Annotated in this window: 54 protein-coding genes, 2 tRNA genes and 1 pseudogene (2 of these 57 cut by a window edge); 44 read left to right on the top strand and 13 right to left on the bottom strand. The window is 73.0% G+C overall.

The window, feature by feature from the left end:
- Positions 1–133, bottom strand: partial view of a hypothetical protein gene (locus tag AC27L3_RS10940; RefSeq protein ID WP_487233798.1) — the beginning only. The gene continues 1,922 nt to the left of window position 1, outside the view; 133 of the gene's 2,055 nt are visible here — the first part of the coding sequence; it begins with the start codon at positions 131–133; its stop codon lies beyond the left edge, outside the window.
- 227 nt (positions 134–360) lie between these two features.
- Between AC27L3_RS10940 and proB the strand changes: the two genes are divergently transcribed.
- The 5 genes from proB to AC27L3_RS10915 all read left to right on the top strand — a co-directional run bounded on the left by proB (position 361) and on the right by AC27L3_RS10915 (position 5,538).
- Entirely contained in the window at positions 361–1,512 is a 1,152-nt protein-coding gene (gene proB / locus AC27L3_RS10935; protein WP_487233797.1) for a glutamate 5-kinase, read from the top strand.
- Positions 1,513–1,674: 162 nt separating this feature from the next.
- Positions 1,675–2,139: a hypothetical protein gene (locus tag AC27L3_RS10930; protein WP_487233796.1), complete on the top strand. Its 465-nt coding sequence runs from the start codon at positions 1,675–1,677 to the stop codon at positions 2,137–2,139.
- Positions 2,140–2,312: 173 nt separating this feature from the next.
- Positions 2,313–3,617, top strand: a complete 1,305-nt coding sequence (locus AC27L3_RS10925) for a glutamate-5-semialdehyde dehydrogenase (protein ID WP_365969622.1) — start codon at positions 2,313–2,315, stop codon at positions 3,615–3,617.
- Between the two features lie 60 nt (positions 3,618–3,677).
- The gene (locus AC27L3_RS10920) at positions 3,678–4,286 is read left to right on the top strand and encodes an SCO2584 family spore wall biosynthesis protein (protein WP_365969621.1); all 609 of its coding nucleotides are present in this window, start codon (positions 3,678–3,680) and stop codon (positions 4,284–4,286) included.
- 175 nt (positions 4,287–4,461) lie between these two features.
- On the top strand, positions 4,462–5,538 hold the full coding sequence (locus AC27L3_RS10915; protein ID WP_487233795.1) for an SCO2583 family membrane protein: 1,077 nt from the start codon (positions 4,462–4,464) through the stop codon (positions 5,536–5,538).
- 151 nt (positions 5,539–5,689) lie between these two features.
- Here the strand turns inward: AC27L3_RS10915 and AC27L3_RS10910 are convergent, their stop codons facing one another.
- Positions 5,690–6,817, bottom strand: a complete 1,128-nt coding sequence (locus AC27L3_RS10910; RefSeq protein WP_487233794.1) for a M48 family metallopeptidase — start codon at positions 6,815–6,817, stop codon at positions 5,690–5,692.
- A gap of 104 nt (positions 6,818–6,921) precedes the next feature.
- Between AC27L3_RS10910 and AC27L3_RS10905 the strand changes: the two genes are divergently transcribed.
- The 16 genes from AC27L3_RS10905 (at position 6,922) to AC27L3_RS10830 (ending at position 23,513) form a co-directional block, all read left to right on the top strand.
- Positions 6,922–7,098, top strand: a complete 177-nt coding sequence (locus tag AC27L3_RS10905; protein WP_487233888.1) for a hypothetical protein — start codon at positions 6,922–6,924, stop codon at positions 7,096–7,098.
- 108 nt (positions 7,099–7,206) lie between these two features.
- On the top strand, positions 7,207–7,368 hold the full coding sequence (locus AC27L3_RS10900; protein WP_344434616.1) for a hypothetical protein: 162 nt from the start codon (positions 7,207–7,209) through the stop codon (positions 7,366–7,368).
- A gap of 55 nt (positions 7,369–7,423) precedes the next feature.
- On the top strand, positions 7,424–8,035 hold the full coding sequence (gene nadD / locus AC27L3_RS10895) for a nicotinate-nucleotide adenylyltransferase (protein ID WP_487233793.1): 612 nt from the start codon (positions 7,424–7,426) through the stop codon (positions 8,033–8,035).
- Positions 8,036–8,072: 37 nt separating this feature from the next.
- The gene (locus AC27L3_RS10890; RefSeq protein ID WP_487233792.1) at positions 8,073–9,743 is read left to right on the top strand and encodes an LCP family protein; all 1,671 of its coding nucleotides are present in this window, start codon (positions 8,073–8,075) and stop codon (positions 9,741–9,743) included.
- 176 nt (positions 9,744–9,919) lie between these two features.
- On the top strand, positions 9,920–10,360 hold the full coding sequence (gene rsfS / locus AC27L3_RS10885; protein WP_487233791.1) for a ribosome silencing factor: 441 nt from the start codon (positions 9,920–9,922) through the stop codon (positions 10,358–10,360).
- Positions 10,357–11,010 (top strand): histidine phosphatase family protein, encoded by a 654-nt coding sequence (locus AC27L3_RS10880; protein ID WP_487233881.1) that lies wholly within the window; start codon positions 10,357–10,359, stop codon positions 11,008–11,010. Before rsfS ends, AC27L3_RS10880 begins: the two co-directional genes overlap by 4 nt.
- Positions 11,011–11,125: 115 nt before the next feature.
- Positions 11,126–11,198 (top strand) — tRNA-Ala (locus AC27L3_RS10875).
- Positions 11,199–11,321: 123 nt separating this feature from the next.
- Positions 11,322–11,555, top strand: a complete 234-nt coding sequence (locus AC27L3_RS10870) for a hypothetical protein (protein ID WP_344434295.1) — start codon at positions 11,322–11,324, stop codon at positions 11,553–11,555.
- A 141-nt stretch (positions 11,556–11,696) separates the two neighbouring features.
- Positions 11,697–11,769: transfer RNA gene (locus AC27L3_RS10865), tRNA-Ala, on the top strand.
- Between the two features lie 224 nt (positions 11,770–11,993).
- Positions 11,994–13,967: a S53 family peptidase gene (locus AC27L3_RS10860; protein WP_487233790.1), complete on the top strand. Its 1,974-nt coding sequence runs from the start codon at positions 11,994–11,996 to the stop codon at positions 13,965–13,967.
- A gap of 236 nt (positions 13,968–14,203) precedes the next feature.
- Positions 14,204–17,095: a leucine--tRNA ligase gene (gene leuS / locus AC27L3_RS10855; protein WP_487233789.1), complete on the top strand. Its 2,892-nt coding sequence runs from the start codon at positions 14,204–14,206 to the stop codon at positions 17,093–17,095.
- 126 nt (positions 17,096–17,221) lie between these two features.
- Positions 17,222–18,190, top strand: a complete 969-nt coding sequence (locus tag AC27L3_RS10850; RefSeq protein WP_487233788.1) for a hypothetical protein — start codon at positions 17,222–17,224, stop codon at positions 18,188–18,190.
- Between the two features lie 96 nt (positions 18,191–18,286).
- Entirely contained in the window at positions 18,287–19,132 is an 846-nt protein-coding gene (locus AC27L3_RS10845; RefSeq protein WP_487233787.1) for a DegV family protein, read from the top strand.
- A 198-nt stretch (positions 19,133–19,330) separates the two neighbouring features.
- The gene (locus AC27L3_RS10840) at positions 19,331–20,158 is read left to right on the top strand and encodes a ComEA family DNA-binding protein (protein WP_487233786.1); all 828 of its coding nucleotides are present in this window, start codon (positions 19,331–19,333) and stop codon (positions 20,156–20,158) included.
- Positions 20,155–22,806: a ComEC/Rec2 family competence protein gene (locus AC27L3_RS10835; RefSeq protein WP_487233785.1), complete on the top strand. Its 2,652-nt coding sequence runs from the start codon at positions 20,155–20,157 to the stop codon at positions 22,804–22,806. The genes AC27L3_RS10840 and AC27L3_RS10835 overlap by 4 nt, the downstream gene beginning before the upstream one ends.
- A complete protein-coding gene (locus tag AC27L3_RS10830; protein WP_487233784.1) occupies positions 22,704–23,513 on the top strand; it encodes an arylamine N-acetyltransferase family protein in 810 nt (269 codons plus the stop codon). Before AC27L3_RS10835 ends, AC27L3_RS10830 begins: the two co-directional genes overlap by 103 nt.
- A gap of 198 nt (positions 23,514–23,711) precedes the next feature.
- Here AC27L3_RS10830 and AC27L3_RS10825 read toward each other — a convergent pair whose 3' ends face one another.
- Positions 23,712–24,008 carry a hypothetical protein gene (locus tag AC27L3_RS10825; RefSeq protein WP_487233783.1) on the bottom strand — a complete coding sequence of 99 codons (297 nt, stop codon included), beginning with the start codon at positions 24,006–24,008 and terminating at the stop codon, positions 23,712–23,714.
- 54 nt (positions 24,009–24,062) lie between these two features.
- Here AC27L3_RS10825 and holA point away from each other — a divergent pair, with 54 nt between their 5' ends.
- Positions 24,063–25,052 (top strand): DNA polymerase III subunit delta, encoded by a 990-nt coding sequence (gene holA, locus AC27L3_RS10820; protein ID WP_487233782.1) that lies wholly within the window; start codon positions 24,063–24,065, stop codon positions 25,050–25,052.
- Positions 25,053–25,329: 277 nt separating this feature from the next.
- On the opposite strand, the gene rpsT is transcribed toward holA, so the two are convergent.
- Positions 25,330–25,590: a 30S ribosomal protein S20 gene (gene rpsT, locus AC27L3_RS10815; protein WP_487233781.1), complete on the bottom strand. Its 261-nt coding sequence runs from the start codon at positions 25,588–25,590 to the stop codon at positions 25,330–25,332.
- A 211-nt stretch (positions 25,591–25,801) separates the two neighbouring features.
- Here rpsT and lepA point away from each other — a divergent pair, with 211 nt between their 5' ends.
- The 4 genes from lepA (at position 25,802) to hemW (ending at position 33,056) form a co-directional block, all read left to right on the top strand.
- The gene (gene lepA, locus AC27L3_RS10810; RefSeq protein ID WP_487233780.1) at positions 25,802–27,667 is read left to right on the top strand and encodes a translation elongation factor 4; all 1,866 of its coding nucleotides are present in this window, start codon (positions 25,802–25,804) and stop codon (positions 27,665–27,667) included.
- Between the two features lie 217 nt (positions 27,668–27,884).
- Positions 27,885–29,771: an AMP-dependent synthetase/ligase gene (locus tag AC27L3_RS10805; RefSeq protein WP_487233779.1), complete on the top strand. Its 1,887-nt coding sequence runs from the start codon at positions 27,885–27,887 to the stop codon at positions 29,769–29,771.
- 159 nt (positions 29,772–29,930) lie between these two features.
- A complete protein-coding gene (locus AC27L3_RS10800) occupies positions 29,931–31,796 on the top strand; it encodes a SpoIIE family protein phosphatase (RefSeq protein WP_487233778.1) in 1,866 nt (621 codons plus the stop codon).
- 27 nt (positions 31,797–31,823) lie between these two features.
- A complete protein-coding gene (hemW, locus tag AC27L3_RS10795; protein ID WP_487233777.1) occupies positions 31,824–33,056 on the top strand; it encodes a radical SAM family heme chaperone HemW in 1,233 nt (410 codons plus the stop codon).
- 174 nt (positions 33,057–33,230) lie between these two features.
- On the opposite strand, the gene AC27L3_RS10790 is transcribed toward hemW, so the two are convergent.
- On the bottom strand, positions 33,231–34,061 hold the full coding sequence (locus AC27L3_RS10790) for a DUF3097 domain-containing protein (RefSeq protein WP_487233776.1): 831 nt from the start codon (positions 34,059–34,061) through the stop codon (positions 33,231–33,233).
- A gap of 28 nt (positions 34,062–34,089) precedes the next feature.
- Positions 34,090–34,845 carry an MBL fold metallo-hydrolase gene (locus AC27L3_RS10785; RefSeq protein ID WP_487233775.1) on the bottom strand — a complete coding sequence of 252 codons (756 nt, stop codon included), beginning with the start codon at positions 34,843–34,845 and terminating at the stop codon, positions 34,090–34,092.
- A 196-nt stretch (positions 34,846–35,041) separates the two neighbouring features.
- Between AC27L3_RS10785 and hrcA the strand changes: the two genes are divergently transcribed.
- The 8 genes from hrcA (at position 35,042) to AC27L3_RS10745 (ending at position 45,306) form a co-directional block, all read left to right on the top strand.
- A complete protein-coding gene (gene hrcA / locus AC27L3_RS10780) occupies positions 35,042–36,058 on the top strand; it encodes a heat-inducible transcriptional repressor HrcA (protein ID WP_487233774.1) in 1,017 nt (338 codons plus the stop codon).
- Positions 36,059–37,195: a molecular chaperone DnaJ gene (gene dnaJ, locus AC27L3_RS10775; protein WP_487233773.1), complete on the top strand. Its 1,137-nt coding sequence runs from the start codon at positions 36,059–36,061 to the stop codon at positions 37,193–37,195.
- Between the two features lie 215 nt (positions 37,196–37,410).
- On the top strand, positions 37,411–38,487 hold the full coding sequence (locus tag AC27L3_RS10770) for a nitronate monooxygenase (protein WP_487233772.1): 1,077 nt from the start codon (positions 37,411–37,413) through the stop codon (positions 38,485–38,487).
- Positions 38,488–38,490: 3 nt separating this feature from the next.
- Positions 38,491–39,240 carry a 16S rRNA (uracil(1498)-N(3))-methyltransferase gene (locus tag AC27L3_RS10765; RefSeq protein ID WP_487233771.1) on the top strand — a complete coding sequence of 250 codons (750 nt, stop codon included), beginning with the start codon at positions 38,491–38,493 and terminating at the stop codon, positions 39,238–39,240.
- A 231-nt stretch (positions 39,241–39,471) separates the two neighbouring features.
- Complete coding sequence (locus AC27L3_RS10760) at positions 39,472–40,221, top strand: helix-turn-helix transcriptional regulator (protein WP_487233770.1); 750 nt, start codon at positions 39,472–39,474, stop codon at positions 40,219–40,221.
- Positions 40,222–40,316: 95 nt separating this feature from the next.
- The gene (locus AC27L3_RS10755; RefSeq protein ID WP_487233769.1) at positions 40,317–40,676 is read left to right on the top strand and encodes a hypothetical protein; all 360 of its coding nucleotides are present in this window, start codon (positions 40,317–40,319) and stop codon (positions 40,674–40,676) included.
- Entirely contained in the window at positions 40,673–45,061 is a 4,389-nt protein-coding gene (locus AC27L3_RS10750; RefSeq protein WP_487233768.1) for a DUF6531 domain-containing protein, read from the top strand. The genes AC27L3_RS10755 and AC27L3_RS10750 overlap by 4 nt, the downstream gene beginning before the upstream one ends.
- A gap of 41 nt (positions 45,062–45,102) precedes the next feature.
- Positions 45,103–45,306 carry a bacteriocin immunity protein gene (locus tag AC27L3_RS10745; protein WP_487233767.1) on the top strand — a complete coding sequence of 68 codons (204 nt, stop codon included), beginning with the start codon at positions 45,103–45,105 and terminating at the stop codon, positions 45,304–45,306.
- A gap of 14 nt (positions 45,307–45,320) precedes the next feature.
- Here AC27L3_RS10745 and AC27L3_RS10740 read toward each other — a convergent pair whose 3' ends face one another.
- Together AC27L3_RS10740 and AC27L3_RS10735 are read right to left on the bottom strand one after the other, a co-directional pair.
- Positions 45,321–45,461 carry a DUF6126 family protein gene (locus AC27L3_RS10740; protein WP_487233766.1) on the bottom strand — a complete coding sequence of 47 codons (141 nt, stop codon included), beginning with the start codon at positions 45,459–45,461 and terminating at the stop codon, positions 45,321–45,323.
- A 12-nt stretch (positions 45,462–45,473) separates the two neighbouring features.
- Entirely contained in the window at positions 45,474–46,397 is a 924-nt protein-coding gene (locus tag AC27L3_RS10735; protein ID WP_487233765.1) for an oxidoreductase, read from the bottom strand.
- Positions 46,398–46,481: 84 nt separating this feature from the next.
- On the opposite strand from AC27L3_RS10735, the gene AC27L3_RS10730 reads away from it, so the two are divergent.
- Positions 46,482–47,093 (top strand): TetR family transcriptional regulator, encoded by a 612-nt coding sequence (locus AC27L3_RS10730; RefSeq protein ID WP_487233764.1) that lies wholly within the window; start codon positions 46,482–46,484, stop codon positions 47,091–47,093.
- Positions 47,094–47,105: 12 nt separating this feature from the next.
- Here AC27L3_RS10730 and AC27L3_RS10725 read toward each other — a convergent pair whose 3' ends face one another.
- A complete protein-coding gene (locus AC27L3_RS10725; protein WP_487233763.1) occupies positions 47,106–48,086 on the bottom strand; it encodes a beta-ketoacyl-ACP synthase III in 981 nt (326 codons plus the stop codon).
- A gap of 89 nt (positions 48,087–48,175) precedes the next feature.
- On the opposite strand from AC27L3_RS10725, the gene AC27L3_RS10720 reads away from it, so the two are divergent.
- Positions 48,176–48,799: a TetR/AcrR family transcriptional regulator gene (locus AC27L3_RS10720; protein WP_487233762.1), complete on the top strand. Its 624-nt coding sequence runs from the start codon at positions 48,176–48,178 to the stop codon at positions 48,797–48,799.
- Between the two features lie 54 nt (positions 48,800–48,853).
- The gene (locus AC27L3_RS10715) at positions 48,854–49,165 is read left to right on the top strand and encodes a cupin domain-containing protein (protein WP_487233761.1); all 312 of its coding nucleotides are present in this window, start codon (positions 48,854–48,856) and stop codon (positions 49,163–49,165) included.
- A gap of 16 nt (positions 49,166–49,181) precedes the next feature.
- Here AC27L3_RS10715 and AC27L3_RS10710 read toward each other — a convergent pair whose 3' ends face one another.
- Entirely contained in the window at positions 49,182–50,108 is a 927-nt protein-coding gene (locus AC27L3_RS10710; RefSeq protein WP_487233760.1) for a DUF6891 domain-containing protein, read from the bottom strand.
- Positions 50,109–50,211: 103 nt separating this feature from the next.
- Here AC27L3_RS10710 and AC27L3_RS10705 point away from each other — a divergent pair, with 103 nt between their 5' ends.
- On the top strand, positions 50,212–50,784 hold the full coding sequence (locus AC27L3_RS10705; protein WP_487233759.1) for a hypothetical protein: 573 nt from the start codon (positions 50,212–50,214) through the stop codon (positions 50,782–50,784).
- Between the two features lie 253 nt (positions 50,785–51,037).
- Here the strand turns inward: AC27L3_RS10705 and AC27L3_RS10700 are convergent, their stop codons facing one another.
- Positions 51,038–51,520, bottom strand: a complete 483-nt coding sequence (locus AC27L3_RS10700) for a hypothetical protein (RefSeq protein WP_487233758.1) — start codon at positions 51,518–51,520, stop codon at positions 51,038–51,040.
- A gap of 243 nt (positions 51,521–51,763) precedes the next feature.
- Here AC27L3_RS10700 and AC27L3_RS10695 point away from each other — a divergent pair, with 243 nt between their 5' ends.
- The 3 genes from AC27L3_RS10695 to AC27L3_RS10685 all read left to right on the top strand — a co-directional run bounded on the left by AC27L3_RS10695 (position 51,764) and on the right by AC27L3_RS10685 (position 53,712).
- Entirely contained in the window at positions 51,764–52,363 is a 600-nt protein-coding gene (locus AC27L3_RS10695; protein WP_487233757.1) for a hypothetical protein, read from the top strand.
- 79 nt (positions 52,364–52,442) lie between these two features.
- The gene (locus AC27L3_RS10690) at positions 52,443–52,799 is read left to right on the top strand and encodes a histidine triad nucleotide-binding protein (RefSeq protein ID WP_487233756.1); all 357 of its coding nucleotides are present in this window, start codon (positions 52,443–52,445) and stop codon (positions 52,797–52,799) included.
- 4 nt (positions 52,800–52,803) lie between these two features.
- Positions 52,804–53,712 carry a ribonuclease Z gene (locus tag AC27L3_RS10685; RefSeq protein ID WP_487233755.1) on the top strand — a complete coding sequence of 303 codons (909 nt, stop codon included), beginning with the start codon at positions 52,804–52,806 and terminating at the stop codon, positions 53,710–53,712.
- A gap of 81 nt (positions 53,713–53,793) precedes the next feature.
- Here AC27L3_RS10685 and AC27L3_RS10680 read toward each other — a convergent pair whose 3' ends face one another.
- Positions 53,794–54,243, bottom strand: coding sequence for a hypothetical protein (locus AC27L3_RS10680; RefSeq protein WP_487233754.1), 450 nt, complete (start codon positions 54,241–54,243; stop codon positions 53,794–53,796).
- 202 nt (positions 54,244–54,445) lie between these two features.
- On the opposite strand from AC27L3_RS10680, the pseudogene AC27L3_RS10675 reads away from it, so the two are divergent.
- Both AC27L3_RS10675 and AC27L3_RS10670 read left to right on the top strand, forming a co-directional pair.
- Positions 54,446–54,619, top strand: a pseudogene (locus AC27L3_RS10675) (helix-turn-helix domain-containing protein); the annotation flags it as partial.
- Between the two features lie 181 nt (positions 54,620–54,800).
- Positions 54,801–55,280: a hypothetical protein gene (locus AC27L3_RS10670; RefSeq protein WP_487233887.1), complete on the top strand. Its 480-nt coding sequence runs from the start codon at positions 54,801–54,803 to the stop codon at positions 55,278–55,280.
- A 46-nt stretch (positions 55,281–55,326) separates the two neighbouring features.
- On the opposite strand, the gene AC27L3_RS10665 is transcribed toward AC27L3_RS10670, so the two are convergent.
- Positions 55,327–56,130 carry an HAD family acid phosphatase gene (locus tag AC27L3_RS10665; protein WP_487233753.1) on the bottom strand — a complete coding sequence of 268 codons (804 nt, stop codon included), beginning with the start codon at positions 56,128–56,130 and terminating at the stop codon, positions 55,327–55,329.
- A 144-nt stretch (positions 56,131–56,274) separates the two neighbouring features.
- Between AC27L3_RS10665 and AC27L3_RS10660 the strand changes: the two genes are divergently transcribed.
- Positions 56,275–56,716, top strand: the 5' end (the start) of a protein-coding gene (locus AC27L3_RS10660) for an S-(hydroxymethyl)mycothiol dehydrogenase (protein ID WP_487233752.1). The gene runs 650 nt beyond the window's last position; only the first 442 of its 1,092 coding nucleotides appear in the window; the start codon lies at positions 56,275–56,277; the stop codon falls past the right edge of the window.

The following is a 56,716-nucleotide window of genomic DNA, read 5'->3' as shown; positions in this document are numbered from 1 at the left end:
CGGCCGTGGCGCAGATCAGGAGCGCGCTGTGCGGGGCGAGGGCGGCGGCGAGCTGCGCGGCGGAGAGGGCCAGCATCGTGAGCAGCGCCGCGAGCTGCACGGCCCGGCGGGTGGCTGTTCCGGCGGAAGGCACTGGGGAACTCCTGGCAGGAACTTCGAAAGTGAAGGGGAGCCGCCGGCCGCGGGCGACCTGTGACGACTCGACTACCGACCGTAGGACGCCGGCGGTCGGCGCTCAATCTTCCACACCAGCACCGGCCGGATTTCGGAGGCGAACGGCGGCAAATGGGTACGGGGTAGATTTGCCGTTCCGACAGGGCCGGCGGCGGCCACGGCAGCGATGACAGAGGTGTACGTACGTTGACTGGGGAAGGGACGACGCAGGAGGCCCGGCGCGAGGTCGTCGAGGCACGCCGGATCGTGGTCAAGGTGGGGTCGTCCTCTCTCACCACCTCGGGCGGGGGACTGGACGCGGACCGGGTTGACGCCCTCGTCGACGTGCTGGCCAAGACCCTCGGCGGCGCGGGCGCGCGGGACAAGGAGATCGTGCTGGTCTCCTCCGGCGCCATCGCCGCCGGACTGGCCCCGCTGGGCCTGGACCGCCGCCCGCGCGACCTGGCCCGCCAGCAGGCGGCGGCGAGCGTGGGCCAGGGCCTGCTCGTCGCCCGCTACACCGCCTCCTTCGCCCGCTACGGCCGGCGCGTGGGCCAGGTCCTGCTGACGAGCGACGACACCAGCCGGCGCGTGCACTACCGCAACGCCCGCCGGACGCTGGACCAGCTGCTGGCCATGGGCGCCGTCCCCGTCGTCAACGAGAACGACACCGTCGCCACCGACGAGATCCGCTTCGGCGACAACGACCGTCTCGCGGCCCTCGTCGCCCACCTCGTCCGCGCCGACCTGCTCGTGCTGCTCTCCGACGTCGACGGCCTCTACGACGGCGACCCCGGCCTCCCCGGCAGCTCCCGCATCGCCGAGGTGCGCGGCGAGCAGGACCTGCAGGGCGTTTCGCTGGGCAGCGCCGGCAAGGCCGGCGTGGGCACCGGCGGCATGGTCACCAAGGTGGAGGCGGCCCGGATCGCCGCCGCGGCCGGCATCCCGGTGGTGCTCACCTCCGCCAGTCAGGCGGCCGACGCGCTGCGCGGCCACGCCACGGGTACGTACTTCCACCGCACCGGGCGCCGCTCCGCCGACCGCCTGCTCTGGCTCGCCCACGCCTCGACGCCGCGCGGCGCGCTGACCCTGGACGAGGGGGCGGTACGCGCGGTGGTGGAGGGCACCGGGTCGCTGCTGCCCGCCGGAATCGCCTCGGTCGAGGGCGAGTTCAGCGCGGGCGACCCGGTGGAGCTGCGCGACACCGAGGGTCGGGCGGTGGCCCGCGGCCTGGTCACGTACGACGCCGGGGAGATCCCCCGGCTGCTGGGCCGCTCCACCCGCGACCTGGCCCGCGAGCTGGGCCCGGGCTACGAGCGCGAGGTCGTCCACCGCGACGACCTGGTCGTGCTGCCGTAGGGCGGGGAGCCACGCCCGCTTCACGCGGGGCCTTTCCGTAAAACCGCCCCGCGGCCGCCCGTCGGCTGGTCCACTTTGATGTACGGGGCCGCCGTGGACGCGCGCCCCCGTGCACCAGGGCTCCGCCGCCGTTGCGGAGCAGCGAGCAACAGGAGGCCGCCGGTGAGACGAGGGCGCCCGGGAGCGCTGCCCCGAGGGACGGCTGGGCGGGCACTGACCAGCGTCGGCACGACCGCCGGCGGCACGGCCGCGCGGGCCGGGGGCGAGGTGCCGCAGGCCCGCGAGGCCGCACGGCTGTGGCACGTCACCCTCAGCGTCGCGGGCGCCGAGGCCCCCCTGGGGGAGGTGCGCCGGGCGCTGGAGCAGCTCGCCCACGACCATCCCTTCCTGCTGACCAGCCGCTACGCCAACGACCATGCGGAGATCCGCTACTGGGAGGAGGCGCGCGACCTGCACGACGCCGCCGCCGTCGCGCTGCGGCTGTGGGGGGAGCACCGCTCGACCGCCCGGCTGCCGCCGTGGGAGATCGTCGGGTTGGAGGTCGTCGACCGGGAGACGTATCACCAGCGGGTCGCCGAGGGCTACGGCCCGCCGCCCGCCACCCCGGTCGGAGTGCACCCCTTCTGACGCGCTGCTGGCGCCTCTCCGGCGTCCCTCCGGCGTCCCTCTGGCGTCCCTCCGGCGTCTCTCCCGAAAAGCTGCAGGTCGGCGCGGGGATTGCGGCCCCGGCCGGGGCCCGGGGCCGTCCCGCAGTGTGGAACGACGGCCGGTCGGGGCGGGCCCGGGGTTAGGCTGCGGCCATGAGCAGCGTTTTCCCCTCCCCCCTCGCCGACCCCATGCCGCAGTCCCCGGTGCTGCGTGCCGCCTACCGCGCCCGCGCCGCGGCCGCCGACCTGGCGCCACTGCCGCGTGCGGCGAAGGACGAGGCGCTGCTGGCCGTCGCGGACGCCCTGGAGGTGCGCACCCGCGAGATCCTGGAGGCCAACGCCGAGGACGTGGCCAAGGCCCGCGAGGCCGGCACCGCCGAGTCGGTCGTCGACCGGCTGACCCTGACCCCCGAGCGGGTGCGGGCCATCGCCCGGGACGTGCGCGACGTGGCCGCCCTGCCCGACCCGGTGGGCGAGGTCGTGCGCGGCTCCACCCTCCCCAACGGGCTCGACCTGCGCCAGGTGCGGGTGCCGCTGGGCGTGGTCGGCATCATCTACGAGGCCCGGCCCAACGTCACCGTGGACGCCGCGGCGCTGTGCCTGAAGTCGGGCAACGCCGTCCTGCTGCGGGGTTCCTCCTCCGCGTACGCCTCCAACACCGCGCTCGTGCGCGTCATCCGCGACGCGGTGGGCGGGGCCGGCCTGCCGGCCGACGCCGTCCAGCTGGTGCCGGGCGAAAGCCGGGACTCCGTACGCGAGTTGATGCGCGCCCGCGGCATGGTCGACGTCCTCATCCCGCGCGGCGGCGCCTCCCTGATCCGCACCGTCGTGCAGGAGTCCACCGTCCCCGTGATCGAGACCGGCACGGGCAACTGCCACGTGTACGTCGACGCCGAGGCCGACCTCGACATGGCCGTGAAGATCCTGGTCAACTCCAAGGCGAGCCGGGTGAGCGTGTGCAACGCCGCCGAGACGCTGCTGGTCCACCGGGACATCGCCGAGCGCTTCCTGCCGCTCGCGCTGGCCGCGCTCGCCGAGGCGGGCGTGACCGTGCACGGCGACGAGCGGGTGCTGGAGCTGGCCGCCGCGGCCGGCACCGGGGCCACCGTGGTGCCCGCGACGACCGACGACTGGGAGGCGGAGTACCTCTCCTACGACATCGCCGCGGCCGTGGTGGACGACCTGGACGCGGCCGTGCGCCACATCCGGCTGTGGACCTCCGGGCACACCGAGGCCATCGTCACCACCTCGCAGGCCGCCGCCCGCCGCTTCACCCAGCTGGTGGACTCCACGACGGTCGCGGTCAACGCCTCGACGCGGTTCACCGACGGCGGCCAGTTCGGTTTCGGGGCGGAGATCGGCATCTCCACGCAGAAGCTGCACGCGCGCGGGCCGATGGGCCTGCCGGAGCTGACCTCCACCAAGTACATCGTCACCGGCGACGGTCACGTGCGGTAGCGGCAGCCGAATTCCCGTACCGGACGCGCGCTTTGGCCGGTGCGGGTCTACGCTGGACGGGTGCCGGACGACGTGGGGGGCAAGCCGTTCCCGGACGGCGAGGAGCCCGAGAGCCACCGCCACGGAGGCGCGGACGACCCGTTCGCCTCCGTGGTCTTCGACGAGGACTTCGTGCGGGCCGCCGCGATCCACGAGCCCTCGGCGGCCGAGCGGATGCTCGCGGCCGACCGGGCGCGGGCCGGCGGCGGCCCCGCCGACGACGACCCGTACGACGAGGCGCCGCCCGGCCTGGACGGCGCCCTGCCGGGCGGGCTGCGCGCCGTGCGGCCCGGGGAGCTGCCCCTGGCCCACGACCTCGACCCGGACGACGCCTACGGCCCCTACGGGCGCTACGGCCTGACCCGCGGGCCCTACCGCGGGCACGCCCGCTGGCACCGGCCGGTGGCCTGGGTGCTGGCGGTGGTCATGGGCATAGGCGTGGTGGCCCTCGCCTTCGCCGCCGTCTACCGCGGCGCCTCCTCCTCCGGCGGCCGGCAGAGCCCGGCCCCGCCGCCCGCCACCACCGGCGTGGGCGCGGACGCCCCGGTGGGGGAGCGGCAGGGGCCGCTGCCCTCGGTCTCCGCCGACTCCGAGCCGCCGGTCGCCTCGGCGGTGCCCCCGTACCGCTGAGCCCGCCCGCAGATGATCACTTATGGTCGCTCCATGGTGACCTCGTGTTCGCCGGTGACCGACCGCAGGAGCCGTGGCCAGGGCTGGTGTCCCTCGCCCGGCCGCTTGAAATTTCCCCGGAAGTTGTCGCGCAGCAGCGCGTTTACCAGCGGCTCCCCAGACCTACTCTTGAGGTATGAACGGGCCTGGAGACCCACCTGAGGGCACGCCCGAGGGCCCCCAGGGAGGCGACGAGGAGTACCGATCCGTCGTCTTCGACGAATCGTTCATCCGTGCTGCCCGGCTCCAGGAATTCTCCGCCCGCGAGCGCATGGACGACCACGCGCCCGCCGTCCGCACCCGGCACGCCTGGGCGCGCGTCAGCGCCTCCCGGCAGGTGCTGCTGCTGGTCGTCCTGATCGCCCTGGCCTTCGGCACCGCCGTCTACATGGGCCTGCGCCACCCCTACAAGGAGCCCGGCCCGCCCGCCGCCGAGCCACTGCGCACCGTCCTGGTGCCCCTGGCACCCCACGACGCCGTGCCCGGCGCACCGTCGGCCAAGGAGCTCTTCGACAACAGCCCGGCCACCCGCCTGCGCGACGGCATCGAGGGCATCACCCTTCCGGCCGCACGGCGCACCCAGAATTTCTCCGAGGCCATGGTGATGGCGGCCCTGGCCACGGCCAAGGAGTACGTCGTCAAGTCCGCGCTCGACCCGGGCGTGCTCACCGGCGGCGCCCAGCGCACCGTACGCCTGCTGCTCGCCCCCGCCCAGCTCGACCAGTTCGACCGCAGCTTCGCCCACCCCGCCGACGACGGGCGCAACGCGGCGACCGGCTGGCTGATCCGCTTCGACCCCTCCCAGGTGGCCCTCGCCGACCGCACCATCCGCACCCAGGGCACCTTCGCCATCACCGAGGTCTCCCCGGCCGCGCTGGAGGTCTCCTCGGACCACACCTTCGTCTACGCCGTCCGCCCGGCCACCGGCAAGCCCGACGCCACCTCGCTGTTCACCGTGCGGCGCACGATGCGCTTCCGCTTCGACCGCGACGACCTGCAGGAACACCATGTGCAGGTGCTGCAGAGCGCGGTGCAGGCCGGGCCGCAGTCCTGCAACGCCGACGACGCCGTCTTCCTGCGGCCGCTCTTCGCCGGCCAGAAGGCCGGCGGCGACGGCCCGGCAGGCACCGACCCGTACGCCACCGGCAGCACCGACGGCGCGCTGTGCGGCACGCTGGACGCCGGCGTCCAGCCGTCCCCACCGCGCCACTAGCGCCTGTCCGGCGGATCTTCGTCCGGCCCACCAGGGCGCCCCGAAAGGGGCGCGGGGAACTGCGCGACAAGCCACGACGTGCCCGCAGATGCACCGGTGGCCGGTCGCGCCCACGCGGCGGCAGCCGCAGATCGGCCCAGCCCCGCGCCCCTTACGGGGCGGTCGTCGAGCCGTCGGACGGCGGGCCGGCATCGTCGGGGCCCGCAGGGCCCTTGGCCGGGCCCGCCGGGCCCTTGGCCGGGGCGGCGCGGCCGCCGAAGGTGTCCTTCAGCCGCCCGCCCAGGTCGCCCACGCCACCCGCTATGTCCCGCACGAGCCCCATCAGCGGGTCCTTGCTGGAGCGCACCGACTCGGCGTAGTGGTTCGCCGACTCGCGGAAGGAGTCGGAGACGGAGGTGTCCTTGTCCTCCGAGCGGCGCGGGTAGTGGCCGTCCATGATCCGCTGGTAGTCGCGGCTCTCCGACCAGCGCTTGAGCTCGGCCGCCCGCACGGTGGCGAAGGGATGGCTGCGCGGCAGCATGTTGAGGATCTTCAGCACCGAGTCGCGCACGTCACCGCCGCGCTCGTACTCCTCGGCCTGGGCCAGGAAGGCGTCCACGTTCATCTCGTGCAGGTGGTTGCCGCCGGCCAGCTTCATCAGCATGCGCAGTGCCGCCCGCGGATCCTGGCCCACCAGCAGCCCCGCCCGGTCCGCGGACAGCTCCGACTTGCGGAACCACTCGCGCAACGCGGTGACCAGCGCGTTCACCGCGATGGTGCCCAGTGGTACCCAGGCCACCTTCACCGCGAAGCCGGTCAGGAACAGCAGGATCGTGCGGTAGACGGCGTGGCCGGACAGCGCGTGCCCCACCTCGTGGCCGACCGCCGTGCGCATCTCCTCCTCGTCCAGCAGCTCCACCAGGCCCGTGGTCAGCACGATCACCGGCTCGTCCAGGCCCACGCACATGGCCCCCGGCCGGGGGTCCTGCGTGACGTACATCGGGGGGACCTTCTCCAGGTCCAGGACGTAGCAGGCGTCCAGCAGCATGGTGTGCAGATGCGGGAACTGCTGCTCGCTCACCCGCACCGAGTCCGACAGGTACAACAGGCGCATGCTGCGCTCCGGCAGCAGCCCGCTCAGCGCCTTGAAGGCCACGTCGAAACCGCTCAGCCGGCGCAGCGCCACCAGCGCCGAACGGTCCGCGGGGTGCTCGTACGCCCGGGAGGAGATCCCCGGGAACCGCCTGCGCTGCCCGGCCGGCCCCCGCCCGCCGTCGCCCGCACCCGTGCCGTCGCTCATCGCCGACCCCCTGCCGTCGCCGCTCGGAAAGGCCCTGACCGGCCCGTACCCGACCTGTGGGACCCCAGCCTAGGCGCTGCCGCCGACAGGGCTACGGTGGAGGCATGGCCGACATCAGCCCCGCCCTGCACGGGCTCACCACCCACCCCGCCCTCACCGAGGTCCTCGCCGTCTCGCACGGCGACCAGGGCCCGGGTGCCGTGCTGCGCACCGTCCTGATCGTCGGCATCGTCGGTGTCCCCCTGCTCGCCTGGCTGCTGCTGCGCGGCTACCGCAAGTAGCCCGGCCCCGCGGGCGACGCGCGGAGTCGGCGTGAGCTCGCGGGTGCGCCCCGCTTACGATGTGGCAGAAGTCTCCAACCGACCCCGTCCCGGATAGGTCCTGCCGACGTGAATCTCATCGACGCCCACAGCGCCCTGCTGACCCTCGCCGCAGAGAGCGAGCACGTGGACAACCACAAGAGCATCAGCCCCGCCGTGACCGGTGGCGCCGCCCTCGTCATCCTGCTGCTCCTGCTCTGGATCACCACGCGCTTCAACCGCGACCGCTGATCGCGCCGGTCCCTGGCGTCAACGCATGACGACGCGCCCAGTAGGGTCTGCACGCATGGAAGAGCAGACAGGGCCCGTGAAGCGGCGGCTCGGCGTGATGGGCGGGACGTTCGACCCCATCCACCACGGCCACCTGGTCGCCGCGAGCGAGGTGGCCGCGCAGTTCCACCTCGACGAGGTCGTCTTCGTGCCGACGGGCCAGCCGTGGCAGAAGGGCCACCGCGAGGTCTCCGCGGCCGAGGACCGCTACCTGATGACGGTGATCGCCACCGCCTCCAACCCGCAGTTCTCGGTCAGCCGCATCGACATCGACCGCGGCGGACCCACCTACACCACGGACACCCTGCGGGAACTGCGCGACCTCAACCCCAACTCGGACCTGTTCTTCATCACCGGCGCCGACGCGCTGGCCCAGATCCTGACCTGGCGGAACACCGAGGAGCTCTTCCCGCTGGCCCACTTCATCGGCGTCACCCGGCCCGGCCACATACTGGCCAACCCCGGGCTGCCCGAGGACCGGGTCTCCTTCGTGGAGGTCCCCGCCCTGGCCATCTCCTCCTCCGACTGCCGCGCCCGCGTGGCGCAGGGCGATCCCGTCTGGTACCTGGTGCCCGACGGTGTGGTGCGCTACATCGACAAGCGCAAGCTGTACCGTCACGACGGCTGAGACCCGCACGAACGCCGACTGGGCTCGAGGGGCACTGGTGAACGACCGACAGGACCCGTACGCGTACGACCCGTACGCGTCCCCGGCGACGCCGCCGCAGGTGTACGGCTATGACGCCTACGGCCAACCGGTGTACCGGCCGGACGCCCCCGAGCGCGTGTACGACCAGTACGGGCAGCCCCTGCAGCAGCAGCCGTACGCCTACGACCCGTACGCCGGCGGGCAGCCGCACCCGCAGCCGTCCTACGACACCTACGCCGCCCAGGCTCCCGAGTACCTCGCCCAGCAGAGCCCGAGCCCGCAGGTCCAGCAGGCCCAGCAGACCCAGCAGACCCAGCAGGAGTGGATCCCCCGGCAGGGCGGCCCCGCACCCCAGGACGTGCACCCCGCGCAGGCTCCCGCCGCGCCCCGGGAGCCGGCGGCGCACGGCTCGGTGCCCGAGCCGCGGCCGGCCGCCGAGGAGGCCCCGGACTACCGCACCGAACAGTTCTCCTTCGTCGAGGAGCCGGACGACGGCTCCGAGGACGTCATCGACTGGCTGAAATTCAGCGAGAGCCGCACCGAGCGCCGCGACGAGCGCAAGCGCAAGGGCCGCAACCGCGTCGTCGCCCTCGCGGTGGTGCTCGTCCTCGCCCTCGGCGGCGGCATCGGCTGGTTCCTGCTCTCCGGCGGGGACGACAAGCCGGCCCCCAAGGCCGCCGGCGCGGCGCAGAAGCGCGACGTGATCGTCGTGCACCTGCGGCAGACCAGGGGCGGGGACAGCTCCACCGCCCTGCTGGTCGACAACGAGACCACCAAGAAGGCCACCACCGTCCTGCTGCCCAACTCCCTGGCCCTGGCCAAGGACGGCGGCGGCGCCACCACCCTCGGCAAGGCCGTGCAGGAAGCGGGCACCGGCGGCACCCGGGACGCCCTGAACACCCTGCTGGGCGCCGACATCAAGGGCAGCTGGCGACTGGACACCCCCTACCTGGAGAACCTCGTCGAGCTCGTCGGCGGCATCACCGTCGACACCGACACCGACGTACCCGCCGAGAAGGCCGGCGACCGGCCCCTGGTCACCCGCGGCAGCGGGCAGACCCTCGCCGGCCGGGCGGCCGTCGCCTACGCCACCCACCGCGCCGCCGGCGAGGACCAGAGCCGGCAGCTGGCCCGCTTCGGACAGGTCGTGCAGGCCGTCCTGCGGAAGCTGTCCAGCGACACCAAGGCGGCCACCACCACCGTGGAGTCCCTCGCCCAGATCCCCGACCCCTCCCTGTCCCCGCAGCAGCTCGGCGCCTCGCTCGCGCACCTGGCGGAGAAGGCCAAGACCGGCGCGTACGCCACCGCCGTGCTGCCCGTGCAGCCCGACGGCTCGCTCGCCCAGAAGACGGCCGACAGCATGGTCAAGGACGTCCTCGGCGGCACGGTGAAGAACACCGACAAGAACGCGCCGCCCCGGGTGAGCGTGAAGAACGCCACCGGCTCGGCCGGCGCCGCCACCACGGCCCAGGTCGCGCTCGTCAACGGCGGCTACACCTACGTCGCCGGCGGCACCGCCGGCGCGGCCGAGGGCGCCTCCGCCGTGCTCTACGCCGACGATGCCCGGGCCGCCGAGGCCAAGGAGGTCGCCCGCACCCTCGGCCTGCCGGAGCGGGCCGTCCGCAAGGGCGAGGGCGCCCCCAACGCCGACGTCACAGTGGTGCTGGGCAAGGACTACAAGAGCTGATCCACAGGTCGCCGGCGGCTGATCCACAGGTCGCCGACGGCCGATCCGCGGGCCGTCGGCGGCTTTCGGCCGGGCTTTCGGTCACGCTTTCGATCCGGGGGAAAAGTCCGGGAGTGGCGCGCGTGGGTCGTGAGACCCTGGAGGGGTACTGACCCTCTTGACCGAAAGCATGGCTTGTGACCGCCACCGACCGCTCCATCGAGCTCATCCGGGCCGCCGCCCAGGCCGCCGCCGACAAGCTCGCGCACGATGTCATCGCGTACGACGTCAGCGACGTCCTGTCGATCACCGACGCCTTCCTGCTGGCCTCGGCCCCCAACGACCGCCAGGTCAAGTCCATCGTCGACGAGATCGAGGAGCGGCTGCTGAAGGACCTCGGCGCCAAGCCGGTGCGCCGCGAGGGCGACCGCGACGCCCGCTGGGTCCTGCTGGACTACGTCGACATCGTCGTGCACGTCCAGCACAGCGAGGAGCGCGTCTTCTACGCCCTGGAGCGGCTGTGGAAGGACTGCCCGGAGATCGGGCTGCCCGAGGACGCCGTCGCCACCCGCGGCAAGGCCGACGAGCACGCCCGGATGCAGTCCGCCGAGGCCGGAGTGGACGGAGACCTCAGCTGAACGGCACGGGGGGCGGCCGGGGGCGCCGCATCGTCCTGTGGCGGCACGGCCAGACGTCCTGGAACGTCGAGCGCCGCTTCCAGGGCACCACGGACATCGACCTGACCGACACCGGCCGGGCGCAGGCGCGCCGGGCCGCCCGGCTGCTGGCCGGCCTGCGGCCGCACGCCATCGTCGCCTCCGACCTGCGGCGCGCCCGGGACACCGCCGCCGAGCTCGCGGCCGTCACCGGCCTGCCGGTCTCCGGCCACCCGGAGCTGCGCGAGACGTACGCGGGCGCGTGGCAGGGCCTGACGCACGAGGAGATCGCCGAGCGCTTCGGCGAGCAGTACGCGGCCTGGAAGCGCGGCGAGCCGGTGCGGCGCGGCGGGGGCGAGCTGGAGACCGAGGTCGCCGACCGGGCCGCGCCCGTGGTGCTCTCCCACGCCGACAAGCTGCCGGACGGCGGCACCCTGGTCGTGGTCAGCCACGGCGGCACGATCCGCACCACCATCGGCCGGCTGCTGGGCCTTCAGGCGGGCTCCTGGGAGGCCCTGGGCGGCCTGAGCAACTGCAGCTGGTCCGTGCTGGGCGAGGGTGCGCGGGGCTGGCGCCTGCTGGAGCACAACGCCGGATCGCTGCCGGAGCCGGTGCTGGGCGACGACGACTGAGGAGCCCCCTCGTGGGGCTCCCGGGGCCCGATTTCACATCCGGGCAGGTCGCAGGCTAAAGTTCTTCTTGTTCGCGGGGAACACCGGGGAAAGCCCGGGGGAAACCGAGAACAGCGGGGCTATAGCTCAGTTGGTAGAGCGCCTGCATGGCATGCAGGAGGTCAGGAGTTCAATTCTCCTTAGCTCCACAACCCGATGATCCCGCCTCCCTGATCCAGGGAGGCGGGATTCTTGCTGCTCCCATACCCTTCCGTGGCAGAATCGGACGCCCGGGAACGGACGGGGCCGAAGGGGAGGGAACGGGCTGACCCATGGGTGCTCACAGCCGGAAGTGCGACTGGTGCGGCAGCGGGACGCCGATCGTCCGCGACATGGAGCCGCTCAACTCCGCCTATCAGTACTGGTGCGTCGAGTGCGCGCGGGCGCTGATCATAAAAGGCGACCCGATCGAGGTCTACCGGGAGCTCGAGGGCGAGCCGATCTACGGCCGACTCCTCGACGAACTGTGCACGCTCAAGCGCTTCTACTCCTTCGCGACCGCCTGAACGGCCGGCCGAACAACCCCTCAAAACGGACAAATCGGCCCGCCGGTCGCTCGGCGGGGAATCGATTTGGCGAAAGGGGGGTAGGACCGTGTAATGTTCTGGGTGTCGCCGGGGGAACCGGGCGGCGGGAAAACAGAACAAGGGGCTATAGCTCAGTTGGTAGAGCGCCTGCATGGCATGCAGGAGGTCAGGAGTTCAATTCTCCTTAGCTCCACAGCAAAGAAGCGGGTCATCCGGAAGGATGGCCCGCTTCTTCGTGTGCGGACTTCGCCGCCCGGCCGCCCGGCGTCACCGGAAGCCACCGCCAACTCCCGCCAACCCCCGGTAACCGCAAGGTTGTTGACCGTAAGTTTCTTGATCCCATCTTGACGAACGCATGCCCCAAGGATGAACGGTTCGTCGACAGAGTGACGTGACCGTTCACTCTCAGGGGGTTCCATGAGATCAAGCCGCTCACGGGCACGTGCCGGACTGTCCCTGGCCGCGGCCCTGCCGCTGGTCGCGGGGGCGCTCGCGCTCGCCGGGCCGGCCGCCCAGGCGCAGGCCGACTCCACGCCGCACGACCGCCAGTCGCTGGTGGGCACCAAGCCCGAGTGGGCGACCGCCGGCGCGGACCAGGGCGCCACGGCCGCTTCCCGGGCCGTCACCGCCCGGGTCTACCTGGCCGGCCGGGACGCCGACGGCCTGGCCGCCTACGCCCGGGCCGTCTCCGACCCGAAGTCCGCCTCCTACGGCAAGTACTTGACCGCGCAGCAGGCGAAGGAACGATTCGGCGCGACGCGGGCCCAGATAGCCGAGGTCACCGCGTGGCTGAAGTCCTCCGGCCTCACGGTGACCGCGAGCAACGACCACTACCTCACGGTGTCCGGTGACGCCGCCGCCGCCCGCAAGGCGTTCGGCACCGAGCTGCACGACTACGTCAAGGACGGCAAGACCTACCACGCGCCCTCGCGGACGGCCTCCGTACCGGCCTCCCTGCACGGCGCCGTGCTGACCGTCGTGGGCCTGAACAACGCGCCCCGGCTGGCCCACCACCAGGACACCCTGCCCGGCCCGAGTGCGGCCTTCCGCAATGCCGGCCCCTTCTCGACCTACTACGGCTCGAACGTCAACAACGACCTGCCCGCCGCCTACGGCTCCCACGCGCCGTACGCGATCAAGGGCTACACCGGCAAGCAGCTGCGCGCCGCGTACGGGGCGAAGAACTTCACCGGCAAGGGCGTGACCGTCGCGATCACCGACGCCTTCGCCTCCCCGACGATCGTCAAGGACATCGAGCAGTACGCCAAGCGCAACGGAGACAAGGCGTACCGCAAGGGCCAGTTCTCCCAGGTGCTGCCCGCCGACTACACGCACACCAAGCCCGACGAGTGCGACGCGGCCGGCTGGTACGGCGAGGAGACCCTCGACATCGAGGCCGTGCACGCCGTGGCCCCGGACGCCGGCATCGTCTACGTGGCCGGCTCCTCCTGCCAGGACGACGACCTGATCGACTCCCTGCGCAAGATCGTCGACGGCCGGCTCGCCGACATCGTCTCCAACTCCTGGGGCGACATCGAGACCAACGAGACCCCGGACGTCGCCGCCGCCTACGACCAGATCTTCCAGCAGGGCGCGGTCGAGGGCATCGGCTTCTACTTCTCCTCCGGCGACGACGGCGACAACACCGTCAAGCACGGCGTGAAGCAGGTCGACACCCCCGCGAACTCCCCGTGGGTCACCTCCGTCGGCGGCACCTCGCTCGCCGTCGGCAAGGGCGACAAGTACTTGTGGGAGACCGGCTGGGGCACCCACAAGGCCCCGCTGTCGAAGGACGGCCACAGCTGGGACGGCTTCCCCGGCGCCTTCACCGGCGGCGCGGGCGGCGGCACCAGCAAGGTCTTCGAGCAGCCCTTCTACCAGCGCGGCGTCGTCCCCGACGCGCTGTCCAAGGCCAACGGCACCACCAAGCCGATGCGCGTCGAGCCCGACATCGCGGCCGTCGCCGACTCCAGCACCGGTTTCCTGGTCGGCCAGACCCAGACCTTCCCGGACGGCAAGGTGGCCTACGACGAGTACCGCATCGGCGGCACCTCGCTCGCCGCGCCCGTGATCGCCGGCGTCCAGGCGCTCGCCCAGCAGGCCCGCCACGGCGTGCCCATCGGCTTCGCCAACCCCGCGATCTACGACCGCTACGGCACCGCCGCCTACCACGACGTCACCGACCACCCGCTGGGCCGCGGCCAGGGCCTGGGCGTCGTACGCGTCGACTACGCCAACGGCGTGGACGCCAAGGGCGGCCTCCTCACCTCCCTGCGCAGCCTGGGCGGCGACACCTCGCTGTCGGCGACCTCCGGCTACGACAACGTCACCGGCGTCGGCTCCCCGGCCGACGACTACGTGACCTCGTACATCCCGCGCAGCGGGCGCTGAGGCCGCCCGGGGCCCGGGGACCGCACCCTCTCCTTCGGTGCGGGCCCCGGGCCCCCTGGGGTAACCTGGGCCCATGCGTGCCGTACGCCTTCTGCTTAGCGAGCCGCGCTGATCAGTACCGACCCCGCGGGTCGGCATCGGCGCGGCATCCCCTCCTGTGCGAGGGGTTTTTTCATTTGCGGCCAGCGAGCCGCAGGCAGAGGGCGAAGACGACGATCGATGGAGCTTAGAGGACGATGAGCGAGACCCCCACCGCCGCCGAGGTGGCAGCCCCGCACCGCTACACGGCCGCGCTGGCCGCCGACATCGAGGCACGCTGGCAGGACTTCTGGGACGCGAACGGCACGTACCACGCGCCCAACCCCAGCGGCGAGCTGGCGGGCGACGAGGCGGCCGCGGAGATCGCCGCCCGGCCGCACAAGTTCGTCATGGACATGTTCCCGTATCCGTCGGGTGCGGGCCTGCACGTCGGTCACCCGCTGGGCTACATCGCCACCGACGTCTACGCGCGCTACCACCGCATGACGGGCCACAACGTCCTGCACACCCTCGGCTTCGACGCCTTCGGCCTGCCCGCCGAGCAGTACGCCGTGCAGACCGGCACCCACCCGCGGGTGTCCACCGAGGCCAACATCGAGAACATGAAGGCGCAGCTGCGGCGGCTGGGCCTGGGCCACGACAAGCGCCGGTCGTTCGCCACGATCGACCCGGAGTACTACAAGTGGACCCAGTGGATCTTCCTGCAGATCTTCAACTCCTGGTACGACCCGGAGGCGAAGAAGGCCCGGCCCATCGCCGAGCTGATCGCGCAGTTCGAGAGCGGGGAGCGCGCCACGCCCGACGGGCGCCCCTGGAATGAGCTGAGCGCCGTCGAGCGCGCCGACGTGCTGGGCGAGTACCGCCTGGCGTACGCCTCCGACGCGCCCGTCAACTGGTGCCCCGGCCTGGGCACCGTACTGGCCAACGAGGAGGTCACCGCCGACGGCCGCTCCGAGCGCGGCAACTTCCCCGTCTTCAAGTCCAAGCTGCGCCAGTGGAACATGCGCATCACCGCCTACGCGGACCGCCTGCTGGAGGACCTGGACGCCCTGGACTGGCCCGAGGCCATCAAGCTGCAGCAGCGCAACTGGATCGGCCGCAGCGAGGGCGCCCGCGTCGACTTCGCCATCGACGGCACCCCCGGCGCCACGGCCACGGTCTTCACCACCCGCCAGGACACCCTCTTCGGCGCCACCTACCTGGTGCTGGCCCCCGAGCACCCGCTGGTCGTCACCGACGACCACGGCGTGATCCCCGCCGCCTGGCCGCAGGGCACCCACGAGGACTGGACCGGCGGGCACGCCACCCCGGCCGAGGCCGTCGCCGCCTACCGCAAGGAGGCCGCCGCCAAGTCCGACGTCGAGCGGCAGGCCGACGCCAAGGAGAAGACCGGCGTCTTCACCGGCGCGTACGCCGTCAACCCCGTCAACGGCGAGCGCATCCCCGTCTTCGTCGCCGACTACGTCCTGATGGGCTACGGCACCGGCGCCATCATGGCCGTCCCCGCCCACGACAGCCGCGACTTCGCCTTCGCCCGCGCCTTCGACCTGCCGATGCGCTGCGTCGTGCAGCCCGCGGACGACCGCGGCACCGACCCCTCGACGTGGGCCGACTCCTTCGACTCCTACGACGCCGAGATCATCAACTCGGCCGGCGAGGGCGTCTCCCTGAACGGCCTGCGCGTCCCCGAGGCCAAGACGGCCATGGCCCAGTGGCTGACCGAGCGCGGCATCGGCGAGGCCACCGTCAACTTCCGCCTGCGCGACTGGCTCTTCAGCCGCCAGCGCTACTGGGGCGAGCCCTTCCCGATCGTCTACGACGAGGACGGCGTCGCCCACGCCCTGCCCGAGTCGATGCTGCCGCTGGAGCTGCCGGAGGTCGAGGACTACGCGCCGCGCACCTTCGAGCCGGACGACGCCGACACCCGGCCGGAGACCCCGCTCTCGCGCAACGAGGAGTGGGTCAACGTCGAGCTGGACCTCGGCGACGGCCCCAAGACGTACCGCCGCGAGACCAACACCATGCCCAACTGGGCCGGTTCCTGCTGGTACGAACTGCGCTACCTGGACCCGCACAACAGCGAGCGCCTGGTCGACCCCGACGCCGAGCGCTACTGGATGGGCCCGGCCGAGGGCAAGCCGCACGGCGGCGTCGACCTGTACGTCGGCGGTGCCGAGCACGCGGTGCTGCACCTGCTGTACGCCCGCTTCTGGTCGAAGATCCTCTTCGACCTGGGCCACATCTCCTCGGCCGAGCCGTTCCACAAGCTCTTCAACCAGGGCATGATCCAGGCGTACGTCTACCGCGACGCCCGCGGCATCGCCGTGCCCGCCGCCGAGATCGAGGAGGCCGACGGCGCGTACCACTACAAGGGCGAGAAGGTCTCCCGCCTGCTCGGCAAGATGGGCAAGTCCCTGAAGAACGCCGTCACGCCGGACGAGATCTGCGCCGAGTACGGCGCCGACACCCTGCGCCTGTACGAGATGGCGATGGGCCCCCTGGACGTCTCCCGCCCCTGGGACACCCGCGCCGTCGTCGGCCAGTACCGCCTGCTGCAGCGCCTGTGGCGCAACGTGGTCGACGAGACCACCGGCGAGGTCACCGTCGTCGACGCCGAGCCCGACGAGGCCACGCTGCGCGCCCTGCACAAGGCCATCGACGGCGTCGGCCAGGACCTGGCGAACCTGCGCTTCAACACCGCCATCGCCAAGGTGACCGAGCTGAACAACTTCGTCACCAAGCTGAGCGAGGTGCCGCGTTCGGTGGCCGAGCGGATGGTCCTGCTCGTCGCCCCGCTGGCCCCGCACATCGCCGAGGAGCTGTGGCGCCGGCTGGGCCACGAGGAGTCGGTCGTCCACCAGCCCTTCCCGGTCGCCGACCCCGCCTACCTGGTCGCCGACACCGTCACCTGCGTCGTGCAGATCAAGGGCAAGGTCAAGGCCCGCCTGGAGGTCGCCCCGTCGATCTCCGACGAGGAGTTGGAGCGGACCGCCCTGGCCGACCCGGCGGTCGTCGCCGCCCTGGGCGGTGCCGGCATCCGCAAGGTGATCGTGCGCGCACCGAAGCTCGTGAACATCGTCCCTGCGTGACGCGTTAAGGGTTCTTCCCTACGGGCAGGTTGGGGGTTCTTCCGGAACCCCCGACCTGCCCGCTGCGTTTACGGTGGAAAGGTACGGGCGCCGCCCCCGCCCGTCGCCTACCCGAGGAGCGTATTCATGGAAGCCGCCGCCGCGATCTTCGCCGTGATCAGTGCGCTCGTCGTGGCGTTCGTGGTCATCGCCGTGATCAGGGCGGTACGGGCGGTCAAACGCGGCGTCGACCGCACCGTCACCCAGGCACGGCGCACGGTGGAGGACACCCGGCTCAAGGCCCGCCGCTACGGCCTGCCCGGCCCCGCGGGCGAGGTCGCCGAACTGCGGCTGTCCCTGCGCACCTCCCTGCGCGCAACGCAGGAGGTCCTGCGCGCCGGCGCCCGGGACGACGCCTCCCTCACCGAATCCCTGGCCCTCTTCGAGCGACTGAGCGCCCACGGCCGCGAGCTCGACGAGGACTTGCGCAAGCTGGAGGACGAACCCGGCAGGGACCGCATCATCGCCTGCCTCCCGGAGCTGCGCGAGCGCACGGAGCGCATCACCCACTCGGCCGACTCCCTCCGCTGGGCGGCCCAGGACCGCGCCCGCCGCTTCGGCGCCGACGACCTCGACGCACTGAGCGAACAGATCCGTATGGAGGCGGGCGCCCTGCGCCACTGGGAGGAGGAGCCGCCGGGAAGCGGAGGCCCGGGGGCGGCCGGCGGGGTCGACCGCAGCGCCGGGGCTTCACCGAGCGGCAGGCCCGGCAAGGCTTCCGGGGCCGCCGGCGCCGGTGAGGTCGGTGGTGCCTCCGGGGTGGGGGTCGGCGGTGCTTCCGGTGCGGGCAGTGCCGGTGCTTCCGGGGCAAGTGGGGCGTCCCGGACCGCCGGTGCTGCGGGGACCGTCGGCGCCGCCGCGGGCGCCGGGCCGGCCGGATCCGCCGGGTCCGCCGCCCGGTCGGGCGGGCCGGCCGGGCCCGGCGAGGGCCACGCCTCCGGCGAGGGGCCGGAGGGCCGGGACGGCGCGCGGCCCGCGCTCGAAGGCCGCACCGACCGGTGGAAACCGGGGTATCCCTGGGAGAAGGCGATCCGTCGCCGGGAGAACACGGCCTGAGCCCAGCCGCAGGCGCCCCCGCAGGCGCCCCCGCGGTCGAACCCGCAGGTGAAGCCGCTCTGCCGCGGGAGCGGCTCGGCGGGTAACCTCCGGGGCATGTCCCGCCACGTCGCCATCATCACCGATTCCACGGCCTACCTGCCCCGCCAGGCGATGGAGCGGCACAGCATCACCGCCGTACCGCTGACGGTCGTCCTGGGCGACGAGGCGCTGGAGGAGGGCACCGAGGTCTCGGCCCGGTCGGTGGCCCAGGCCCTCGCCAAGCGCCGGCCCGTCACCACGTCGCGGCCCGCGCCGGAGGACTTCGCCGCGGCCTATCGCGCGGCCGCCGAGAACGGCGCGGACGGCATCGTCTCCCTGCACCTGTCGGCGGAGTTCTCGGGCACGTACGACGCGGCGGTGCTCGCGGCGCGGGAGGCGCCCGTGCCGGTCCGGGTCGTGGACACCGGCATGGTCGCGATGGCGCTCGGCTTCTGCGCCCTGGCCGCGGCCGAGACGGCCCGGGCGGGCGGTTCGCTCGACGAGATCGTCGCGGCGGCGGAGAAGCGCGCGCAGGGCACGGCCGCCTACTTCTACGTGGACACCCTCGACTACCTGCGGCGCGGCGGCCGCATCGGCGCCGCGCAGGCGCTGCTGGGCTCGGCGCTCGCCGTCAAGCCGCTGCTGCAGCTGGACGGCGGCCGCATCGAACTGCGGGAGAAGGTGCGCACGGCGGCCAGGGCGATCGCCCGGCTGGAGGAGATCGTGGTGGAGCGCACGGGGACCGCGCCCGCCGACATCGCCGTCCACCACCTGGCCGCCCCCGAGCGGGCCGCCGAGCTGGCCGAACGGCTGCGGGAGCGGGTGCCGGGGCTGCTGGAGCTGCACGTGAGCGAGGTCGGCGCGGTGATCGGGGCCCACACGGGGCCGGGGTTGCTGGGTGTGGTGGTCTCACCGAGGTAGGGCGGCATTCCGGTCATCTCGTGCTGCCCGTGAGGGTGACGAGATTTTCCCCAAGGGGCCGGTTTTCCACCGGAATTGAGGCTGCCCGGCGGCGATCCGGCGATCGGGCTACGGTCCCGCGTCATGGCCGATCGCTCACGCACAGTAACCGCGCCTGCATCCGCGCCCGCACCTGCATCCTCGTCCTCGACGCGCCCCATGCCTGTGTCCGCTGCCGCTCCGGCGGCCGCCGTGGACCGCGGGCTGGGTTCGCTGCGTGACCGCGTCGCCGCCGCCTCGCCGCCGAACGCTCCCGCGCGGCCGCGCCGGGACTGGCGTGGCGCGGTCCGTGACCGGCTGCCGGTGTGGCTGCAGGTGCGGTGCGGCATCGAGCCCAGGACGCTCGCGGCACTGGCGGTCGTGCTGGTGGCGGCCGTCGGTCTGGCGGTGCACCACTTCTGGTCCGGGCGACCGCACGAGGTCCATGCGCCGCAGCGGGAGGATGCGCCTGCTGCCGGGGCCGCCCCGCCGGACCGGCCCGCACCGCCCCGACCGGTCGCCGGGACGTCTGCCGGGCCGCCGTCCCCGCCGGTGCGGGGCGGGCCCGGCATGCGGGACGTGGTGGTCGACGTCGCCGGCAAGGTGCGGCAGCCCGGGGTGCGCCGTCTGCCGGCCGGATCCCGGGTGGAGGACGCGCTGGAGGCCGCCGGGGGAGTGCGCCCCGGGACGGACACCTCCGGCCTGAACCGGGCCCGGGTGCTGGTCGACGGCGAGCTGATCCAGGTGGGCGCCGGCCCGGGTGCCGCGCCGCCGCCGGGCGGGCCTGCCGCGGGCACCGCACCGGGCGCCGCCGCGGGGCCCGTCAGCCTGAACTCCGCGACGGCCCAGCAGCTGGAGGCCCTCCCGGGCGTCGGGCCCGTCCTGGCCCGGCACATCGTGGACTACCGCGACCAGCACGGCGGCTTCCGCTCGGTCGCCGATCTCCAGCACGTCACCGGCATCGGTGCCCGCCGCTTCGCCGACCTCAAGCCCCTGGTCCAGCCGTGACCGGCACCGCCGTGGACCGCGAAGCGCGGGCGCCCGGGCCCGCCGAGGGGCCGCCCGACCTGCGCCTGGTGGTCCCCGCACTCGCCACGTGGGGCGCGGCGGCGATCTGCCTGACGGCGGACGCCCCGGTGGCCTGGGCGATGTGCGCGGGCGCCGTGGTCGCCGCGGGGAGCCTCGCCCTGGCCGTCCGCGTCCTGGCCGCCCGCGCCCGGGCCCGGCGCGTGCCGGAGGCAGGGCGGCCGCGCGCAGCTGCAGTGGCCGCAGCGGTGGCGGCCGCGCTGCTGTGCGCCGCGGCCGGGGCGGCGGTGGGCGGGCTGGCGGGCGCGCAGACACGGCGCGGGCCGCTCCCGCAGCTGGCGCGGCAGTACGCGCGGGTCACCGTCGAGGCGACCGTCACCGGGGACCCCCGGGCCACCCGGCCGCGGGCGGGTGGTGCCGCACAGGCGGCGCCCGCCGTGGTGCTGGAGGCCGAGGCGACCCGCGTGGTCACCGCGCAGGGCACCGTGACGGCCGTGCGCACCCCCGCCCTGCTGATGGCCCGTCAATCATGGCTGGGGCTCCTGCCGTCCACCCGGGTGCGTGCCGAGGGCCGGCTCGCGCCGCCCACCCGGGAGGGCGACCGCATGGCGGCCGTCCTGCGGGTCAGGGGCGACGGGCCGCCGCAGATCCTGATGGGGCCGTCCGCGGTCCAGCGGTTCGCGGGCCGGCTGAGGGCGGGCCTGCGCACGGCGTCGGACGGGCTGGCCCCGGACGCCCGCGCCCTGCTGCCGGGCCTGGTCGTCGGCGACACCTCACGCGTGCCGGCCGAGCTGGACGAGGCCTTCCGGGCCACGGATCTGGCTCACCTTCTGGCCGTTTCCGGAGGCAACCTCGCTGTCCTCCTGGTGCTCCTGACCGGACCACCGCACCTCGCCGCCCGCGCCGAGCGGCGCGGGCTCGCGGGCCGGCTGGGGATTCCGCTGCGGCCGACCGCGGTGCTGGGCGGCGGGCTCGTGCTCGGCTTCGTTCTCGTCTGCCGCCCGGGCCCGAGCGTGCTGCGGGCCGCCGCCTGCGGCCTGATCACCCTGCTCGCCCTCGCCACGGGCCGCAGGCGCAGCCTGCTCCCGGCCCTGGCCGCGGCGGTCGTGCTGCTGGTGCTGTACGACCCCTGGCTCGCCCGCGACTACGGCTTCCTGCTCTCCGTGCTGGCCACCGGCGCCCTGCTCACCCTCGCCCCGCGCTGGAGCGGCGCCCTGCGGCGCCGCGGCGTGCCGTCCCGGATCGCCGAGGCCCTGGCGGCGGCGGGCGCCGCCCAGGCCGTGTGCGCCCCCGTGCTGGCCGTCCTGGCGGCCCGGGTGAGCCTGGTGGCGGTGCCCTGCAACCTGCTGGCCGAGCCGGCGGTCGCCCCGGCCACCGTCCTGGGCTTCGCCGTCCTGGCCACCGCCCCGCTGGCCATGCCGGTCGCCGAGCAGCTCGCCCGCCTGGCCGGCTGGCCGGTGCTGTGGACGGCCGCCGTGGCCCGGACGGGGGCCGGGCTGCCGGGCGCCGGGGTGCCGTGGCCGGGCGGGTGGGCCGGTGCTCTCGCGCTCGCCGCGGTGACGACCGTCGCGGCGCTGCTGGCGCCCCGGCTGCTCCGGCGGCCCTGGGCCTGCGCGGCCTGCGCGCTGCTGCTCCTGCTCGCCGTCCTGCGCCCCGCCCCGCTGGAGAGGGCCGTCACCGGCTGGCCGCCGCCCGGCTGGCGGCTGGTGGCCTGCGACGTCGGCCAAGGGGACGCACTCGCCCTTGCCGCCGGCCCGCATACGGCCGTCGTCGTCGACGCCGGCCCCGAACCGCAGGCCGTCGACCGCTGCCTGCGCGACCTGGACGTCGACACCGTGCCGCTCCTGCTGCTGACCCACTTCCACGCCGACCACGTGGACGGCCTGCCCGGAGTGCTGCACGGGAGGGCGGTCGGCGCCGTCGAGACGACGGCCTTCGCCGACCCGCCGGGGCGGGCGGCCTTCGTCGCCCGCGAGGCCGCCCGGGCCCGGGTGCCCGTCGTCGAAGCCGTGCCGGGGGAGCGGCGCCACTGGGGAGAGCTGTCCTGGGAGGTGCTGTGGCCACCGGCCGCCGGGACGTCCGCCGTGGCCGAGGACGGCCCCAACGACGCCAGCGTCGTGCTGCTCGTCCGCAGCTTCGGGCTCACGCTCCTGTTGCTGGGCGACCTGGAGCCGCCCGCACAGCAGGAGTTGTGGGAGACCCACCCCGGCCTGCCGCCCGTGGACGTCGTCAAAGTGGCCCACCACGGCTCCGCCCACCAGGACCCCCGCCTCCTTGCCGGGCTCGCCCCGCGCCTGGCCCTGATCTCGGTGGGCACCGGCAACCCCTACGGGCACCCGGCCGACCGCACGGTACGGGCGCTGCGCGAGCGCGGCACGGTCGTCCTGCGCACCGACACCGGCGGGGCCCTCGCCGTCACCGGCCCGGCGACGGCGGCGACGAGCGGCCGCGCCCGCCGGCGGCGCCGGGACCCCGCGTCCGGACCGTTCCTGACGGGGGATAGAAAGCTGCCATGCACACAACTGCCATGCAAACAACGGATACGGACGCCTACCTCGGGCGCATCGGGGCCCGCCGCCCGGTCGCCCCCACCCTCGAGGCGCTGCGCGAGCTGCACCTGCGCCACGTGATCGCGGTGCCCTTCGAGAACCTCTCCATCCATCTGGGAGAGGAGATCGCCCTGGAGGGCGCGGCCCTGGTCGACAAGGTGGTGCGGCGGGCGCGGGGCGGCTTCTGCTACGAGCTCAACGGTGCCTTCGCCGAACTGCTGACGGCACTCGGCTACCGGGTGAGCCTGCTCGCGGGCCGGGTGGCGGACCCGCAGGGACGCTTCGGCATTCCCTTCGACCACATGGCCCTGCAGGTGGACATCGAGGGAAACGAGAAGGAAGGGGAGGAGGGGGCGGGGGAGTCGTTCCTGGTGGACGTCGGCTTCGGCCGCAACAGCCAGGTGCCGCTGCGCCTGGCCGAGCGCGGCGAGCAGGCGGACCCGTCGGGGGTGTTCCGGATCGTGGAGACGCAGGAGGGTGACCTGGACGTCGTCAGGAACGGGGAGGTGCAGTACCGCCTGGAGCGGCGGCCGCGGGAGCTGGCCGACTTCGAGGGCGGCAGCTGGTGGCACCGTACGTCGCCGCAGTCGCCGTTCACCCGGTCGGTGCTGTGCTCCCGGCCGACCGGTTCGGGCGGGCGGATCACCCTCGCCGGACGGACGCTGATCACCTCCGGCCCCGGTGGCCGGGAGGAGAGGACGCTGACCGATCAGGAGCTGCTGCCCGCCTACCGGGAGCACTTCGGCATCGAACTGGAGCGGATACCGGAGGTCCGCCCCCTGGCCTAGGGGGCGCCCCGCAGGGGCGCGGGGAACTGCGCGATCGGCCACCGACGGCCCGCAGTCGACGCGCCACCCCGAGGCCCGGTCACAGCACAGCCCCCGTCCGCGGGCGCGCCGTGACTTGTCGCGCCCACGCGGCGGCAGCCGCAGATCGACAACGCCCCGCGCCCCTACGGGGCGCTGCTCAGCGCGCGACGCGACGCGTCACTCGACCTCGAGCCAGCCGTCGTACTCGTCGGCGAGCTCGCGCAGGGCGGCGACGTCGAGGTCGCCGTCGGGGTCCTCGAGGACCACCAGCCACTGGGCGTCCTCGGCGTCGTCCTCGCCGGCGAGCGCCTCGCGCACGACCTGGGGGTCCTCGTCGAGGCCGAAGCGCCGGCCGGCCTCGTCCGCGGCCTCCTCGGCGGCGTCGCGGTCGGGCAGCACGAGCAGGTGCCGGAGGGGTTCTGATGAAGTGGAGATATAGGAGGAAGCGCTGGTCACCCGCCCATTGTGCGGCATGGGATCACGGGCGTACGAGGGGGTCTGTCACTGGGGCATGGGATGCTGTTCCCGATGGCCAGGAAGACTGCACCCGACGACCTGCTCGCCCCCGTCACGCTCGCCGTGGGGCAGGAGGATCTCCTCCTCGACCGCGCCGTGCAGGAGGTGGTCGCGGCCGCCCGGGCGGCCGATGCCGACACCGACGTCCGGGATCTGACCCCCGACGCGCTCCAGCCGGGGACGCTGGCCGAGCTGACCAGTCCGTCGCTGTTCGCCGAGCGCAAGGTCGTGATCGTCCGCAACGCGCAGGACCTGTCGGCGGACACGATCAAGGACGTCAAGGGCTATCTGACCGCGCCCGCCGAGGAGATCACCCTCGTCCTGCTGCACGCCGGCGGGGCGAAGGGCAAGGGTCTGCTGGATGCGGCCCGCAAGGCGGGGGCGCGCGAGGTCGCCTGCCCCAAGATGACCAAGCCGGCCGACCGGCTGGCGTTCGTCCGCGGGGAGTTCCGCGCGGTGGGCCGCTCGGCGACGCCGGAGGCATGCCAGGCGCTGGTGGACGCGATCGGCAGCGACCTGCGGGAGCTGGCGAGCGCCTGTTCCCAGCTCGTCGCGGACATCGAAGGCGCCATCGACGCGGCCGTGGTCGCCCGCTACTACACCGGCCGGGCGGAGGCGTCGAGCTTCACGGTCGCCGACCGGGCCGTGGAGGGCAGGGCGGCCGAGGCGCTGGAGGCGCTGCGCTGGGCCATGGCGACGGGCGTCGCCCCCGTGCTGATCACCAGTGCCCTGGCGCAGGGCGTCCGCTCCATCGGCAAGCTGGCCTCGGCCCCCCGCGGGGCGCGGCCGGCGGATCTGGCCCGGGAGCTGGGCATGCCGCCCTGGAAGATCGACCGGGTGCGCCAGCAGATGCGCGGCTGGTCCGCGGACGGTGTCGCCGCGGCGCTGCGCGCCGTCGCGGAGGCCGACGCCGGGGTGAAGGGCGGCGGCGACGACCCGGAGTACGCCCTGGAGCGTGCCGTGGTCGCCGTGGCCCGGGCCGCCCGCAGCGGCAGCCGCTGACCTGCGGCGCTCGCTCCCTGAGACAACCTCTTCAGGCCCTGAGGCGACCTCTTCGGGCAATCCCTACGGGAGACCCTCACCGGAGAAACGCCCGGAGGCCCGGTGCCGGCCCTGGGGAAAGGGCGGCACCGGGCCTCCGGGGTGGATCGATGAGCCTCAGGAGGCTCGTGCCGCACCCGCGTGGCGAACGGCCGCGTGCGGCGGGGGTGCCGGGTCCGGAGCGGTTGAGAGGGTCCGCTGGGGTCCGTAGCCGGCGATCAGACGGTGTCGTCCGGCCTTACTTGGCGGAGACGAGCTTGGCCAGCGCCGACTTCTTGTTGGCGGCGGCGTTCTTGTGGATGACGCCCTTGCTCGCGGCCTTGTCCAGCTTCTTGCTGGCCAGGCGGACGGCGGCAACAGCCTTCTCGGCGTCGCCGGCGACGATGGCCTCACGGGCCGCGCGGACAGCGGTCTTGACCGAGGACTTGACGGCCTTGTTACGCAGGCGCGCCTTCTCGTTGGTCTTGTTCCGCTTCATCTGGGACTTGATGTTCGCCACGAAAAGAGCCTTTTCAGGTTCGTTGGATTTCGATCATGTGCCGTGTGCGTGATGAGAGGGCACGACAAGACACAGTGAGCCAGGCTACCAGTACGCGCCCCGGCGTCCCAAACCGGACCGAGCCCGCCGGTCATGGGACCATGGAGGCGTCGTATATCCGACTCCCGCCGAGACTGGCGTTCACACGCCGAAGTCACCGAATGGATCCTGCGTGCCCGCGACCCCTACCAACGTGCCCGAGCCGAGCCGTACCGACCCGGCTCTGATCCGTAACTTCTGCATCATCGCGCACATCGACCATGGCAAGTCGACGCTCGCCGACCGGATGCTCCAGCTGACCGGTGTGGTCGACCAGCGGCAGATGCGTGCGCAGTACCTCGACCGGATGGACATCGAGCGCGAGCGCGGCATCACGATCAAGTCCCAGGCGGTCCGTCTGCCCTGGGCGCCCACCGAGGGCGAGGGTGCGGGTGCCACCCACATCCTGAACATGATCGACACCCCGGGCCACGTCGACTTCACCTACGAGGTCTCCCGCTCCCTGGCCGCGTGCGAGGGCTGCATTCTGCTGGTGGACGCCGCCCAGGGCATCGAGGCGCAGACCCTCGCCAACCTCTACCTGGCGATGGAGAACGACCTCACGATCATCCCGGTCCTCAACAAGATCGACCTGCCCGCCGCCCAGCCGGAGAAGTTCGCCGCGGAGCTGGCCAACCTCGTCGGCTGCGAGCCGGAGGACGTGCTGCGCGTGTCGGCCAAGACGGGCATGGGCGTCGAGGCGCTGCTCGACCGTGTCGTCGCGACCGTCCCGGCCCCGGTGGGCGTCAAGGATGCGCCCGCCCGCGCGATGATCTTCGACTCGGTCTACGACGCCTACCGCGGCGTGGTGACGTACGTGAAGGTCGTCGACGGCACGCTGAGCAAGCGCGAGCGCATCAAGATGATGTCGACCGGCGCCGCCCACGAGCTGCTGGAGATCGGCACCAACTCGCCGGAGATGACCCCCGCCGACGGCCTGTCCGTCGGCGAGGTGGGCTACCTGATCACCGGTGTGAAGGACGTGCGCCAGTCCAAGGTCGGTGACACCATCACCCAGCTGCACGGTGGTGCCAGCGAGGCGCTGGGCGGCTACAAGGACCCCAAGCCGATGGTGTTCTCCGGCCTGTACCCGCTGGACGGCTCGGACTACCCCGAGCTGCGCGACGCCCTCGACAAGCTCCAGCTCAACGACGCCGCACTGGTGTACGAGCCGGAGACCTCGGCCGCCCTGGGCTTCGGCTTCCGCGTGGGCTTCCTCGGCCTGCTGCACCTGGAGGTCATCCGCGAGCGCCTGGAGCGCGAGTTCGGCCTGGAGCTGATCGCCACCGCGCCCAACGTGGTCTACCGCGTGGTCATGGAGGACGGCACCGAGCACACGGTGACGAACCCCTCCGAGTTCCCCACCGGCAAGATCGCCGAGGTGTACGAGCCGGTCGTGCGGGCCACCGTCCTGGCGCCCAGCGAGTTCATCGGCTCGATCATGGAGCTGTGCCAGAACCGCCGCGGCGTGCTGCTCGGCATGGACTACCTCTCCGAGGACCGCGTCGAGATCCGCTACACCCTGCCGCTCGCCGAGGTCGTCTTCGACTTCTTCGACCAGCTGAAGTCCAAGACCCGCGGCTACGCCTCCCTGGACTACGAGCCCACCGGCGAGCAGACCAGCGAGCTGGTCAAGGTCGACATCCTGCTGCACGGCGACAAGGTCGACGCCTTCTCCGCCATCACGCACAAGGACAAGGCCTACGCGTACGGCGTGCGGCTGGTCGCCAAGCTCAAGGAACTCATCCCCCGGCAGGCCTTCGAGGTGCCGGTCCAGGCGGCCATCGGCTCCCGTGTCATCGCCCGCGAGACCATCCGCGCCATCCGCAAGGACGTCCTCGCCAAGTGCTACGGCGGTGACATCTCCCGCAAGCGGAAGCTGCTGGAGAAGCAGAAGGAGGGCAAGAAGCGGATGAAGATGGTCGGCAGCGTCGAGGTGCCGCAGGACGCCTTCATCGCGGTGCTCTCCAGCGACGAGGGCGACAAGGGCAAGAAGTGACAGCGCGTGCCCCGGCCGGGCTTCCGGCCGGGGCACGGCGGCATCACCGCACGATCCGCGGCGCGGACTATTGCCGGGTCTGCGAAAATCCTCCGCCGACCGGCGCTTGATCAGCCGGTTCCGCACTCTTACGCGACGGGCTCTTCCGGCCTACCCTGATCACTGCTCGAAGGTTACTCGCGAGTCACCAGCAACGAGGCGGGCCCCGGAGGATGCCGTGACCGAGACGCAGGCTTTGATCGAGAACCGGCCGCCCTCCGTGGCGACCCTCTTCCTCGACCGGGTCGAGGCCACCCCCGACGCGGAGGCCTACCGCTACCCCGTACCGGCCGCCGGCGAGGGGCCCGACACCTGGGCCTCCCTGACCTGGCGCCAGGCCGCCGACCGCGTCTTCGCCGTCGCCGCCGGCCTCGTCGACCTCGGCATCCTCCCCGAGGAGCGCGTCGCCCTGGCCTCCGCCACCCGCGTCGAGTGGATCCTGGCCGACCTCGGCATCATGTGCGCCGGCGCCGCCACCACCCCCGTCTACCCCAGCACCGACGCCGACGAGACCGCCTTCATGCTCTCCGACGCCGAGTGCCGCATCCTGATCGCCGAGGACGCCGCCCAGCTCGCCAAGGCCCGGCTGCGCCGCGCCGAGCTGCCCGGCCTCGCCCACGTCGTGGTGATCGACGCCGCCGACGCCACCCCCGCCGAGGGCGACCCCGAGGGCTGGGTCCTCTCCCTCGCCGACCTCGAGAAGCGCGGCGCCGCCCTGCTCGAACGCCGTCCGCAGGCCGTCCGCGAGCGCATCGAGGCCCTGCGCCCCGAGCAGCTGGCCACCCTCATCTACACCTCCGGCACCACCGGCCGCCCCAAGGGCGTACGGCTGCGGCACGACGCCTGGTCGTACATGTCCCGGGCGATCGAGGCCACCGAGCTGGTGCAGCCCGAGGACGTGCAGTATCTGTGGCTGCCGCTCGCCCACGTCTTCGGCAAGGTGCTCACCACCGGCCACATCGCCGTCGGCCACATCACCGCCGTCGACGGCCGCATCGACAAGATCGTGGAGAACCTGCCGGTCGTGCGGCCCACCTACATGGCCGCCGTCCCGCGCATCTTCGAGAAGGTCTACAACGGCGTCGCCGCCAAGGCGCGCGCCGGCGGCGGCGCCAAGTACAAGATCTTCCGCTGGGCCGCCGACGTCGCCCGCGAGTACGCCAAGGTCTCCCAGGACAACTACCGCCGCACCGGCAGCAAGGCCGTTCCCTTCGCCCTCGCCGCCAAGCACCGCGTCGCCGACGCCCTCGTCTACGCCAAGATCCGCGAGGCGTTCGGCGGCCGGCTGCGCGCCTGCGTCTCCGGCGCCTCCGCCCTCGCCCCCGACATCGGCTACTTCTTCGCCGGCGCCGGCATCCACATCCTGGAGGGCTACGGCCTGACCGAGACCAGCGCCGCCAACCTCGTCAACCCCGGCGATGCCTACCGCACCGGCACCGTCGGCAAGCCCCTGCCGGGCACCGAGGTGCGCATCGCCGACGACGGCGAGATCCTGCTGCGCGGCCCCGGCGTCATGGAGGGCTACCACCGCCAGCCGGAGAAGACCGCGGAGGTGCTGGAGCCCGACGGCTGGTTCCACACCGGCGACATCGGCGAACTCTCCCCGGACGGCTACCTGCGCATCACCGACCGCAAGAAGGACCTCATCAAGACCTCCGGCGGCAAGTACGTCGCGCCCGCCGAGATCGAGGGCCGCTTCAAGGCCGTGTGCCCGTTCGTCTCCAGCATCCTCGTGCACGGCGCCGACCGGAACTACTGCACCGCCCTCATCGCCCTCGACGGCCCCGCCGTCCTCGACTGGGCCGAGGGCCACGGCCTGGCCGGCAAGCCGTACGCGGAGGTGGTCGCCGCCCCCGAGACCCACGCCATGGTCGAGGGCTACGTGCAGCGGCTCAACGAGGGCCTGCAGCGCTGGCAGACGATCAAGAAGTTCCGTCTGCTGCCGCGCGAACTGGACGTCGAGCACGGCGAACTCACCCCCAGCCTCAAGCTCAAGCGGCCGGTCGTCGAGCGCACGTACAAGGACCTGATCGAGGAGATGTACGCAGGGGCCCGCGAGGCGTGAGAGGCCCGGACGGCGGCTCCTGCCCCGTCCTTCGCGCCCCATGCCCGCCGTACTCCCAAAGCGTCCACTTGCCCAACTCGGCGCACCTGGGCACCGCCCGTCTGTCACCCTGGCGGTGGTGAATCCCGCACTATGCCGTAAGCGGTCAGGAGCGTCACCGTGAGGACATCGCCAACGTCCGGAAACGGCGCGCCGGTTGCCCGCGCACCCTCCCGCAGAGCGGGCGCGCAGGCCACCGGCGGCTGCCCGGGCCAGTCGGCCACCGCCCGCACCAGCCTGCCCGGCGACGCCCGCGCGCCCTCCGCCGCCCGCCGCTTCGTGCGCACCGTGCTCGCCGGCTGGAACGCCCACGACGTCGTCACCTACGACGCCACGCTGCTGGTCAGCGAGCTCGTCACCAACGCCGTGGTGCACGCCGGCACCTCCGTCGACCTCGAATGCCGCCTCGACCCCGCCCGCGGCGGCAGCCTCGTCGTGGAGGTCACCGACCACCACCCCACCCGCGAGTTCCGCGCCCGCCGCCCCGCCCCCGGCGAGCGCGACGGCCCCGCCCACTGCGGCCGCGGCCTCCGCCTGGTCGCCGAGCTCGCCGAGACCTGGGGCACCGCCTACCGCCGCACCGACAAAACGGTGTGGTTCCACCTGCCCACCAGCCGCCCCGACCGCGCCGGCGAACCGCCCGCCCTCTCCGACCAGGCGCTCCTGCGCGACCTGCGCGTCGCCGAGAACCTCGGCCCCGGCTCCTGCCCCGAGCCCCCCGCCCGGCCGCCCGCCGACACCGGCCGCCACCGCGCCCTGTCCTTCCTCGCCGAGACCTCCGAGCTGCTCGCCGGCCAGTTCGACGAGGACACCGTCGCCTCGCTGGCCGCCCAGCTCGCCGTCCCCCGGCTCGCCGACTGGTGCGCCGTGTGGCTCGACGCCGAGTCCGCCCCCGGCACCATTCACCCCGCCCCGCGCCTGTCCTGCGTCTGGCACGCCGACGAACGCCGCACCGAGCCCCTGCGCGCCGCCCTCCTGCACGCCCCGCCCCTGCTGCCCGCCACCGGCCGGCCCGCCCCCTGGCCGTACCGCCAGGACCCGCCGGGCCCCGCCCCCACCGGCGCCCCGCACGGGCCCGCCCTCGCCTGCCGCCTCGTCGCCGGCGGCCGGGCCCTGGGCACCCTCCTGCTCGGCCGCACCGCCGGCCCCGGCCTCGGCGACGACGTCACCGGCCTCACCGAGGACTTCGCCCGCCGCCTCGCCCAGGCCCTCGCCTCCGCCCGGCAGTACACCCGCCAGGCCACCATCAGCACCATCCTCCAGCGCGGCCTGCTGCCCCGCGGCGTCGCCCACATCCCCGGCATCGACAAGGCCGTCGTCTACGAACCCTGCGGCGACACCGCCGCCGGCGGCGACTTCTACGACGTCTTCGCCGCCGGCGACGACCGCTGGTGCTTCGCCCTCGGCGACGTCTGCGGCAGCGGCCCCGAAGCGGCCGTCACCACCGGCCTCGTCCGCCCCTGGCTGCGCCTGCTGGCCAAGGAGGGCTACGGCGTCGCCGACGTGCTCACCCGCCTCAACCACATGCTCGCCGAGGAGGCCGCCGAGGACGCCCCCGGCCCCGCCCCCCGCTTCCTCTCCCTCCTCCACGGACAGCTCGTGCCCCGCACCGACGGCGGCTCCGGCGTCCGCTGCACCCTCGCCAGCGCCGGCCACCCCCTGCCCCTCCTGCTGCGCCCCGACGGCTCCGTACGGGCCGTGGGCGCCCCGCAGATACTGCTCGGCGTCGTCGAAGAGGTCGCCTACAGCAGCCAGACCTTCGACATGGCCGCCGGCGACACCCTGCTGTGCGTCACCGACGGCGTCACCGAGCGCAAGGCCGGCAACCGCCTCTTCGACGACGCCGACGGCCTGGCCGCCACCCTCACCGCCTGCACCGGCCTGACCGCCGAAGGCGTCGCCCGGCGCATCCGCGACGCCGTCCACGCCTTCGCCCCCACCCCTCCCGACGACGACCTCGCCCTGCTGGTGCTCCGAGCCGAGTAACCCCCGGCATGACGGACAATGGACCCCATGCCTTCCGTACTGCCTGACGGCGAGCCCATGCCCGAGGACGGGGCACTGCCCCACCACGCCCTCGCCGGCTCCGGGCAGCGGCCCCTCGGCTTCTACCTGCACGTCCCCTACTGCGCCACGCGCTGCGGGTACTGCGACTTCAACACCTACACCGCCAGTGAGCTGCGCGGCTCCGGCGGCGCGCTCGCCTCCCGCGACACCTACGCCGGGACCGTCACCGACGAGATCCGGCTCGCCCGCAAGGTGCTCGGCGACGACCCGCGCCCGGTCGAGACGGTCTTCGTCGGCGGCGGCACCCCCACCCTGCTGCCCGCCGCCGACCTCGGCCGCATGCTCGCCGCCATCCGCGACGAATTCGGCCTCGCCGAGGACGCCGAGGTCACCACCGAGGCCAACCCCGAATCCGTCGACCCCCGCTACCTGGACGAACTGCGCGCCGCCGGCTTCAACCGCATCTCCTTCGGCATGCAGAGCGCCCGGCAGCACGTCCTGAAGATCCTCGACCGCACCCACACCCCCGGCCGCCCCGAGGCGTGCGTCGCCGAGGCCCGGGAAGCCGGCTTCGACCACATCAACCTCGACCTGATCTACGGCACGCCCGGGGAGAGCGACGACGACTGGCGCGCCTCCCTCGACGCCGTCCTCGGCGCCGCCCCCGACCACGTCTCCGCCTATGCCCTCATCGTCGAGGAAGGCACCCAGCTGGCCCGGCGCATCCGCCGCGGCGAGGTGCCCATGACCGACGACGACGTGCACGCCGACCGCTACCTCATCGCCGACGAGACCCTCTCCGCGGCCGGCTACACCTGGTACGAGGTCTCCAACTGGGCCACCACCGAAGCCGCCCGCTGCCGGCACAACGAGCTCTACTGGCGCGGCGCCGATTGGTGGGGCGCCGGCCCCGGAGCCCACTCCCACGTCGGCGGCGTGCGCTGGTGGAACGTCAAGCACCCGGGCGCGTACGCGCAGGCACTGGCGGAGGGCCGTTCCCCTGGCGCCGGTCGCGAAATCCTCGCGGACGAGGACCGCCGCGTCGAGCGCATCCTGCTGGAGCTGCGGCTCGTGGACGGCTGCCCCCTGTCCCTGCTGCGCCCCGCCGGCCTGGCGGCGGCGCAGCGCGCCCTGACGGACGGCCTGCTGGAACCGGTCGCTTTCGCGGAGGGCCGTGCGGCCCTGACCCTCCGAGGCCGCCTGCTGGCGGACGCGGTGGTCCGCGACCTGGTGGACTGACCCCCGGTCCCGCCCTTTCTCCGTTTCCGAGCGGGGCCTGCGGCCCCCTCGCACCCCCGCAGGACCGCGCGGGGTCTCGAAGGGGCGGCAGCCCCTTCGGAAACTGGGGGCACCTCCCAGCGGTAGCTGGGGGAGAAAGGGCGGGTCCGGGGCACCGCCCGCCGCAGGCGCCCCCTACCCACCCACCGTCACGAAGTCGATCAGCTGCTCCACGCGCCCGAGCAGCGCCGGCTCCAGGTCCTTGTACGAGCGCACGGAACCCAGGATCCGCTGCCACGCGGCCCCCGTGTTCGCGGGCCACCCCAGCGCCCGGCACACGCCCGTCTTCCAGTCCTCCCCGCGCGGCACCCGCGGCCACCCCGCGATCCCCACCGACGCCGGTTTCACCGCCTCCCACACGTCGATGTACGGGTGCCCCACCACCAGCACGTGCTCGCCCGTCACCGACGCCGCGATCCGTGATTCCTTCGTGCCCGGCACCAGGTGGTCCACCAGCACGCCCAGTCGCGCGTCGGGCCCGGGGCCGAAGGACCGGACGACCTCCGGCAGGTCGTCGATGCCCTCCAGGTACTCCACGACCACGCCCTCGATGCGCAGGTCGTCGCCCCACACGCGCTCCACGAGCTCCGCGTCGTGCCGGCCCTCGACGTAGATGCGCCCGGCGCGTGCGACGCGCGCCCGGGCGCCGGGGACGGCGAGGGAGCCGGACGCGGTGCGGGAGGGCGCGGCGGGGGCCGCGGCAGCGGGGCGTACGAGCGTGACGACGCGCCCCTCCAGCAGGAAGCCGCGCGGTTCCATGGGGAAGGCCCGGCACTTGCCGAAGCGGTCCTCCAGGGTGACCACGGGCCCCTGCGCGGTCTTCTCGCACCGCACCACCGCGCCGCAGAACCCGGTGGTGACCTCCTCGACCACCAGGTCCACCTCGGCCGGTACCTCCGGTACGGGCGGTCCCTTCCGCTTCCACGGCGGGGTCAGGTCGGCCGGTCCGTACTCTCTGCTGCGCATGGCCGCAATTGTGGATCAAGATGGCGGATCACGGAGTGGGGAAGCGCTCCCGCAATTCGTCGCGTTGCCGCCGTACGAAGCCCGCGTCGACCACGGCCCCGTGCCCCGGCACGTACACCGCGTCCTCGCCGCCCAGGGCCAGCAGCCGGTCCAGGGCGGCGGGCCAGGCATGGGGGAGGGCGTCGGCACCGGCCTGCGGTTCGCCGGACTCCTCGACGAGGTCGCCGCAGAAGACCACGTCGGGTGCGTCCGTGCCGCCCGGCACCAGCACCGCCAGGTCGTGGGCGGTGTGCCCGGGCCCGATGTTGACCAGCAGCGCCCGGCGTCCCCCGCCGAGGTCGAGGGCCACCTGTCCGGAGACGCCGTGGCCGGGGAGGACGAGCAGTTCCACGGCCTCGGCCGCGAGGTCGGGCTGCATGCCGTGCAGCACGGCGTCGTGCCGCAGTTCCTTGCGTTCGCGGCCGAGGAGTTCTCCGGCGCCCACGGCCGCGTACACCTGGACGCCGGAGAAGGCCGCCGTGCCCAGGACGTGGTCGAAGTGCGGGTGGGTCAGTGCGATGTGCGTCACGGGCAGGCCGAAGATCTCCTGCAGCTCGTGCCGGATCTCCACGCCCTCGTGCAGCGAGGAACCGGTGTCCACGACGAGCACCCCGTCGCTGCCGGCGACCGCGCCGGCGGTCGCGTCCCAGCCCGGCAGCCTGCGGCGTACGACACCCGGCGCGAGGTGTTCCCAGCGCGCTCCGGCCCCGCCCCCCACCGCGCCCGCGTTCGCGTGAGTTTCCATACGGCGACGCTAGCGGCTGACCGATAGCGTTGCCCGTCCGGAGGCAAGGGGCGCGGACGGCCCTTGCCCCGGTCGTGGGGCCCGGCCGTACACTTGCCTACGGGATCTGGCACTCGTGACCATTGAGTGCCAAGGGCGGAAGGGCCCGGCGGATCCCCGTACGACGGTAGGACCACTGACCCTGGAGGTGCGCGCGATGCTGAGCGAACGCAGGCTCGAGGTGTTGCGCGCCATCGTCCAGGACTACGTGGGCACCGAGGAGCCGGTCGGCTCCAAGGCACTGACCGAGCGGCACAAGCTGGGGGTCTCCCCGGCCACCGTGCGCAACGACATGGCCGCGCTGGAGGACGAGGGCTTCATCGCCCAGCCGCACACCAGCGCCGGCCGCATCCCCACCGACAAGGGCTACCGCCTCTTCGTCGACAAGCTGGCCGAGGTCAAGCCCCTGTCGACGCCCGAGCGGCGCGCCATCCAGAACTTCCTGGACGGTGCCGTCGACCTGGACGACGTGGTGGCGCGCACGGTGCGGCTGCTGGCGCAGCTGACCCGGCAGGTCGCCGTGGTGCAGTACCCCTCGCTGAGCCGCTCGACCGTGCGGCACGTGGAGCTGCTCGCGCTGGCCCCGGCCCGCATCATGCTGGTGCTGATCACCAACACCGGCCGGGTCGAGCAGCGCATGATCGACTGCCCGGCGCCCGTCGGCGAGGCCGCGCTGGCGGACCTGCGGGCCCGGCTCAACAGCCGGGTCGTGGGGCGGCGCTTCAAGGACGTGCCGCCGCTCGTGCAGGACCTGCCCGATTCCTTCGACCAGGAGGACCGAGGAACCGTTTCGACGGTCCTTGCGACTCTGCTGGAGACGCTGGTCGAGGAGACCGAGGAACGGCTGATGATCGGCGGCACCGCCAATCTCACTCGTTTCGGTCATGATTTTCCGCTGACGATCCGGCCCGTGCTGGAGGCGTTGGAGGAGCAGGTCGTACTGCTCAAGCTGCTCGGTGAGACCAAGGACACGGAGATGACCGTGCGCATCGGTCATGAGAACGCCCACGAAGGGCTGAACTCCACATCGGTGGTCGCCGTCGGCTACGGTTCGGGCGACGAGGCCGTCGCCAAACTCGGCGTGGTCGGACCGACCCGCATGGACTACCCCGGAACGATGGGAGCGGTACGCGCAGTGGCACGTTACGTCGGACAGATCCTGGCGGAGTCGTAAGTGGCCACGGACTACTACGCGGTCCTGGGCGTACGGCGCGACGCCTCGCAGGACGAGATCAAGAAGGCCTTCCGCCGCCTCGCGCGCGAGCTGCACCCGGACGTCAATCCGGATCCCAAGACGCAGGAGCGGTTCAAGGAGATCAACGCCGCCTACGAGGTGCTCTCCGACCCGCAGAAGAAGCAGGTCTACGACCTCGGCGGCGACCCGCTGTCCTCCTCGGGCGGCGCGGGCGCCGGCGCCGGCTTCGGCGCGGGCTTCGGCAACTTCTCCGACATCATGGACGCCTTCTTCGGCCAGGCGTCGCAGCGCGGACCGCGCTCGCGCACCCGCCGCGGCCAGGACGCCATGATCCGCCTGGAGGTCAGCCTCACCGAGGCCGCCTTCGGCACCACCAAGGAGATCCAGGTCGACACCGCCGTCGTCTGCACCACCTGCAGCGGCGAGGGCGCGGCCCCCGGCACCTCCGCCCAGACCTGTGACATGTGCCGCGGCCGCGGCGAGGTCTCGCAGGTCACCCGGTCCTTCCTGGGCCAGGTCATGACCTCCCGCCCCTGCCCGCAGTGCCAGGGCTTCGGCACGGTCGTGCCCACCCCGTGCCCGGAGTGCGCCGGCGACGGCCGCGTCCGCTCCCGCCGCACGCTGACGGTGAAGATCCCGGCCGGTGTCGACAACGGCACCCGCATCCAGCTCGCCGGCGAGGGCGAGGTCGGCCCCGGCGGCGGCCCGGCCGGCGACCTGTACGTGGAGATCCACGAGACCCGTCACCCGGTCTTCCAGCGCCGCGGCGACGACCTGCACTGCACGGTCACCATCCCCATGACGGCGGCCGCGCTCGGCACGAAGGTGCCGCTGGAGACCCTCGACGGCGTCGAGGAGATCGACATCCGCCCGGGCACCCAGTCCGGCCAGTCGATCCCGCTGCACGGCCGAGGCGTCACCCACCTGCGCGGCGGCGGCCGGGGCGACCTGATCGTCCACGTCGAGGTCACCACGCCGACCAAGCTCGACCCGCAGCAGGAGGACCTCCTGCGCCAGCTGGCCAAGATCCGCGGCGAGGAGCGCCCGATGGGCGAGTTCAAGCCGGGCCAGCAGGGCCTGTTCTCGCGCCTGAAGGACGCGTTCAACGGGCGGTAGGCGCGCGGCCGGGGGTCCGGGGGTCGTCCCCCGGGCGGGTACGGCAAGCCGGGCCGGCAGGGCCTGTTCTCGCGCCTGAAGGACGCGTTCAACGGGCGGTAGCCCGTAGCCGATGTGCTGGAGGGGCCGCCCGTTGGGGCGGCCCCTCCAGCACATCGGGCGCCTGGCGCTCCCGGGGCCCCGGGCCCCCGCCCGCCTTGTGACACGATGAGGTCATGCCCCCGTCGACCGGAGTGACCGCACTGTTCGAGCAGCTCGAGCATCCGATCGTGCAGGCCCCCATGGCGGGTGGAGCGTCCACCCCCGCCCTCGCCGCGGCCGTCTGCGACGCCGGTGGCCTCGGCTTCCTCGCCGCCGGCTACAAGACCCCGGGCGCCCTCCGCGAGGAGATCCGGCAGGTGCGCGCCCTGACCTCCCGCCCCTTCGGCGTGAACCTCTTCCTGCCGCAGCCGCCCGCCGCCGATCCCGGTGCCGTCGCCGCGTACGCGCGCCGCATCGCGCCCGAGGCCGCCGCGTACGGCGTCGCGCTCGGCGACCCGGACCAGGCGACCGACGACGGTTACGACGCCAAGCTCGCCGCCCTCCTCGACGACCCCGTCGCCGTCGTCTCGTTCACTTTCGGGTGTCCCTCCCGTACGGCGGTGGACGCCCTCGCCGCGGTCGGTACGGCGACCGTCGTCACCGTCACCTCCGCCGCCGAGGCGCGCGCCGCGCAGGAGGCCGGCGCGGACGCGGTGTGCGTCCAGGGCGTCGAGGCCGGCGGCCACCAGGGCACCCACCACGACGACGTGCGCGCGGACCGCCCCGGTGCCGGTACCGGGCTGCTCGCCCTGCTCGCCGAGGTCCGGGAGAGCGTGCCGCTGCCCGTCCTGGCCGCCGGCGGCCTGATGCGCGGCGGCCAGATCGCCGCCGTCCTCGCCGCGGGGGCGTGCGCCGCGCAGCTCGGTACGGCGTTCCTGCCGTGCCCGGAGTCCGGGGCGCATCCCGTGCACAAGAGCGCGCTGACGGATCCGGCGTTCTGCGGCACCGAGTTGACCCGGGCCTTCTCGGGCCGTCCCGCCCGGGGCCTGGTGAACCGTTTCCTTCGGGAGCACGGTCCGGCCGCCCCCGCCGCGTACCCCCAGGTCCACCACCTGACGTCCCCCCTGCGCAGGGCGGCGGCCGCCGCCGGCGACCCCGGGGCCCTGAACCTGTGGGCCGGCCAGGGCCACCGCCTGGCGCGCACCCTGCCGGCGGCGGAGCTGGTCGCCGTGCTGGCCGCGGAACTGAGAGCAACACGAGAGAGCGAGTAGGTCATGACAGCGCCGGTCTTCCTGGTCGAGGAGGACGCCCTGACGGGCGTCTTCCCCGGCACCGTCTTCCCGCTGGACGGCCCCGAGGGCCGCCACGCGGTCTCGGTGCGCCGGCTGCGCGTGGGGGAGGAGATCGTCCTGACGGACGGTCAGGGCAACGGTGTCCACGGCACCGTGGCCGCCGTCGAGGGCAAGGACCACCTCGACGTCGCCGTCACCTCCGTACGCTCCGAACCGGATCCGCAGCCGCGCATCACGGTCGTCCAGGCCCTCCCCAAGGGTGACCGGGGCGAACTCGCCGTGGAGACCATGACCGAGACCGGTGTGGACGCGGTCGTCCCGTGGGCGGCCTCCCGCTGCGTGACCCAGTGGAAGGGCGAGCGCGGCCTGAAGTCGCTCGGCAAGTGGCGGGCCACCGCCCGCGAGGCCGGCAAGCAGTCCCGCCGCCTGCGCTTCCCCGACGTCGCCGATCTCATGACGACCCGCCAGGTGGCCGAGCTGCTGGCCGGGGCCGCGTTCGCGGCCGTCCTGCACGAGGAGGGCAGCACCCCGCTGGCCACCGCCGACCTGCCGCAGACCGGCGACATCGTCCTGGTCGTCGGCCCCGAGGGCGGCGTCTCGCCCGAGGAGCTCGACGCCTTCGCCGCCGCGGGCGCCCACCCGTACCGCCTCGGCCCGAGCGTCCTGCGCACCTCCACGGCCGGCACCGCGGCGGCGGCCCTGCTGCTGGGGCGCACGGGACGCTGGGGCTGAGTGCGGTCACCGCCATGGGAAGTTCTTCCCATGGCGGTGCCCACCGGCCCGTGACATCGTCTTTTCCGGCAAGGGCTCGTGCCGGCACCGACCACGGGGGAAACGGGGGATCCGGTGCCGGCGCGGCCCGGGTCGCCCTGTGGCCGCCGGCCCCGTTCGGACCGGCTTGAGGCGACCTCCCGGCCCCCCGTAGCATGCAGCGGGCGGGGGCCGAGGGAGAAGAAACCGGCCATGCCACGACTGCGCGCCCGCGACTACGAGCACATGCTCGACCTCGTCGCCGCCGTACTGGACCACCCCGAGCCCGACCGGCTGGGCCACCTGATCGCCGGCCACCTGCGGGAATCCCTCGACTGCGGCACGGTGACGTTCTCCGGCATCGACCCCACCACCGGCGCTGCCCGCGCCGAGGGCTGGGCCCCCGAGGCCATGGGCCGCCACGTCGAGGACATGGTCCAGCGCCGGATCCTGCAGCAGCACCCCCTGATCCCGTACCTCGCGGCCGGCGAGAGCCGACCGGTGGTCGTCGGCGAACTGTGCGACGGCTGGCGCCACTCCCCGTGGTACTCCGAGGCCCGCCGCGACTACGGCACCACCCAGCAGCTGGGCATCCCCATGGCCACCGAAACCGCCCCCGTGCGCGCGATCGTCGTCGCCCGGGACGGCGACTTCACCGACCACGACCTCGCCTTCGTCGAACGCGTCCACCCCCTCCTCGTGAGGGCCGACCGCCACACCCGCGAACTCCGCCGCCTGCGTGGCGCAACCCCCTCCGCCACCCCCGACCACGGCCTGACCCCCCGCGAACTGACCGTCCTGGGCCTCCTGGCCGAGGACCTCCCGGCCACCGGCATCGCCCGCCGCCTCGCCCTGTCCCCCCACACGGTCAACCGCCACCTCGAAAAGATCTACCGCAAGCTCGGCACCAACAACCGCCTCGCAACGGTCCTCCTGGCCAAGGAGGCAGGACTGATCACCTGACGGGCCGTGACCACTGGTGTCAGAACCGGTCTCTAAGCTGGGTGGTTCTTGACCACTCTTGGAGAGCCGGGCGCGCTCGGCGGGGAGGCGCGGCCGTGAGTGACGCCGGCAACGGCAAGGTCCTGGACATCAAGACCGCCGACATCAAGGCCGCAGCGCCCGTCTTCCACGAACAGGGCAAAAAACTCAGCGAGGCGCTCACCAGACTGATCGGCACGCTCGACGGCCTCGGCGAGCCCTGGGGCAAGGACGATGCGGTCCAGCAGTTCGCCACCGAGTACCCCCGTCGGCAGAAGGACATCGAGAAGGCGACCGGCACCCTGGTGCTGGGCCTGGTCAGCATCCACGAGGCACTGGTCGACATGGCCGACGGACACGTCGACAACGACGCGCTCGTCGCCGGAATGTTCACCAAGGCGAAGCCGGGCGACGCCGGGACGAAGGGCGGCCGGTGAGCGCCGCCGAGGAGGCCAGGGCGGTCCTGGAGAAGCTCGGCCTCCACTGGCCCGACGGCGACCCGGGAAAGCTGCGCAAGGCGGCGGCCGCCTGGAAGGAGTTCGCCAAGGCCGTCGAGGGCGTTCGCGGAGCGACCAACAACACCGCGCAGGCACTCATCCGCAACAACCAGGGCGAGGGCATCGAGGCGTTCCGTGTCTTCTGGGGCCGCTACGCGGGCGCGGGCTCGGGCGGCAAGGGGTGGCTCGACGACGTCGCCGCCTCCGCGCACGGCATGGCCGACGCCCTGGAGAGGCTCGCCCATGCCATCGACGATGCCGTCGACAAGCTCTGGAAGAAGATCGGCATCGAGGCAGGTGTCATCCTCGCGGGCGTCGGCCTGGGCTTCCTGACCTTCGGGCTGAGCACCGCCGCCTCGGCGGCGGCCGCCACGGCGGTCATCGAACTGGGCGCGACGGTCGGCATCGCCATCTCCGCCACCGTCGCCGAGGTCGTCGCCACCACGCTCGTCGTGGCCGCCTTCAGCGGGGTGGAGGCCGTCACCGTCGACCTGGCGGTCGCCCAGCCGGCGAAGATCGCAGCCGGTCTGCAGCACGGCTTCAGCCTGGACGAGATCAACGCCGCGGCGACGGACGGCATGATCTACGGCGGTGCCTTCGGAGGCGCGTTCAACGGGGTCAGTGCCCTGGGCCGCAGCGCCGAGCTGGCCGGCGGATACCGCAACCTCCTCAAGGGCGTCCGCCCCGGTCTGGTCGAGCTGCCCCCGGCCGCCCGCCCCACCGCCGAGATCCCCTGCGCCAAGGACCCGATCGACGTCGCCACCGGCACGATGCTGCTGCCGCAGACGGACCTGCGGCTGCCGGGCGCCCTGCCCCTGACCGTCGAGCGCACCCACCTGTCGTCCTACCGCTCCGGCGGCTGGTTCGGGACGACGTGGGCCTCGACGTTCGACGAGCGCGTCCAACTGGACGCCGAGGGCGTCGTCTACGCCGCCGCGGACGGCATGCGCCTGGTCTACCCGGTACCCACGCCGGGGGAGCCGGTCCTGCCCGTGAAGGGCCCGCGATGGCCGCTGCAGTGGGACGGCCGCCCGGACGGCACGCTGACCGTCACCGACCCCTACCAGGGAGTCGTCCGCACCTTCGGAGCGCCCGCCCCCACCGACACCCCCGGCGCCGTCCAGCTCCCGCTGGAAAGCCTTCACGACCGCAACGGCACGCGCATCGACATCGAGCGCACCGAACTCGGCGCCCCCACCGCACTCCGGCACTCCGGCGGGGCCTACGTGGCCGTCGACACCGAAGGGCCGCGCATCACGGCACTGCGCCTGCTGGACGAAGCGCCGTCGCCCTACGAACACCCGCACGCCCCCGGGCGCGGCACCGTGCTGATGCGCTACGGCTACGACGCGTCGGGCAACCTGACCGAGGTCACCAACTCCAGCGGCAGACCGCTGCGCTTCACCTACGACACCGAAGGCCGAATAACCTCCTGGACCGACCGCAACGGCACGTCGTACGGCTACACCTACGACACCCGCGGCCGCGTCATACGCACCGAGGGAAGCGACGGCTTCCTCTCCGGCTCCTTCGCCTACGACGACGACACGCGCACGACCACCGAGACCGACTCCCTCGGCCATCTGCGCACCTACCGCCACAACACCGACGGGCAGGTCGTCGAGGAGACCGACCAGCTCGGCAACACCACCCGCACCGCATGGGACCCCCGAGGCGACCGCCGCCTCGCCGTGACCGACCCCCTGGGCCGCACGACCCGCTACACCTACGACGACGCCGGCAACCTCAGCCGCGTGACGCTGCCGGACGGTACGGCGGCCCACGCCACGTACGACGCCGACCTGTGCCGCCCGCTGCAGGTCACCGAGCCGGGCGGCGCGACGTGGCGGCACGCCTACGACGAGCGCGGCAACCTCCTCGCCACGACCGACCCGCTCGGCGCGGTCAGACGCTACGCCTACGACGACGCCGGCCACCTGACCGCGGTCACCGACGCCCTCGGGCACACCACCACGGTCCGGTGCGACGGCGCGGGCCTGCCGCTCGTCGTCACCGATCCCCTCGGTCACGCCACCACCGTCCGCCGGGACGCCTTCGGGCGGGTCGTCGAGGCGGTCGACCCGCTCGGCCGCGTCACCCGCATGTCCTGGACGACCGAGGGCAGGCCCAGCCGGCGCGACCTCCCGGACGGCACCTGCGAGACGTGGACGTGGGACGGCGAAGGCAACCTCCTCACCCACACCGACCCCGCCGGCAACACCACCACCCACACCAGCACCCACTTCGACCTGCCCGCCTCACGGACGGAGCCGGACGGGACGACGTACTCCTTCGCCCACGACACGGAACTGCGGCTCGTCGCCGTGACCAACCCGCAGGGCCTGACATGGTCCTACGACTACGACGACGCGGGCCGCCTGGCGGCGGAAACCGACTTCAACGGACGCCGCATCACGTACGTCCACGACGCGGCCGGACAGCTGCTGGCACGGACCAACGGTGCAGGCGAAACGCTGCACTTCGAGCGCGACGCACTGGGCCGAGTGATCGAGCAGCGCTCCGACACCGGCGGGACCACGACGTACACCTACGACACGGCAGGCCGACTGGCCCGCACAACCGGCCCCGGCGCCGACATCGTCCACGAACGGGACGCCCTCGGTCGGCTGCTGTCGGAAAGCGTCAACGGCCGGGTGACCCGGTGGTCGTACGACGCCGAAGGACACTGCACGCAGCGCACGACCGCCTCCGGACTGACAACGGAATGGACGTACGACCCCGCCGGGCGGCCCACGACCCTGCGCAACGACGCCGGCAGCCTCACCTTCACCTACGACGCGGCCGGCCGCGAGACCGCACGCCGTCTGGGCGACGACGACACCGTGCTCACCCAGTCCTGGGACGCCGCCGATCGCATCACCGGACAGAGCGTGACCTCCGGAGCGCCCGGCGCCGAGCGCCTCCTCCAGCACCGGTCCTACGCCTACCGGGCCGACGGCCACCTCGAGGAGATCCGCGAGCTCACCTCCGGCACACGGCGCTTCGACCTCACCGCCACGGGCCGCGTCACCGGCGTACGGGCCCACGGCTGGACGGAAACGTACGCCTACGACACCGCCGGCAACCTCACCCACGTCACCGCCCCCGCCCACGAGGCCCCCGGCCGCCACGAAGTGGACGGCACCCTCCTGCGCCGCGCCGGCCGCACCACGTACGAACACGACGCCCAGGGCCGCCTCACCCGCAAGACCCGCAAACTGCTCAACGGCCAGACCCGGGTGTGGACGTACACCTGGGACGCCGAGGACCACCTGACACAAGCCGTCACCCCGGACGGCGAACAGTGGGCCTACACCTACGACCCACTGGGCCGCCGCCTGGCCAAGCGCCGCCTCTCCGACGGCGCCGAAACGCTCTTCACGTGGGACGGCACGCGCCTGGCGGAACAAACCGCCCCCGACGGTGCCGCCACCACCTGGGACTACGCCCCGGGCACCCACCGCCCGGTCGCCCAGACCCACCACCGCCCCCGGGCGGAGGGCGAGTCCCTGATCCGGGACTACGCCGAGACCGCGGCCCGCTTCCACGCAGTGATCACCGACCCGGTCGGCACCCCCACGGAACTCGTCACCCCGGACGGCACCCTGGCCTGGCAACACCGCACCACCCTCTGGGGCACCCCCCTCCCCACCCCACCCCAGCCCCCCGACGCCCCGGACTGCCCCCTCCGCTTCCCGGGCCAGTACGCGGACCCGGAAACGGGCCTGCACTACAACTACTTCCGCTACTACGACCCGGAGACGGCGCGCTACATATCGCCGGACCCACTGGGGCTGGAACCGGCGCCGAATCCGTCCAGCTATGTGGACAATCCCGGTTCATGGGGTGATCCGCTCGGTTTGGCGCCCTGTGATGTCAGAGAACTTTCTCCGCCCGGGAAATCCTCGGGAATGAGGAATTCGGCAGGCTCTGCTGGAGGTGGATCACGTCTTCCCGACGCTGGTGAGACATGGCTTCGAGGAACTTCGGGCAATGCCGGGAGGGTGCCTGGACAAGTCGCTCGGGCGCTGCAAGGACGCCAGTTCAAGAACTTTGACGAATTCCGCGAGGCTTTTTGGATCGAGGTCTCGAAGGATCCTTCCCTGGCGTCTGGGTTCGGGCCTTCCGGGCAGACGTTGATGTCCCAGGGCAAGGCGCCATTCGTCACGAAGGACCAAGCAGTGGGCGGGAACAGGAGGTACGTACTGCACCATGCAACACCTATCCAGCGCGGAGGCGGCGTGTACGACCTCGACAATCTTCTCATCGTGACCCCGCGATATCATAAGGAAGTGCTGGATCCCGGATATCACATGGGTGGGTGACTGTGGGATTGGACTGTTCAGGTGAGTGAAGGAGGCTCGAAGTGACACGAGATGAGCTCATTCAACTCGTGCAGCGAATCATGGCTGGCGAAGGAACCGAAGAAGAGCATGACGCGCTAGTGGATCGCCTCGAAGAGAATGTTGTGCATCCGCGAGTGCTGGACTTGATCTACTATTCCGACCCGCCGCTTACAGCTGAAGAAGTAGTGGACCAGGCCTTGTCCTACCGGCCGATCGAGCTGTGAAAGCGGCGCCGCCGCTACTTGTTCGCGTGGTCGCCCAGGAAGAACAGCAGCCAGATGAAGCCCGCCAGGGCGTGCGTGATGAAGACGTAGACGAGCACGCGCAGGGCTATCTGGCGTTCTGCGCGCTTCTCGGAGTCCGGCGTGGCGGGTGGCATGGGAATGCCAGCCTACCTTGTTGCCGGGAGCGGGAAGCGGGTGCCGGTGAGGTGTTCGGACAGGTCCCACAGGCGGGTGCCCACGGTCGGGTCGGTTGCCGTCGGTGACAGTCGGACGCGCGTCGGGTTGCCGCGGAGTTCTGCCGCGCCGTCGGGGCCGATGAAGTCGCCGCCTGCCGCGTCGGGGGCCGTGGCGGCGTACAGCTGGGGGAGTGCGCCCTGGTCGGGGTGCTGGGCCAGGAGGGGGTTGCCGATGCGGCCCAGGAGCAGGCGCAGGGTGGCGGTCGATGCGCGCATCTGCAGGTTCGTCGCCGTGTAGCCGGGGTGGGCGAGCAGGCTGCGGACCGGGCTGCCGGTGGCGGTCAGGCGCCGGTGGAGCTCGTGGCCGAAGACGGCGTTGGCGAGTTTGGACTGGTTGTAGGAGCGCATGGGGGAGTACGAGCGCTCGCCGTGGAGGTCGTCGAAGTCGATGCGGGCCTTGCGGTGGTTGAGCGAGCTGACCGTGACCACGCGCGGGTCCTCCCCGGCGGAGAGCAGGTCGAGCAGGAGGCCGGTGAGCGCGAAGTGGCCCAGGTGGTTGCAGGCGAACTGCAGCTCGTGGCCCTGGGGGCTCAGCGTCCGGGGCGGTGCCATGACGCCCGCGTTGTTGATCAGCACGTCCACCCGCGCCTGCTCGGCGTGCAGCCGGTCGGCGAAGGCGCGGACCGAGTCGAGGTCGGCGAGGTCGACGGGGTGTACGTCGAGTCGGGCGCCGGGCAGTTCGGCGGCCACCCGGCGGCCCTTCGTCTCGTCGCGTACGGCGAGGATCACGTGCCCGCCGCGGCGGGCGAGCGCCCTGGTGGTGGCCAGGCCCAGCCCGCTGGTGGCGCCGGTGACGACGAAGGTGCGGCCGGTCTGGTCCGGGATGTGGTCGGCGGTCCATCGATGCTGCCTCATGAGGCACACACTGCCCTTCGTGGCACAGAGTGTCAACAGTGACCATTCGTGCCGTCCGCTGCATCGTGGCGGTACGCTTGCTCCGTGAGTCCCCGCCCCGAAACCAGCCTGGCCGAGCGCAAACGTCAACTCGTCGCGGACGAACTGACCAGCGCAGCGCTGCAGTTGCTGGCGCAGAAGGGGTACGACGGGGTCACCATCGACGAGATCGCCGCCGTCGCCGGCGTCTCCCGGCGGACGTTCTTCCGGTACTTCGCGTCCAAGGAGGACGTCGTCGTCCGGTTCCTCGCGGACATGGGCACCGGCATGCGCGCCGCCCTCGCGGACCGTCCCGCCGACGAGCCCGTGTCCGTCGCGCTGCGCCACGCCGTCTCGGGGCCCCTCGCCGCCTGCGGCGACCACGCCGACAGTGCGCGGGGCGTCGTCCGGCTGATCCTGGGCACCCCCGCCCTGCACGCCCGCTTCCTGGAGCGTCAGGCGCAGTGGCGGGAGGATCTGACGGCGGAGCTGGCGGCCCGTACCGGGGCGGACGCCGACGCGGAGCTGTACCCGCAGATGGCGGCCGGCATGGCGCTCACCGCCTTCAACACCGTCCTGCAGCGGTGGAGCGGCGGCGACGACGATGCCGCCGTGGACCCGGCCGGGCTGCTGGAGCGGGCCTTCGCGGTCGTCGCCCCGGCGCTGGACGCGCAGTAGCCGAAGCGGCGCTCAGGGGCAGGTGACGACCTGCCCGGCCCAGGACATCCCGCCGCCGAAGGCGAGCAGCAGGACCGGCGCCCCCGAGGGGAGTGCGCCGCGCTCGGTGAGCTTGGACAGGGCGAGCGGGACGGAGGCGGCGGAGGTGTTGCCGGACTCGACGACGTCCTGGGCGATCACCACGTCCTCGGGGAGGCCGAGCCGGCGGACGACGGCGTCGATGATGCGCAGGTTGGCCTGGTGGGTGACGACGCCGGCCAGATCGGCCGGGCGCAGGCCGGCGCGTGCGCAGGCGTCCTCGGCGAGGGCGGGGAGTTCGCCGGTGGCCCAGCGGAAGACGGTCTGACCTTCCTGGGCGAAGCGCGGATGCCAGGCGCCGGCCAGGCGGACGGCGTCACCGCGCGTGGGGTCCGAGCCCCAGACGACCGGCCCGACGCCTCCTTCGTGGTGCGCGCTGAGTACGGCGGCGCCCGCGCCGTCCCCCAGCAGAACGCAGGTGCGCCGGTCGGTCCAGTCGGTGACGTCGGACATCTTCTCCGCACCGATGACCAGTGCGTGGCGGGCCGCGCCCGCGCGCAGGGCGTGGTCGGCGCAGGCGAGGGCGGTGCAGAAGCCCGCGCACCCGTTGTTGAGGTCGAAGGCCACGGGGGAGGGCAGGCCCAGGCGGGCGGCGACCTGGGCGGCGGTGGAGGGGCAGCGGTCGATCGCCGTGCAGGTCGCCACGGTGATCAGCCCGATGTCGGCGGGTTCAAGACCGGACGCGGCCAGGGCCTTGCCGGCAGCGGCGGTTGCCATGTCGGTGACCGATTCGCCGGGGGCGGCGAGGTGGCGCGTGGCGATGCCGGTGCGGCGGCGGATCCACTCGTCGTCGGTGTCGACCATGGTGGCCAGGTCGTCGTTGGTCAGCACGCGCTCCGGCTGGTAGTGGCCCAGAGCGGCGATACGGCTTCCCGCAGGGCTTCCCGGTACGGCTGCATGCATGGTCGGTTGCATGGTCGATCTCCTCGGCTCGGCGACGGAGCCCGGAATATAGCAACCGATCGATCGGAAGTTAAAAGGTCGTGGCTCGGTAGGATGACGCCATGAGCCCTCGCAACTCCTTCGCCGAAGCCCGCCGCACGCGGGAGCGCATCGTGGCGCGCGGCATCGCCCTCGCCTCGGTCGACGGCCTGGAAGGGCTCACGATCGGTCGCCTGGCCGCCGACCTCGGCATGAGCAAGGCCGGCGTCCTCGGCCACTTCGGCACCAAGGAGGCCCTGCAGCTCGCCACCCTCGACGGAGCCGCGGCGGCGTTCTCCCGCCTGGTGTGGGAGCCCGCGGCGCCCAAGGAGCCGGGGCTGCCCCGGCTGCGCGCGGTCTGCGCGAGCTGGGCCGGCTACCTGGAGGCCGGGCAGGAGATCTTCCCCGGCGGGTGCTTCTTCACCACGGCATCCGTCGAGTTCGACGCCCGCGGCGGCCACGTCCGCGACGCCGTCGCCCGCCTGTTGCGCGTCTGGCGCGGCCGCCTGGCCGCCGAGGTGCGCACGGCCGTGGCGGCGGGCGACCTGCCCCCGGACACCGATCCGGAGCAGCTCGTCTACGAGCTCGTCGGCCTGTACATGGCCCTCAACCAGGAGACACAGCTCTTCGCCGACCCCTCGGGCGCCGCCGCCCGCACCCGCCGGGCCGTGGACCGCCTCCTCGCCCACCCGCCGCGCTGCGCTTGAACCTTTGCCGAACGGTCAGCCACCTGCGCCCACTCCTCGCCTAGCCTCGGCGGCATGCTCGACACGAACGTGATCAAACTCGACGACACGGCCCGTGCGTTGCCCGGCGCGTGGCGCTCCGCCGTCCTGGGCCGGGCCGGTGAGGGCTCGGTCGTCAAGGTGCTCCGGATGGACGGCACGCCCCTCGCCGAGGAGCTGCACGACACACCCGAGGCGCTGATCGTCCTCGACGGGCGCCTGCGACTGCGCGTCGCCGGACGGCCGGTGGAGGTGGGCGCCGGCGAGATGTACGTCGTACCGGCCGCGACGCCCCACGCCGTCCTGCCCGGCAGCCACGGCGCCCTGCTGATCGTGGAGGCCGCGTGACGGCCGTCGGGTGGCGTCAGCCCACCAGGCGCTTGCGCCAGTCCAGGGGGGTGACGGTGATGGCCCGGCGCGCGTCACCGTTCCACTCCGTCGCAAGTCCCGCCTCCGCGAGGGCGGCGACGACCTCGCGGCCGACGGCCGCCGTCGTCTCCACCGACCCGTCGAACCCGCCGTACAGCAGCGTCAGCCCGTGCCCGGAGGCGGCCGAGTCCGTGCACTGGGAGTGGAAGTACACGAAGCCGCGGGCACCGGGCGCGCTCTCCGCGCCTATCTCCGCCTGGCCGCACGAACGGCAGCAGGTGAAGTGCTCCCGGGCGGTGATGCCGGCGGCCTCCAGGGCCGCGAAGGCCCGGGTGAGGCGTTCGGGATCCGTCTCGCCCTCCCAGGCGGCCTGTTCGGCGACCCGCTCGCACCACAGCCGGTCGGCCAGCTGCTGCGCCTGGGCGGCCGAGACCGGCCGGCGGTCGCCGGAGACGAGGTAGTCCTCGGCGAGCTCGGCCAGCTGTGCGCGCGTCGCGTAGCCGCCGACCAGCACCTCGCGGATCCGGCCCTCCAGCTCGCCGCGTTCCTCCTCGTCGAGGGCGAGCGGCGGTACGGGCTCGGGTGCGGGCATGTCCAGCCGGGTCCACTGCAACCCCGCGTCCCGGCCGTCCTGCTGGCGCGCCCAGCCCGTCAGTGCCGCGGTCACCGCGGTCACCGCATCCGGGCCGTCGAGCACCGCCTGGAAGTGCCGGTCCGGCGCCCCGGCCCGGTGCTCCAGCGTGTAGGCGCCGCCCGCCTCGTGCCACACCTGGGCGAAGACGTCCGGCAGGTCGGGGATCCTCTGCACGACCAGGAACCGGTCGCCCTCCCCGCCGATCCGGGCGACCAGCCCGGCGAGCTCCTGCCCACTCACCCGGACGCGGCGGCGTCCGTCCTCCGTCTGCACCGTGATCGCAAGCATGCCGGCACTCTCCCATGGACCACTGACAAGCCCCTTGACGGGCATCGTCGTCCGCTGTTGCCATGCTCATGATGTGGTCCAGCGGTCCAGGAGAGGAACCCGCATGGAGCTTCCGAGAACCACGACCACCGCCCCGCTCGGGCGCCGGGCCTTCGCCACCCGCGGGCTCGGCGCACTGGCGGGGATCACCGCGGCCGTCGCCGTGACGTCCGTGGCCGCAGCGCCGGCGGTGCAGGCCAGGGCCCTGTCGGGGCAAGGCAGCTGGCGGTTCTGCACCAAGTGCTTCGTCATGTTCTTCTGGGGCTACTCAGACGACGGGCACTGCGCCGCGGGCGGCGCCCACACGCAGGCCGGCTACAACTTCGTCCTGCCCTACGACGTTCCCGAGACGGGCAACGCCCAGGCCAACTGGCGCTTTTGCACCAAGTGCTACGGCCTGTTCTTCTTCGGCTACCCCAGCGGCGGTTGGTGCCCCACCGGCGGGTCGCACTACGCGGCCGGCTTCAACTTCGTGATCCCGCACGACGTCGCCGAGACGCCCTCCGCCCAGGCGTACTGGCGCTTCTGCACCACCTGCTACGGGATGTTCTTCTGGGGCTACCCGGAAAAGGGCCGGTGTCCCAACGGCAGCGGGCACAACGCCGCGGGGTTCAACTTCGTGATCCCGCACACGTAGAGCCTGTCCGGCGGATCATGCCATGCCCCGTAAGGGGCCCGGGGCGTGCCGATCTGCGGCTGCCGCCGCGTGGGCGCGATCGGCCGGCGACGGCCCGCCTGACACGCCACCCCGGGCCGACTGCGGGCGCGTCGTGGCTTGTCGCGCAGTTCCCCGCGCCCCTGCGGGGCACTGCGCGATCCGCGACGAAGGTCCGCCGGACAGGCCCTGGAGCCCGTCCGGCGGATCGCGCCGCGCGCCGGTGTGCGTGTGCTCAGTGGTTGGTACCGGAGGCCCAGATCGCCTGGCTGCCGTCGTAGATCACCACGTTGCCGTCGTCCTGGACGACCAGGCGCGAGCCGGGGTGCCCGGCCGTCCGGGAGTTCCAGACCGCCCTGCCCGAGCGGGTGTAGACGACGAAGTTGCCGTCCTCCTGCATCACGGCCCGCCAGCCCTGGTTGACCGTGTTGGACGCCCAGCGCGCGCGGCCGAACTCGTCGTAGATGACGAGGTTGCCGTCGCCCTGCATGACCAGGGTCGCCGTGTCGGAGCTCACCGACTGGTTGCGCTCCAGGGTGTACGGCGCGTACAGGGTCCGGCTCGCCAAGGTTCTCGTGCCGGCCGCCGGGGCCTTGGCGCTGGTCGAGGAGGCCGCGGTCGCCGGGCCGGCCAGGGCCAGGGAGCCGGCGAGCGAGGCCGTCGCCAGCAGGGTGGTCAGGGCGGTGGTGATCCTCTTGCTCACGATCCTCTTGCTCACGAAAGATCCTTCCGTCGGGCTTTCGTCGAGTCGTGCAGCCGCCTGTGCCGTGCCCCCGGGGGCGCCGGGGGCGGTACGGACTCTGGCATCCGCCCCCGCCGGACGAGACGGCTTCGTACGGATGTGACGCGTTCGCAGCCGTGTTTGGCCGAACGGGACGGCGCCAACTCGGCGCGCAACAAGGCCCGTTGTGCCCCAAGGCGTCCTTCCCCGCTCCCCGCCCGCAGTGGGACACTCTCCGCCATGGGTGCGTCGAGGCGCATACGTGGCATACGTGTACGGGAGTGGGGCCGCCCCCGCCTGCGGTACGGGGCCGGTGCCGCGGGCCTGGCCGTGGCGGCCGTGGTGGCGCTGGCCGGCTGCGAGCCGGCCGCCGGGCTCGACGCGGCGACCGTCGCCGCCGTCACCCAGCGCCAGGCGTCCCAGGCGCTCGGCCGCTCCGGTGTCGCCGTGGCCTGGCTGACCTGCCGGGGCAAGGCGCAGGACGGCGGCACGGACATGGCGGGCTCGCCGCAGCCGGTGACGATCGTCGGCATCGAATGCGAGGGCGGTACGGACAAGGGCAGGCGGATCATCGTCTTCGGCACCGTCACCGGCGTGTCCGGCACCGCCTGCGTGCGCGGCCTGCTGACCGCCAACGTGGACGGCCGGACGGTCTTCCGGGTCAGCGTGCTCGGTGACTGCACCCGTACCGGTGGCGGCGCTCCCTCCTCGTCCGTACCCACCGCGCCGGGCCCGGGCGTGCCCAAGCCGCCCCCGCCGCCGCAGGGCGGCACCCGGGGGCCCACCGCGCCGGCGCCCTCCGCGAGCTGCAGCAGTACGCCCGTACCCCGGGGCAAGTGACGGCCGGGTCGCGGCGGCCGTACGGACGGGCGGGTAACATCCGCACCGTAGGAGCCGACGACCCGGGAGGAGCCCACCGGTGGCGGGAGAACCGCAGGCGGACTGCCTGTTCTGCAAGATCGTCAAGGGGGAGGTGCCCGCGACGATCGTCAAGGAGACGGCCACGACGCTCGCCTTCCGCGACATCAACCCGCAGGCGCCCGTGCACGTCCTGGTGATCCCCAAGGTGCACCACCCGGACGCCGCGTCCCTGGCCGCCGCCGAGCCGGCGATCGCCGCCGACGTGCTGCGCGAGGCCGGCGAGGTCGCCCTGCAGGAGAACGGGGACAGCGGCTTCCGCATCGTCTTCAACACCGGCGCCGGCGCCGGGCAGACCGTCTTCCACGCGCACGCCCACGTCCTGGGCGGCCGCGGCTTCAACTGGCCCCCCGGCTAAGCCCTTGTCCGTACGCGAACTGGTCGTCCTGGGCACCGCCAGCCAGGTGCCCACCCGGCACCGCAACCACAACGGCTACGTCCTGCTGTGGGACGGCGACGGCATCCTCTTCGACCCGGGCGAGGGAACGCAGCGGCAGATGCTGCGCGCCCGGGTGGCCGCGCACGACCTCAACCGGATCTGCATCACCCACTTCCACGGCGACCACTCGCTCGGCCTCGCCGGGGTGATCCAGCGCATCAACCTCGATCGGGTGCCGCACCCGGTCACCGCCCACTTCCCGGCCAGCGGCAGGCGCTTCTTCGAGCGGCTGCGCTACGCCACCGCCTACCGCGAGACGGTGGAGCTGGCGCAGGAGCCGGTGGCGGGCACCGGCGCGGTGCTCGCCGTCACGGACGCGTACACCCTCGAAGCGCGCCGGCTCTCGCACCCCGTCGAGTCCTACGGCTACCGCCTGACCGAGCCCGACGGACGCCGGATGCTGCCCGAACGGCTGGCCGCGCACGGCATCGCCGGGCCGGACGTGGGCCGGCTGCAGCGCGAGGGCGAGGTCCGCGGGGTCACCCTGGACGAGGTGAGCGAGGTGCGGCGCGGGCAGCGCTTCGCGTTCGTGATGGACACCCGGCTGTGCCAAGGCGTGCACGAGCTGGCCGAGGGCTGCGACATGCTGGTCATCGAGTCGACGTTCACCGACGAGGACGAGGACCTGGCCACCGAGCACGGCCACCTGACCGCCGGTCAGGCCGGGCGGGTGGCGGCGCAGGCGGGCGTGCGCCACCTGGTGCTCACCCACTTCTCGCAGCGCTACGACGACCCGGCCGTCTTCGAGCAGCAGGCACGCGCCGCGGGCTTCGACGGCGAACTCACCGTCGCCCGCGACCTGATGCGCGTCCCGGTGCCGAAGCGGCGCTGAGGGAGCCGGTCGGCCGGGGCCTCGCCCCGGCGCGCCGCCTCGCGCGGTCCGCGGCATCGCCACGGACCGCGCGCACAGTGGCTACAGGACCCGGGCGCAGGTGTTCTCGCGCGTGCCGTCCTTCGGATTCCAGTCGCAGACCCTCATGATCAGATTCCAGACGTTCTTGGGGGCCTTCGCGCCCGGGTTGTAGGTGCCGTTCGTCTTCACGCCGTACCAGGGCACCCACTCCTCCAGACCGTTCTTGTACTGCCAGTAGGCGAGGTACAGCCGGGCGCCGTCGTGACTCGGGTCGCCGTGGCACTGGTCCTTGACCTCGATGTCGAAGTCCGTCGTGTAGAGCTTCTTGCCGCTCGGCGTCTGCTTGTGGGTGTCGTAGTAGTTGTAGGTCCCGGAGGCGAGCGAGCAGCCGCTGTACGACTGTCCGGACACGAAGGACAGGGAGGTCGCGCCCGCCTGGCCGGCGAGCGTCAGCAGAGCGGCGGTGGCGACGGCGGCGGTGGTCGAGGCGCGGCGCAATCCGTGCATCATCAGCTCTCCCGTTCGACGTGAGGAGTGTGCGGTGGTGTCGGCGGACGACGATGGCAGCGCCGGCCGGCCGCGTCCACGCATCGGCCGTCCGGGACGTGTCCGGGCATGTCCGGGCTGGTCGGACAGGGCGTTCGGCGGTGAACCGGTGAGTTCGGGCACGTGACGGAAAGCAGCGTTGCGGTCCCCCGCGTCGCTGCCGACCATGTGCACCATGGGGGCTCAGGGGGGACCGGATCCGGCCGGGGCGCAGGACGCCGCTGCTCTGGTGGCGCTGATGCGGGAGTTGCGGGAGCGCTCCGGGCTCACCTACCGGAGGCTTCAGCAGCGCGCCGCCGAGCGGGGCATGGTGCTGGCACGCAGCACGATCTCCGACGTGCTCGCCCGGAACGCCCTGCCGCGCCCCGAGGTCCTGGAGGCCTTCGTGGTGGCCTGCGGCGAGGAGTCGCGGGTGGGGGAGTGGCTGGCGGCCAGGGAACGCGTCGCCGGTCGCCAACGGGAACGCGCCGGCGGGACGCCGCCGGACGGCGGGGCTGTGGTCCCGGCTGCGGTGGCTGCCGGTGGTGGTGGCCGTGCCGGCCCTCGGCTACTGGGCGCTCGGCGCGGGGCTGCTGCGGACCGGCGGCGACGCGCGGCCGGCGCCCGCGACCGCCGCCGGCACGACTCCCGCCGGCACGACCCGCGCCGGCGCGTTCAGCCTCTTCGAGGCGAGGAGCACCAAGGGCGCGACGATCGCGAGCGTGGGATACCGGTACTGGGACACCGGTGACGGGTGGTACGGCGTGGAGTACGTGATGCCGTTCTCCCGGGACGACCGGGACGCGTACCACGACGGCTGGGGCGGCCGGCTGGTCATGCACTACGAGGACCGTCGGGGCCGGCACGAGAGCGTCCTGGTCGCCAACCCCGACGGCGACCAGGCAGCGGGCAGGGACGGTGTCCGCTACGGATTGAAGAACGTGTGGTTCGAGGTGTGCGACTCCAACGGACGGGAGCTGCACGGCTGCCAGCGGCTGCGCAAGGCCCGGACCCGGACCTGAGCGGCCCGGGCCCGGACGCGACGACGCCTGCGCCGCCGTGCACGCCTTACGGCAGGTAGTACATCGGGTTCGGCAGCTTGTAGGTGCGCTCGGCGTGGCCGCCCTGCAGGTCGCTGAACTGGTCGCCGAAGTTGGCGACGATGCGGTAGCCCTTGGACTCGATGTACGCGCGCGTGCCCGACTTGTACTCGACCGTGGTGCACTTGGCGCCGCAGGCCAGGTAGGCCGGCGGGGTCTTCTTGTTCTTCAGGAAGAAGTGCTCGGTGTCGGCGGCGGGCTTGTAGCCGGCGTTCTTGAGGTTGCGCACGCTCCAGTCCCGCTGGTGCTCGTCGCGACCGGTGACGAAGAAGACCTCGACGCCCTTCTCCTTGGCCCAGTTGACCAGCTGCGGCATGCCGAAGACCGGGCCCATGTCGGTGGACTTCAGGTACGCGTCCTGCGACTCGGGCGTGAAGCGGAAGCCCTGCTGCAGCTCGTAGTTGTAGGTCAGCAGGGTGGTGTCGTCCACGTCCAGGACGATCGCGGGCTTCTTGGCGCCGTGCGCCTTGCCCTGGTTCTTGACGACCCGCTCCAACTGGGCCTTCGCCTTGCGCTCGATGTCGGCCACCTGCTTGGCGTAGTTGCTCTCCGGCGAGGCGTAGTGCTGGCCGGAGGCGTCGACGGTGTCGCCGTAGTACGCCTTGATCTTGTCCTGGACCTGCGTGAGGTTCGGGATCTCCTTGTCCGAACGCGGCACCGCGTGGTCGGCGCTGGCGGCACCCGCCGTGTACAGGCCGGCCCCGGCGACGAGGGCGGCGGCGGTGGCGGCGGCCACGCGCACGCGCGTGGACTTCAGGGAGAGGGACGGCACGTTATGACTCCTGGGTAACAAGGAAACTCTCCGTGAAGCTAAGCGCTTGATCTGGACTGGTCAAGGGCTCTCTACGCGCGAAGAAGATCGTCCGAGGGCGTACCGTGGGGAGCACAACCAGCGACACGAAGGGTGGGGCTCGAGATGGCGCAGGAAGTACGAGCGGTCGTCGCCCCGGGCAGGAACGAGCCGGTGCGCGTGGAGACGATCGTCGTGCCCGACCCGGGGCCGGGCGAGGCCCTGGTGAAGGTCCAGGCGTGCGGCGTGTGCCACACCGACCTGCACTACAAGCAGGGCGGCATCAACGACGACTTCCCCTTCCTCCTCGGCCACGAGGCGGCCGGCATCGTGGAGGCCGTCGGCGAGGGCGTCACCGAGGTCGCCCCCGGCGACTTCGTCGTCCTGAACTGGCGCGCGGTCTGCGGCCAGTGCCGCGCCTGCCTGCGCGGGCGCCCGCAGTACTGCTTCGCCACGCACAACGCGCGGCAGAAGATGACGCTGACCGACGGCACCGAGCTCGCCCCCGCCCTCGGCATCGGCGCCTTCGCCGAGAAGACCCTCGTGGCCGCGGGCCAGTGCACCAAGG

It is taken from the genome of Streptomyces sp. PKA51 (assembly GCF_057552455.1).
Note: the sequence above shows the minus strand (reverse complement) of the source record. Positions and strands in the feature narration are given on the sequence as shown.

Bases quoted from the DNA above. Each gene is read 5' to 3' on its own strand.
- AC27L3_RS10925 (WP_365969622.1), top strand. From the start codon at position 2,313: ATGAGCAGCGTTTTCCCCTCCCCCCTCGCCGACCCCATGCCGCAGTCC.
- AC27L3_RS10915 (WP_487233795.1), top strand. From the start codon at position 4,462: ATGAACGGGCCTGGAGACCCACCTGAGGGCACGCCCGAGGGCCCCCAG.
- AC27L3_RS10910 (WP_487233794.1), bottom strand. From the start codon at position 6,817: ATGAGCGACGGCACGGGTGCGGGCGACGGCGGGCGGGGGCCGGCCGGG.
- AC27L3_RS10905 (WP_487233888.1), top strand. From the start codon at position 6,922: ATGGCCGACATCAGCCCCGCCCTGCACGGGCTCACCACCCACCCCGCC.
- nadD (WP_487233793.1), top strand. From the start codon at position 7,424: ATGGAAGAGCAGACAGGGCCCGTGAAGCGGCGGCTCGGCGTGATGGGC.
- AC27L3_RS10870 (WP_344434295.1), top strand. From the start codon at position 11,322: ATGGGTGCTCACAGCCGGAAGTGCGACTGGTGCGGCAGCGGGACGCCG.
- AC27L3_RS10860 (WP_487233790.1), top strand. From the start codon at position 11,994: ATGAGATCAAGCCGCTCACGGGCACGTGCCGGACTGTCCCTGGCCGCG.
- leuS (WP_487233789.1), top strand. From the start codon at position 14,204: ATGAGCGAGACCCCCACCGCCGCCGAGGTGGCAGCCCCGCACCGCTAC.
- AC27L3_RS10850 (WP_487233788.1), top strand. From the start codon at position 17,222: ATGGAAGCCGCCGCCGCGATCTTCGCCGTGATCAGTGCGCTCGTCGTG.
- AC27L3_RS10845 (WP_487233787.1), top strand. From the start codon at position 18,287: ATGTCCCGCCACGTCGCCATCATCACCGATTCCACGGCCTACCTGCCC.
- AC27L3_RS10840 (WP_487233786.1), top strand. From the start codon at position 19,331: ATGCCTGTGTCCGCTGCCGCTCCGGCGGCCGCCGTGGACCGCGGGCTG.
- AC27L3_RS10830 (WP_487233784.1), top strand. From the start codon at position 22,704: ATGCAAACAACGGATACGGACGCCTACCTCGGGCGCATCGGGGCCCGC.
- AC27L3_RS10825 (WP_487233783.1), bottom strand. From the start codon at position 24,008: ATGCCGCACAATGGGCGGGTGACCAGCGCTTCCTCCTATATCTCCACT.
- holA (WP_487233782.1), top strand. From the start codon at position 24,063: ATGGCCAGGAAGACTGCACCCGACGACCTGCTCGCCCCCGTCACGCTC.
- hemW (WP_487233777.1), top strand. From the start codon at position 31,824: ATGCCTTCCGTACTGCCTGACGGCGAGCCCATGCCCGAGGACGGGGCA.
- AC27L3_RS10790 (WP_487233776.1), bottom strand. From the start codon at position 34,061: ATGCGCAGCAGAGAGTACGGACCGGCCGACCTGACCCCGCCGTGGAAG.
- AC27L3_RS10785 (WP_487233775.1), bottom strand. From the start codon at position 34,845: ATGGAAACTCACGCGAACGCGGGCGCGGTGGGGGGCGGGGCCGGAGCG.
- hrcA (WP_487233774.1), top strand. From the start codon at position 35,042: ATGCTGAGCGAACGCAGGCTCGAGGTGTTGCGCGCCATCGTCCAGGAC.
- AC27L3_RS10770 (WP_487233772.1), top strand. From the start codon at position 37,411: ATGCCCCCGTCGACCGGAGTGACCGCACTGTTCGAGCAGCTCGAGCAT.
- AC27L3_RS10765 (WP_487233771.1), top strand. From the start codon at position 38,491: ATGACAGCGCCGGTCTTCCTGGTCGAGGAGGACGCCCTGACGGGCGTC.
- AC27L3_RS10760 (WP_487233770.1), top strand. From the start codon at position 39,472: ATGCCACGACTGCGCGCCCGCGACTACGAGCACATGCTCGACCTCGTC.
- AC27L3_RS10740 (WP_487233766.1), bottom strand. From the start codon at position 45,461: ATGCCACCCGCCACGCCGGACTCCGAGAAGCGCGCAGAACGCCAGATA.
- AC27L3_RS10735 (WP_487233765.1), bottom strand. From the start codon at position 46,397: ATGAGGCAGCATCGATGGACCGCCGACCACATCCCGGACCAGACCGGC.
- AC27L3_RS10725 (WP_487233763.1), bottom strand. From the start codon at position 48,086: ATGCAACCGACCATGCATGCAGCCGTACCGGGAAGCCCTGCGGGAAGC.
- AC27L3_RS10720 (WP_487233762.1), top strand. From the start codon at position 48,176: ATGAGCCCTCGCAACTCCTTCGCCGAAGCCCGCCGCACGCGGGAGCGC.
- AC27L3_RS10715 (WP_487233761.1), top strand. From the start codon at position 48,854: ATGCTCGACACGAACGTGATCAAACTCGACGACACGGCCCGTGCGTTG.
- AC27L3_RS10710 (WP_487233760.1), bottom strand. From the start codon at position 50,108: ATGCTTGCGATCACGGTGCAGACGGAGGACGGACGCCGCCGCGTCCGG.
- AC27L3_RS10705 (WP_487233759.1), top strand. From the start codon at position 50,212: ATGGAGCTTCCGAGAACCACGACCACCGCCCCGCTCGGGCGCCGGGCC.
- AC27L3_RS10695 (WP_487233757.1), top strand. From the start codon at position 51,764: ATGGGTGCGTCGAGGCGCATACGTGGCATACGTGTACGGGAGTGGGGC.
- AC27L3_RS10680 (WP_487233754.1), bottom strand. From the start codon at position 54,243: ATGATGCACGGATTGCGCCGCGCCTCGACCACCGCCGCCGTCGCCACC.